The following is a 57424-nucleotide window of genomic DNA, read 5'->3' on the forward strand; positions in this document are numbered from 1 at the left end:
CAGGTGACAGGCCGTCTCGCGGAAGGCCTCGACCTCGCGGATGGCGGCGTAGCCGATGAGCGAGTCGAAGAGAGCCGCCAGTTCCGTCTCCGCGCGCTCCAGATCGCCGGTCCTGACCAGGTCATCCATGACGGCGGCGGTGCGCTGCGTCACCACATCCCGGGGCCGACCCTGCGCCACCGCGGGTGAAGTGAGGCCCCCCGCGACGGCCAGAATCATCGCGGTGACCGTCGAACGATGAATGAGTCCCGTCACGAGAAGACTCCCTGAAAACCGGCCCCCGGACCTCCGCACGCCTGTTCATGCCCGGGCATCGGGCCACCCGCAGCCAGCGTACTCACTCGCCGTGATCTTCGGAAGGCGCTTGCGGGTGCGAATCGTGGGCGTCGCGGTGGGGTTGATAGGGCATTGGCACGACGGTGGAAGCCCCCCACGATCGGTCGCCGGCGATGGGCCCCTGCAATGGGTCGTGGAAGAGCCAGTGCCCGCCGTTGGGCCACCCTCGCGGGCGGGCGGCGACGCCGTCGGGCGCCGATTCCGCCTCGCGCAGAAAGGCCCGCTCATCCAGCAGGATGCGCATCTCGCCCGCCGCCGTCCCGATCGTGAGGGCGATCAGCACGATGATCGTGAAGCGCTTCACCGTGGGCCACCCGACCCGGTAGGGAGGCGGCTCGGTCCAGGTGACGCCGCACTCCGGGCAGACGGCTGACGCCGCCCCGGTTCGGGAGTACCCGCAGCCGGGGCATCGGTTGGACCGCCAGCGACGGATCGGGCGCAGGTGCTTCTGCCAGATGTCCGGCAGATCCACGATCCAGTAGACCCAGATGAAGGGAATCATCATCACCGTGGTCACGACGATGCCCAGCAGGAGCACGCCGACATCGAATCCGAAGGTCCGCGCCAGGCACCGCGCGGTCGTGTATACGAAAAAGGCGTGAGCGCAGAGCGCCGCGGTGACAGCGATTCGCACCAGCACCGGGAGAGGAATGGGCACGGTCAATCGTAGGGACGGGCCGAATCGGGGATGCGGTGAACCGCGGCGATCACAGGGCGATCATGGCCCGCTACCGGGTGAAGCCGTATTCCCGCCACCGTTGTTCGACGCGCTGGCGAATGGCGGCGTCCATGTCGAGAATCGGGGGATAGTCGCGCGTCGGCTCGCCATTGGCCGCCTCCCCCCGCAACTTGGTCGTCGCGTCGAAACCGATGCGCCCGGTGGGGCGGCCTTCCTTCAGTTCCACGACGCGATCACGTCCCGGATCGGCGTTGGCGCAGAGCAGGAAGAACACCCGCTCCCAGTTGTCGAGATCGGTTCCCGCGTCCACGGCGACAACGAACGCCGCGCCGGGCGACGGAATGACGCGCCACGCCTGCTCGATCGCCCGCCGACCGTCACCCGGTCCGCGCTTGGGCGCGGCCAGGAAGACCAGCCGCCCCAAGCCGAAGTCGGGCGCGACCGCGGCGCGATCGGCGCCAAGATGTTGCGCGACTTCCTTCGCGCCGCCCGCGGGCCGGGAAGGCGGCTCAATTCCCATCCCCCCCACTTCCTCGCCGGTCATGCGGCGCGTGGCGTCAAAGCCGATCTTCGTGCCCGCACCCAAGCGCGGGGCGGCGTGGTCGAGAATGTCCAGCGGGCCGTTCACCATCTCCGCGTCGCGCGTGAAATGACAGTGCTCGAACATGGCCCGCAGCACCGCCTGCTCGTCGTGCACGTTCACGTCATCGTCCACCACCACGATCATCTTGGTCCACGCCATCTGGCCCGCGCCCCAGATGGCGTGCATCACCCGCCGCGCCTGCAGCGGGTACTGCTTGCGAATCTTCACGAAGGCGCCGTTGTGGAAGCAGCCGAACATCGGCAGGTGATAGTCCTCGATGTCGTGAATGAGCGTGCGCAGAAGCGGCAGGAAGATGCGCTCCGTGGCCTTGCCCATAGCGTAATCTTCCTGCGGCGGCAGCCCGACGATGGTGGCCGGGAAGATCGCCTCGCGCCGGTGCGTCACCGCGGTGACCTCGACGATCGGGTAGCGGTCGGGCAGGGAATAGAACCCCGTGTGGTCGCCGAACGGCCCTTCGAACGCCGCGCCGGGGCCGAGATCATCTGGTGATGTGGCGATTTGGTGACTTGGCGATCCGGATTCCCTCGATCCCTCGACGCCTTGATCCCTTGATGCCTTCCTCGGCGGAACCCACCCGATTCCGCCGCACTCGGTGCTCACCCAGCCCTCGATCACGATCTCACTGTTGGCGGGCACCCACAGAGGCACGGTCCTGGCCCGCACCAGCGGAATGCCGCGCCCGTTGAGGAAGCCCGCCATGAGCAGTTCGCTCAGCCCCGGCGGCAGCGGACTCGTGGCGGCGTAGGGCAGCACCGACTCGCCGCCGAAGCAGATGGCGATGGGCATGCGCTTCTCGCCCGCGCGCTTCCACGAGCGCCAGTGCGCCGCCCCGTCGTGGTGCATGTGCCAGTGCATCACGAGATGCGTGGCGTCGACCAGCTGCGCCCGGTACATGCCGATGTTGTGGCTGGCGGGCTTGGGGGCGTTGCGGTCATCGTGATGGATCGTGTGCATGCCCGCGAAGGTGATGTACCGCCCCTTGCCGGCGGCGGTGCGGGACTGCTCCGGCGTCATGTCGTAGCCCACCGCGACGGGATCGCCATCGAGCGGCCAGCACTTGATCAGCGGCAGCCGCGTCAGGTCCACCTCGCCCCGGCTGGAGAGTTTCACGACTTCCTGGCACACGCCCCGCCGCACGCGCCTGGGCGGGATGCGCAGCAGGGGCAGGAACTCCCGCGCCTTGGCGATCATGTCGCGCAGCCCCGAGGGCGGCTGCGGCCTGGTGAGCGAGGCGATTCGTCGGGCGATGGCCTCGAAGCCGCCCGATTGATCCACCCCCAGCGCCATCTCCATCCGCCGGTACGATCCGAACACGTTGATCGCCAGCGGGAAGTCGCAGTCCTCGACGTGCTCGAAGAGCAGGGCCTTGCCGCCAAACCCGGCGTGATCGGGGTCAAACGCGCGGGCCGATGCGCTCTCGCGGGCGCAGGGGGATTTGCTCACGCGGTCGGCGATCTCGGTGATCTCCAGCATGGGCGAAACCGGCACGCGGACGCGGTGCAGTTCACCCGCCCGGTCCAGTTCCTCGATGAAGTCGCGCAGCGTGGGCTTCATGCGGGGAGTGTAGAAGCTATCCCAAAACCCGGATTCACCGCAGAACCGCAAAACCGCAGAGATCGCATCGAGAACACACGCGGAATTGCAGCACCGCACCACCTGCTGCTGTACGGTTGTGCGGCAGAGTCCCTTTCGAGGTCTTGAGATAAGTTCCAGCGTCAGGGTGCTCATTGTCCGCGCCTGAAGCATTCATCCTTTCCATCCGTGGACTCCCAGCCGCCCCGCCCGAAACACAAACCCCCGTTTTCCGATACACTCGTCCGCACCGCAGGAGATTCCTCGTGGCGACGGACAGCGGGTCATTCGTCATCGACCTCCACCACGTGGAGAAGGTCTACCGGGGCAGGGTGCGCGCCCTGGCGGGCATCGAGATGCGCGTCCATCCCGGCGAGATCTTTGGGCTGCTGGGGCCGAACGGGGCCGGCAAATCCACGCTGGTCAAGATCATGATGACCGTCGTCCGCCCCACGCGGGCTGCGGGCACGCTGCTGGGCCGTCCCATCGGCCACAAGGGGACGCTGGCGAAGGTGGGTTATCTGCCCGAGCATCACCGCTTCCCCCGATACCTCACCGGGCGGCAGGTGCTGGATTTCTACGGCGCGCTGGCCAAGGTCGGCCGCGCCCAGCGTCGCAGCCGGGCCGATCACCTGCTCGAACTGGTGGGCATGAAGGACTGGCAGCACAAGAAGATCTCCGCCTATTCCAAGGGCATGATGCAGCGCGTGGGGCTGGCCCAGGCGCTCATCAACGACCCCAAGCTCGTCCTGCTGGATGAGCCCACGGATGGCGTCGATCCCGTGGGCCGCCGCGAAATCCGCGACCTGCTGGTCCGGCTGCGCGGCGAGGGCAAGACCATCTTCCTCAACAGCCACCTGCTCTCGGAACTGGAGATGGTCTGCGACCGCGTGGCCATCCTTGTGCAGGGCAAGGTGGTGCAGCAGGGCACGCTGGATGAGTTGACGCGCGACAGCCAGCGCTACGAGATCGTCATCCACGGCGAGGTGCCCGAGCGCCTGCGCGGCCACAAGCGGATCGATGTGCGCCCCGGCGACAACGGCCGCAGCACCCTCATCATCCACGGGGCCGACCCGGAGCCGGTGCAGCCGATCATCGACCAGCTGCGCATCGACGAGGTGACGATCGTTTCGATCCGTCCGGTGCGCGAGTCGCTGGAGGACCTGTTCATGCGGGCGGTGATCGACCCGGCGACGGGCAAGGCGCACAAACCGGGGGCGGCGGCCCCCACAAGCGCCCCCCCCACAAGCGCCCCGCCCACAAGCGCGCCTTCTGCGGGAGGCGCCGCATGATCCAGTTCACCGCCATGCTGGCCGACGCCTATCGAGAGCTCAACTCCAAGAAGCTCTTCTGGGTCACGCTCGTGCTGTCCGGGCTGTTCGTGGCCGTGTACGGGTCGATCGGCTTCGATCCGTCGGGGCTGTCGATGCTGTACGGCGCGTGGCATATCGAGAGCGAGTTCATCAACAGCGAGACGCGCTGGTCGCGCGCCCTGTACCTCGGCATCTTCTCCGACTTCGTGGTCAACCTGTGGCTGGCCTGGATCGCCATCATCCTGGCGCTGATCTCCACCACTACGATCTTCCCGGATTTCATGGCCGGCGGCGCCATCGACCTGATGCTGTCCAAGCCCATCGGGCGGCTTCGGCTCTTCGCGTTCAAGTACATCACCGGGCTGCTCTTCGTGCTGCTGCAGATGCTGGTGTTCTGCACCGGCGTCTTTCTGTGCGTGGGGGTGCGTCTGGGCGAGTGGAACTGGCTGATCTTCGCCGCCGTGCCCATGGTGACGCTGGTGTTCAGCTACCTGTTCGCGTTCAACACGCTGGTGGCGGTGGTCACGCGCTCCGCGCTGGCGGCCCTGCTGCTGACGCTGCTGTTCTGGTTCGGGCTGTGGACGATCCAGACCGCGGAGGGATCGCTCTTCCAGTTCCGCCTGCTGGCGCAGGTGGAGGCCGAGGAGGCGCAGCAGCGCGTGGACACCTGGAATCAGTCCCTTGCCGCGCTCGACGCCGCCAGCACTCCGGCGGATGACCCGCGCCGGGCCACGCTCACGGCGTCGCGCGACCAGGAACAGGCGGCCCTCGACGACGCCCGTCGCATCGAGTCGCGCCTGATCGCGTGGCATACGCCCATCCGCTGGGTGCTCAATACCCTGCCCAAGACGCAGGAAACCACCGGGCTGGTCTCGCGCTGGCTCAAGGATAAGGACGGCTACAGCATCCTCGCCATGCTGCGGGGCGACATGACGATGGGAACCGGCGATGCCGGACGCGGCAGCGGGAGCGGCTTTGGCAACCGTCGTCAGGAAGCGGAGGTCTCGCGCCGCATGGAGGCCGCGCTCGACGCCCGGTCGCCCTGGATGATCGTCGGTTCGTCCGTGGCGTTTGAAGTGGTGCTGCTGTTGCTGGCCGCGTGGGTCTTCTGCCGACGCGATTACTGAGACGATGCGGGCCGCGCCGGGCCGTGGAGGGGTTCTGCGGATATCGTCCATCGTGCGTGATCCTCATTCCGAGCAGCCCGTCAACACGGGCGACCCGGCATCCCGGCTGCATCACACCCCCGTCCTCATGGCGCAGGTTCTGCGCCTGCTTGACCCGCGGCCGGGCGACACGGTGGTGGACTGCACCGCCGGACGGGGCGGGCACGCGGCGGCCCTGGCGGCTCGCATCACGGGGGAGGCAGCTCACGCGGTGGGAACGACATCGAGCGCCGCGGCGCCACCCGCCGGGCGCCTCCTGTTGGTCGATCTTGACGCCGACAACCTCGCCTTCGCGGCTCAGCGCGTGCGCCGAGAGGTTCCTGACGTCACGGTCGAAACACTGCATGCCTCGTTCGCGGGAGCGCCTGAACACGTGAAGCGGCTCGGCTGGCGGGCGGACGTGGTGCTGGCGGATCTCGGCTTCGCCAGCACGCAGATGGACGACCCGGCGCGGGGGTTCAGCTTCCGCGCGGATGGGCCGTTGGACATGCGCTTCGACCGCACGCGCGGCATCTCTGCCGCGGAATGGCTGGCGCGGGCCGGCGAGGCGGAAATTGCCGACGTGATCTACCACCTCGGCGAAGACCCGTACGCCCGCCGAATCGCTCGAAAACTTGCACAGAGTCGGCTGCGGGAGTCGATTGACACTACCACGGCGCTGGCGCGGCTGGTGAGGGAGGCGTATGGCCCGAGGGCACGAACCTCGCGAGTCGATCCGGCGACGCGGACGTTCATGGCGCTGCGAATCCTGGTGAATGACGAACTCGCCTCGCTGCAGTCGCTGCTGCGCTCCATCGAGGAATCAGCCGCGGTCGGGGGCGACTCGTGGCTGGCGACCGGGGCTCGCGTCGGCGTGATCTCGTTTCATTCGCTGGAGGACCGGCTGGTCAAGCAGTCCTTCAGCGGGCTGGTGAAGCGGTCGCTGGCTGAAGCCGTCACGCGGAAGCCGGTGACCGCGGAGGAATCGGAGGTCCGTGCGAACCCTCGGGCGCGCTCGGCCAAGTTGAGAGTCATTCGCGTGACCCACGGACTGGCGTCGCGCTGACTGGCGGATAGGATGCGTCGATCCGAGTGGAGCCGGATCGCAGGTTCAGACAACGTCGCTCGTCACGGAGGTGGCCGGCGGCCGAACGCATGGATGCTGTTCGACATGACCCGAGAGAACAAACTCGCCCTCATCATCGGTTTCGGTCTGGTCCTGGTGGTCGGCATTCTGGTGTCGGACCACCTGTCGGCGGCCAATCGGCAGCAGAACGCCGCGCTGCAGGCGGAGGAGGCCTCGCTCACGCCCGGCCGGCTGGAGGACCACCGGCTGCTGACGCCCGACTACGCCCCGATCGAGCGGCCGGAGGCGGAGGGTCTTCGTCTGCGCCCGGGTCCGATGGCGGGGAACCAGAGTCACCTGGGCGGGAGTGACGCAAGCGCCTCCCGCGCCGCCGGTTCGAACCCGGGGCCGGGCACGATTCTCATGCCGGGACCGGATCAGCTCAATCGACAGTTGCCGCCCGCCGGCGGGTCCGGCGGCGCCACGCTGCCCCAGTCGTACAAGTGGCACACCATCAAGCCGAAGGAGACGCTGGCCGCCATCGCCCGGCGCGAATACGGCGATGAAAAGCTCTGGAAGCTGCTGGCCCAGTTCAACAAGGATCGCGTTCCCAATCCGGACGTCGTCCCGGCGGGCGTGACGATCCGGCTGCCTTCCAAGGAAGAACTGCTTGGCATCACCGGGACGTCGGTCAGCCCCGGTCAGCCGTCGGGAAGCGGCGCCGGGGCCGCCGGCGCCGGCAACACGCCGGGCGGGGCTCAGCCGGCGGGCGGACACCGCACCTACACCGTGCAGCCGGGTGAAACGCTTTCGCGGATCGCCAAGCGGCTGCTCGGCTCGGAGCATCGGTGGCGCGAGATCGTGGACCTGAACAAGGACGTGATCAAGAACCCCGACAACGTCACGGCGGGAACGGTCATCCGCGTGCCCAACACCTGACATGATCCGTCCACCCGGTCCGATGCCATGTTCGCCAAGATCCTCGTCATTCTCGTGGTGTTCGGCGTGCTGGGCTGCGCCCTGCTGGTGAATCGGCAGCAGCGCATTGAGACCGCTCATCGCATGTCCCTGACGCATAAGCGTCTCGCCGAACAGGAGCGCGGCGCCTGGCGCCTGCGGGCCGAAGTTGCGCGGCATTGCAGCCCCAGCCGGTTGCGTGAAGCCGCCAAGCGGAGCGGGCAGTCGTGGCTTCCCCTCATGCTGCACCCGCAGCGACCATCTGTGGTGCACCCGCCCGCGACAGTCGCGGCCGCACAGGCGTCGGATCAACGAGAAGCCGGCCCATGAACACGACTCAATCATCGCCCGGCGATCAGGCGGAACAGGGAACGCGCATCGTCCGCGTCGGCCTGGGGCTGGCCGTCCTGCTCATCGCGGTCTACGCGGGGCTGTTCATCCGCGTTGCGGTGCTGAAAATCCATCCCGACCCGCGACTGAACGGGGCGGCCGGTGCGCCATTCGCCACTCGCCCCGAACTGGCTCGTCGCGGCGATCTGGTCGATCGCGAAGGGCGCATCATCGCCACCAGCCGCATCGGCTACCGGCTCTTCGTGGACCCGAAGGAAGTGCAGGATCTGACGACCATCGCCGTCGATCTCGCCCACCTGATCGGGGGCGACCCCGCGGCGTACGACCGGACGATTCTGGATCGCGCCGACTCGCGCTACGTCGTCATCAGCCATCTGTTGAACGACGAACAGGTCGAGGTGGTGCGACAGGCGGGCCTGCGCGGCGTGGGGCTGGAGCCGCGACTGGTGCGGGAGTACTCCAACGAGGGCGTCGGCTCCCTGGTGGTCGGAATGGTCGGCTTCGAGCACACCGGGCTGGCGGGCATGGAGCACCGCTTCAACCGCCGCATGATCCCCGAGGACGGTCGGCTCACCTACCTCAAGGACGCCCGGGGGCAGCCACTCTGGATCGAGCCCGCCGGCATACGCCCGAGAAACGACGGCGAGTCCGTGCGTCTGAGCATCGACCTGACGATTCAGGACATCGCCGAACGTCGGCTGCGCCAGGCGGTGGAGCAGTACAACGCGGGCGGTGGGCGAATGGTGGTGCTCGATCCGGCGACAGGCGAGATTCTCGCCATGTGCGACATCCTGCGGAAACGTCCCGGTTGGAAGGAGGTCACGACCGACCCGGCCCGTGAGATTCACCCCTCGCTGGGACGCAATCGCTGCGCCACCGATCCCTACGAACCCGGTTCGACGTTCAAGCCGTTCATCTGGGCCGTGGCCACGGAGCACGGACGGGCGCGCCTGGATGAGGTGCTCCCTACGCCCTCCGGCGCGCCGTACGTCACCAGCCGGGGCCGGCGCATCCGCGACGCGCATTACTACGGCCCGTCCACGTGGGAGAAAGTGCTCGTCAAGTCGATGAACAGCGGCATGGCCATCGTTGGCGAGCGCATGACCGAGAAGGAGATGCAGGAAGCGGTCCGTTCGTTCGGATTCGGTCGCAAGACCGGGGCGGGGCTGCCGGGCGAATCGATCGGCATCGTCACCACGCCCAGGAACTGGGGGCATTACACCCAGACCTCGGTGGCGTACGGCCATGAAATCAGCGTCACCCCGCTGCAGATGGTGCAGGCCTTCGCGGCGTTCGCCTGCGACGGAATGATTCCCGAGCTGCGCCTCACCGCGGTCAACGATGACGAACTCCGCGCCCCGTTGCTGCGAGCCCCGATCAAGCCCGAGACCGCCCGCCTCACGCGCCGGATCATGGGCAAGGTGATGACCGACGGCACGGGGCGCGAGTCGCAGTCCACCAGGTACACGCTGTTCGGCAAGTCCGGCACCGCCCAGCTGCCCCGCAAGAAGGAGGACGGCGGCGGCTACTACGAGGACCGCTACGTCTCCAGCTTCATCGCCGGCGCGCCGCTGGAGCAGCCGCGTCTCGTCGTGCTGTGCGTGATCGACGACCCGGATCGTTCGCGCGGACACTACGGCGGCGTGGTGGCGGGACCGGCGGTGCGCGACGTGATGGACGAGGCCCTGGCGTACCTCGGCGTGCCGCCCGACAAGCCGCAGGATGGCCGTCCCGATCGACTCGCCGCACGCCCCTGATCTCCGCCCTTCCCGCCGCGTCAACCTGCGGCGGCGCGGAACTCGTCCAGCCCCAGCTGCTTCATCTTCTTATAGAGCGTCGTGCGGTTGATGCCCAGCACGTCGGCGGTGCGCTGTCGATTCCAGGCGTTGTGCTCCAGCGTCGCCAGGATGATTCGCCGCTCCGGCTCCCGGAGCGCTTCCTCCAGCGTCATGGGCTGGTATGGCTCGGTTGGGAACGTGAAGGAACGAGGCGCCTCACCCGTCACGTTGGGCGGCAGGTCGTCCAGTTGAACCCGCGCCGACCGTGAGAGCACCACGGCGCGCTCGATGATGTTCTGCAGTTCCCGCACGTTGCCGGGGAACGCGTAGCCACGCAGCGCGTTCATCGCCTCGTCGGTGAAGCCGACGACCTCGCGACCGGCATCCCGTGCGAACTGCTCCAGAAAGTGCGCGGCGAGCAGCGGAATGTCGCTGGCTCGACTTCGCAGCGGCGGCACCTCCACCATCACCACGTTGATGCGGTAGTACAGATCCTGCCGGAACTCCCCTCGCGCCACCAGCTCCTCCAGCGGCTGATTGCTGGCGAGGATCACCCGCACGTCCACCTCGACCGTCTCGGACGACCCGACCGGCTCGAACCGCTTCTCCTGCAGCACGCGCAGCAGTTTGAGCTGCATGGCGGGAGAGGCCGAGTTGATCTCATCCAGAAAGATCGTTCCGCCGTTGGCCGCCAGGAAGCGTCCCGGCTTGTCCGCGTGCGCCCCCGTGAACGACCCCTTCACGTGCCCGAAGAGTTCGCTCTCCAGCAGCGTTTCCGGGATTGACCCGCAGGCGATCTCCACGAACGGCCTGTCTCGGCGAGGCGAACGCTGATGAATCGCGCGGGCGATCATCGACTTGCCCGTGCCGGACTCGCCGCTCATCAGCACGGTGGTGCGCGTGGGCGCGACGGCCTCGACCAGGTCGAAGATGCGCCGCATGCGCGGATCCTGTCCGACGATGCCATCCAGCCCGTGTCGGGCATCCAGTTGCTTTCGGAGCCGGCTGTTCTCCGCCAGCAGGGCGTGCTGGCGCAGCGCCCGCTCGACCGCGATCAGGAACTCGGCATCGACCAGCGGCTTGAGCAGGTAGTCGCTGGCGCCCAGCCGGATGGCCTCGACCGCGGATTCGATCGTGCCGTAGCCGGTCGTGACCAGCGGAACGATCTCCGGCGCCTCCTCGCGCAGTCGGCGGATCAGCTCCATGCCGCTCATCCCCGGCAGGTTGAGGTCGATCACCGCGACGGCGAACGGCTCCACGGAATGCGGACTGGTCCGGGTGCGTCGGATGACATCGAGGGCGGTCTCCGCTGACGATGTCACGTCCGTCTGATAACCTGATTCTCGCAGGAAGCCCCCCAACGCATCGCCGACAAGCGTCTCCGCATCGACGATCAACACGCGAGCCGTGGGCTGGGTAGACGACGCCATGAAGCATCCCTGCCATCTCGTTGGGAATCGACCTCCATTCATCGACCCGTTCGAGCGGTCGGTTCACCCGGTGTCGCGTGGTGGCAACATCATTCTCGGTCATCGCGGCGGGGAGGACCGCTGTCGTTGAGACGCCTCCGCGTCAATGAAAAAGGGACGCCGAGGGGCGTCCCGGGGTGCTTCTCGCCAAGGAACGACAGGCGCGAATCAGGCGCGTCGACGCCGACGCGACACCACGCCAGCCACGCCCAGCAGGGCCAGGGCGCCAGGAGCGGGAATCTCGCCGTGCATGAAGTTGGCGCCGAAGAAACCGTTGGCCACGCCGGAAATCTGCGTCGGGAAGGTCAGAATGTTGCCCCCGACCCAGCGGTCGCCGGTGAAGGTGATCTCAGGAATGACGGTGAAACCGGTGGTGTTGAAGGTGTAGAAGTCGTTGCCACCCTGTCCGCCCGACACGCCGCCGATGACATAGGACTGGTTCGCGGCGAGCACCACCGCCGAACTCAGCTGAACGTAGCGGAAGTGCCCGGTGAGCGGGGCCGCCGTGCCCGCGGGCACCGTCAGCGAGGCCAGCAGGTTGCCGTTGATGTCCCACAGACCGACATCATGTGACTGCCCCAGGCCGTTGCCATCATGGTCGTAATACCCGAGGTGAGTCACGTTGATGGGAGCATTGTTCACCCGGAACGACCAGCCCAAGGTCCACGGCCCATTGTCACCGCTGAAGGAAGAGCCCGGCGCGGCAAACTCCACGCCCGGAACCTGCCCTTGGGCGCCAAACGCCACCGCCGCCACGGCCAAGGCGGCTCCTGCAAATCGTCTCATGTTTGATTCTCCTCTCACGTCTCCCAGGGCTTTGCAGCTCGAGGAACACCCCACAAGCCCGCCCTACACGCTTGTATTCTACTGGTGTTTTCGAATCACGCAAGAACAATTCTCCCCCGTGGTGAACCCGTTCATGGACGCACGATCCGAGGGACTCGCACCAGGAGGGGACAACCCGGACGCCCGGACCTGGCGGCAGTCGTAAATAGTCGACAGACATGGGTTTCCGTACTATTCCCGGAACTCGTCCCGGCGCGCCGCCTGCCCCGCGACCTCCTTGATGATGGTCATGCCGCTGAACCCCAGCACGGCGAAGGCGCCCAGCCACACCGCCTGCGTTCGCAGGTCCAGCATGAGCAGCCACGCGCTTCCATACAGCGCCTGCCACATGGCGCCGTACCGGCGCAGTTTCTCCGCCGCCACGGCTCCGCTGACGCCGATCGTCTTCCACCGGGCCACCGCGATGAATCCAACCACCGCCAGAGCCGGCCAGAGCACGTTGACCGCCGACGCCCGGTCGGGCCAGGCCCCTTCCCGCCAGAAGCCCAGTCCGATGATCGCCCCGCTCCACGTCATCCATGATCCGAGAATGACCGCGGCGGCATGGCGCGAGATGCGCGGCCTCTTCCCCTCCAGCAGATGCGACCCGTACGCGATCGCCATGGCGTGGGTCATCACCAGCCACGCGGGCCAGGTGAATCCCAGTTCCGCGTTGGGGATGAACATGTGAACCGCGTGGATGAGCCCGATGGAGATCATCCCCGCCGCGGGAATGAACTTGCCCGCCGCGTTGTAGAACAGGATTCCCATCGCCGTCAGCAGCGTCATCTGGAGCGACAGGAGCCCCATCGCCTGCGCCGCCAGGATGGCGATGAGCAGCGCGCCCACCGTCACCACGATGGCCTGCCCCGCCCGGATGCGACCCGCCGGGATCGGCCGCTCCGGGCTGAACGCGCTGTCGTGCCGCGCGTCCAGCACATCATTCAGCGACGCGCCGTACGCGAACAGACCCACCGCCACCACCGCGCCCAGCGCCAGCGCCGAGACGAGCGGCATCGACACCACGGGGATCGCATCCCCCTCCGACGCCAGGGCGCGGGAGAGCAGAATCACCAGCCACACGTCCGCCACCGCGCCAAACGCCATCGTCAGCCGCGTGAGCTGGATCGCCGTCAGAATGCGTCGAGTCAACGCGCGCACGCCGGATGGTACCCCGGCGGCGCACAGATCGAGCGAGATGCGGCCCTGGGCTGACGGCTCTTGCCCAACGGCTGTTGGCTCACGGCTGACCGCGCTCCCCCGCATGGAAACCCCCCACCGATCCATCTACACTCCCGACTTCCCTGAGAGCACGCCGTGTCGCACGCCCCAGTCGCCAACCAGGCCTCCGCCGCCGGCCTTCGGGTCGCGGTGATCGTCAGCCGTTATCACGCGGATGTGACGGAGTCCCTGCGCGCCGGGGCGCAGTCCGCCTTCGCGGCCGCGGGAGGCGACCCCGCCGATCTGCGATTCTTCCACGCGCCGGGCGCCTACGAACTGCCGGTCATCGCCGCCGCCGTGCTCGATGAAGGCGAGGTGGACGCCCTCGTCGCGCTCGGCTGCATCATCACCGGCGAGACCACCCACGATCAGTACATCGCCCACGCCGTCAGCGATGGCCTCATGCGGCTCTCGGTGTCCTACGGCACCCCCGTCGCCCTCGGCGTGCTCACCTGCCAGACCCTCGAGCAGGCCCGCCAGCGCGCCGGCGGCTCCCGCGGCAACAAGGGCGCCGAGGCCATGACCGCCGCCCTCGACGCCGCGTCCACCATCCACGCCATCCGCGAGGCGTCACTGGCCCGCGCCGCCCAGGGGGGCGCCTGACATGGGCCCCCAGCGACAGATCCGGCGCTGCGCCCTGCAGGCGCTCTACCAGTTCGACGCCGGCCGGGCCGACCAGCCCGACCTCGTGCTGGCGTCGCTCGGCGAATCGCAGGGCGACGCCGAAACCCACCAGGCCGGCCTCAACCTCGCCACCCTGGCGTGGGAGTTCCGCGCCGAGGCGGATGCCGCCGTCGCCGCCCTCTCCCCCGAATGGCCCACGTATCGCCAGCCGGTCATCGACCGCTGCATCCTGCGTCTGGCCTGGTACGAGATGACGCACGGCGGGGTGCCCCCCAAGGTCGCCATCAACGAGGCCGTGGAGCTCGCCAAGGAGTTCAGCACCGACAAGTCCCACCTCTTCATCAACGGCGTGCTCGACAAACTGCACCGCACCGAACGAACCGCGCCCAACGCCGTCACGGGCACGTGAGCACGCATGGGCCTGTTCCGCAAGACCATCGGAGCGATCAGGAAGGGGCTGGCCCGCACCCGCGAGGCCCTCGGCGGCGGCCTGCGCGGCCTGCTCTTCGGCAAGTCGCTCAGCGAAGGACTCATCGACGAGATCGAAACCCGCCTCATCACCGCCGATGTGGGCGTGAACGCCACGCGGCAGATCGTGGATGAACTGCGCCGCGAGTTCCGCTCCGGCACAGTCTCCCGCGGCGAGGACGCCATCGAGTTCCTCAAATCGAAGCTCAAAGCCCGCTGGGCCGGCACGCCGCGCGGCATCGCCGTGGCGTCCACGCCGCCCACCGTGGTCCTGGTCGCCGGCGTCAACGGCGCGGGCAAGACCACCAGCGTGGCCAAGATCGCCAAGTCGCTGCGGGACGAGGGACGGAGCGTGCTGCTGGCCGCCGCCGACACCTTCCGCGCCGGCGCGGTGGCGCAGCTGGAAATCTGGTCGCAGCGGCTGGGCGTTGACATCGTGAAGGGCGCCGCCGGGGCCGACCCCGCCGCCGTGGTCTACGACGCCATCGACGCCGCCCTGGCCCGCAAGGTGGACGTGCTGCTCATCGACACCGCCGGGCGTCTGCACACCGACATCAACCTCATGCGGCAGTTGGAGAAGGTCCGCAACGTGGTCGCCAGGAAAATTCCGGGCGCCCCCCACGAAGCGCTGCTGGTGATCGACGCCACCGCCGGGCAGAACGGCATCGCGCAGGCCCGCCGCTTCAAGGAGCACATCCAGGTCACCGGCATCTTCCTCGCCAAACTGGACGGCACCGCCAAGGGCGGCATCGTGCTGGCCATCCAGGATGAACTGGGCGTGCCCGTCAAACTCGTCGGCGTGGGCGAAACGCCCGCCGACGTGGAGCCCTTCGACCCGGACGAGTTCATCGAGGCCATGTTCGCGGCGGGGTGAGAGCAACCGGCCCGAGACATCATCCCCCCGCGACCCGGAACAGGCCGCTCGGCCATGACCACCCGCCCCGTCTACGCGGCCTTCAGCAGCGGAATGCGCGAGCGCGGCATGGTCACGCCCGCGCCGGACGCGCAGGCACCCCACGCTCCACCCCGAACGTTGCGGTACACTCTGCGACCATGCCCCTGAGTTGGAGCGAAATCCGCCAGAACGCCATCGCCTTCTCGCGTGAGTGGGCCGGCGCAACCCGCGAGCGGGGCGACGCCCAGTCGTTCTGGAACGAGTTCTTCCGCTGCTTCGGCGTCAGCCGCCGCATGGTCGCCTCCTTCGAGGCCCCCGTCGCCACCATCCGGGGCACCTACGAGTTCATCGACCTGCTCTGGCCCGGAACCCTGATCGCCGAGCACACGCCGCACGAGTCCACCCTTCCTGCCGTGATTCTTCGCTTCGCGTTCAGCCGTACAATGGCGGCGCTGATGTTCCGTGAAGCGATCCTCGCCCAACTCGACCGCAGGAAGTGGACCCAGTACCGCCTTGTCCAGGAGAGCGGCGTGAGCAAAACCGCCGTGTATGACTTTCTCGCAGGAAAGCGCGACCTGTCAGGCGGCAACCTCGAACAACTCTGCAAGACGCTCAACCTTGCTCTCACGCCTCGCCGAAAACACACTTGACTAGTCCCGTATTCGGAACTATCCTCGGGCGATGCCCGGGCCAGCGACCAACAGAATGACCGCCCAGTTCACATTCGGCTTCCCCACTGTCGAGGTCGGCGCATCGCGTCTGATCCACGCGGATTGCTTCGAATGGCTGCGGCGGGTTCCGAAAGATTCGATTCATGCGATTGTCACCGATCCGCCCTACGGCGTGAAGGAGTATGACAGCGATCAGTTGGAGAAACGCGCCAACGGAAAAGGCGGGATCTGGCGAATCCCGCCTTCCTTTGATGGCAGCAACCGCCAGCCCCTTCCACGTTTCACGGCGCTCGATCCCGCGGAGCGAGCACGCCTGCGCGCGTTCTTCGTCGAATGGGCCGCATTGGCGGCCACCGCGCTGCGGCCAGGCGGGCACGTGTTCATCGCGACCAACGCCTTTGTCTCACAACTCGTGTTCGGGGCTCTCGTCGAGAGCGGGTTGGAGTTCCGAGGTGAAATCATCCGACTGGTGCGCACGCTGCGCGGCGGCGACCGCCCCAAGAACGCGGAAACCGAGTTCAGCGGCGTGTGTTCGATGGCCAAGGGGTGCTACGAACCATGGGGCATCCTCCGCAAGCCGCTGCGCCCCGGAATGCGCGTGAGCGATTGCCTGCGAGAGTTTCAGACCGGCGGCCTGCGCCGATACCTCAACGACAAGCCATTCGAGGACGTGATCCTGAGTGAGCGCACCCCTCGATTGGAGCGCGACATCGCGGATCACCCCAGTCTCAAGCCCCAGTCGCTCATGCGGCGATTGGTGTATGCCGCGCTTCCGCTGGGCCAAGGCGTGGTGGTCGATCCATTCATGGGCGGGGGCTCGACAATCGCCGCCGCCAATGCTGTTGGCGTCAGCGCGGTCGGCATCGAACGGGATCAAGCGTTCTTCGAGTTGGCACGACACGCGGTCCCGCGTCTGGCGCGGCTGCACGTCCCCACGTCAGATCGGCTCGTCGGCGCCCATTCGGAGGAACTGCTCTTTCAATCCGCGCCCGCTGCAGCGTCGATCGCGCGATAAATCCAGTTCGCCTCCATCTTGGCGAAACCCGATGGCTTCACGCTCGCCGTGATGGTGCGTCGGCTTGTTTCGGACCGGCCCGAGAACTGCCAGTCGCTCGCGCTCAACCTGGCTCCGACCACCTTGAGAAACCGAAACGGCCTGGGAGCGATGCCGCGATGAGCATCGGTGATCCGGTTGGCGTCGAACACAAACACCATCAGCCAGACATCCTCGGCATTGTGCCCCTGCCAACCCCTGATGTAGCGCGATCCCTTGATCTCGATCCCCTCCGGCGCATGAAGTTGGGCGTCGCCGGAGTACTTGCCCGCCGGGAGCAGGTCGGGATGTCCGTTGTGGTAGCGGTTCTTCACCAGCATCGGGCAGTGCCTGGGGATCGTGGTGGTCATGAACTCGCCGACGATGCTGCTGAAATTCGCTGGCATCAGGAACGATTCGAGGCGTGGAAGGCCCTTGGTGTTCAACTGCCTGTTGATGAACTCAAGAAAGTCGAGAAAGTCGTTCATCGCGGCGCACACGTGCGCCACGGTGCAGCCGCAGGGGATGACCGCTCTGGGGTTGAACTGGCCAATCTTCAACCGCGCAAGGCGACACGCAGCGAGTTCGGGATCGGCCTTGGCCATCGGCGGACGGTAGGGCCAGAGCCGGGCTCCTTCAAGCCGGTGTCGCGTCGCGAGCAGATGTGGTCCCTCTCCCGACGCTTCGAGTACCTCTTCGAGCAATACGAGCGGCTGACCGCGCCCCTGACGGCCCAGCCGCGAACCCGGCGCACCCGGCGTCCCGCCGGTGGTTGAACCCGCGCAGCCAGCCAGCCCCCGCCCGCCCCCGCACAACCCGCACCATCCGGCGGCGGCGCAGTCCGTGCGCCCGAACAACCCGCACAATCCCCACGGGCCGCGCATCCGCCCACCGCTGATCTTGCAAAGTCCCGCTCTCCCATTGCAAAGTCCCGCGTTCCCTTTGCAAAGTCCCGCTCTCCCATTGCAAAGTCCCCGCGCGCCACGACAAAGTCCCCGCGCGCCACGTTCAAGTCCCTCCTTCCCTTTGCAAAGTCCCGCTCTCCCTCGTTCAAGGGAACGGTTCCCCCGTTCAAGGGAACGGCTCCCTCGTTCAAGGGAACGGCTCCCTTTGCAAAGTCCTTCCTTCCCCCGTTCAAGGGAAGCGTTCCCTTGTTCAAGGCGCGTTCCCTTTACAAGGCGCGCGGGGACTTTGCAAGATGGCGGCCCCCCCCACGCCACGGCGCGGCCCCCCCACGGCGCAGCGCGGCCCCCCCACCTGGCGGCGCGGGCCGACCGCTCCCTCACGGTCGCGGCTCGCTCACGGATGGTCGCGGCTCGCTCAGGGAGCGCCCCCTCTCACGCCACGGCGCGGGCCGACCGCTCCCTCACGGTCGCGGCTCGCTCACGGATGGTCGCGGCTCGCTCACGGATGGTCGCGGCTCGCTCACGGATGGTCGCGGCTCGCTCACGGATGGTCGCGGCTCGCTCAGGGAGCGCCCCCTCCACGCCACGGCGCGGGCCCCCCACCTGGCGGCGCGGGCCGACCGCTCCCTCACGGTCGCGGCTCGCTCACGGATGGTCGCGGCTCGCTCACGGATGGTCGCGGCTCGCTCACGGGTGGTCGCGGCTCGCTCAGGGAGCGCCCCCTCTCACGCCACGGCGCGTCCGGAAACCGGGGGGAGTCCACGGATGAACACCGATGAACGGAGATTCAGAGCATGATCTCTGAGTTCTGACCATCCGTGCTCATCCGTGTTCATCGGTGGATCGAGTGCCTGTTCTCCGGCGCTCCGGTTCTGCGGCTCGCCTTCCGTCGGCGGCTCCGCCCGCCCGTCTTCCTTGTGGCTGGTCGCGCCGGTCGGTATCATGGGCCCCGTGGATGGAACCCAGGTCATGTCGCGTTGGTGGGCCGCCGGTCTGCTGGTGATGGTGGCGGCGTGGTGCGGCGCCCTGTCGGTCCGCGTGGGGGGGCAGGAGACGATCCGCATCACGGGCGACCGGCTCAGCGGCGTGGTGCTGCCGGTGGAGCCGCTGGCGGGCGACATGCGTTTCGCCGCCTTCAGCGCCCAGGCGTGGGAGGTGGATGACACCAAGCGGCTGCACTTGGCGGGCGATGTGCGGGTGACGATCGCCGGGCACCAGTTCGAGGCGGGCGAGGCGGTGGTCTGGCTCAACCGCATGGACAGCGCGGGGGGGCTGATCAACCAGGTGGCGATCTACTTCGACCGCGTGGTGGACCCCGGCAAGCGGGCGGGGCTGGGCGTGACGGGCGACCGGCTGCTGGTGACCGGCTCGGCCCGTGGGGCGGTGACGCTGCAGGCGGCCTCGATGCGCGAGCGGCGCAGCGCGGCGCCGATCGTGCGGGCGGGCGAGGCGCGGCTGGCGGATCACATCCGGCGCCTGGTGTCCACGACGCCCGCGCTGGCGCAGCGCCCGCAGACGGAAGCCCCGGCGCGGGCGACCATGCCGCCGCTCGTGCCCGGCGGCGTGCCGCCGGAGACGCTGCCGGACCTGCGGGATGAGATCGAGCTGCCGGTGGACCCGCAGTTGCCGCTGTTCGATCCGTCCGGGCGCATCAGCGTGTCGGCGGGGCAGGTGGAGGTTGAGTCGGGCGAGGTGGAAAACGTGATTCTCGCCACGGGCCTGGTGATGGTGGAATACTCGGATGACAAGGATGATGCCGAGTATTCGCGGCTGACGCTGTCGGCGGAGCGGGCGGTGATCTTCACGAAGCCCGGTCCGCTGCGCGACCTGCCCAACCTGGCGGCGGAGGCGGACTTCGTGCGCGGCATCTACCTGGAGGGCAACGTGGTCGCCACCGACGGCAACTACACGGTGCGCGGCGACCAGATCTACTACGATGTGGCCGGTCAGCGGGCCATCGTGATGGATGGCGTGGTGAAGATGTACTCCGCCAACCTGCGGACGACCATCTACGCGCGGGCGCGGGAGATGCACCAGTTGTCGCGCGACCAGTGGCGGGCGAAGAAGACGGTCGTCTCCACCAGCGAGTTCTTCACGCCGCACCTGGCGCTGGGGTCGGGGGACGCGGTGGTGACGCGCCGCCGCTCGCAGGATGCGGACACGGGCGAGCCGCTCACCGAGACGCACGTGGACAGCCGCGGCAACACCATGCGGATCGGCGGCGTGCCGATCCTGTGGTGGCCCCGGCTGAGCGGCACCCTGCGCGATGTGCCGCTGCGCTCGGCCAGCATCGGCACGAGCAACAACAACGGCGTGGAGATCAAGACCGCGTGGGGGCTGTACTCGCTGCTGGGGCGCGAGCCGGTCGAGGGCACGGACATCGAACTGGAGCTGGACGCCTTCACCAAGCGCGGCGTGGGCGCGGGCGTGAAGTTCGAGTACGACTTCACCGACACGGCGGGGGTGATCGACCTCTACGGCATGATTGATGACGGCATCGACAAGACCTCCGCGGGGCGGGAGGTCGATCAGGATTCCAGCCCGCGGGGCGTGGCGCTGTGGGAGCACCAGATGCGCCTGAGCACCACCCTGGTGATGCAGGCGCAGGCGTCGTTCATCTCGGATGAGACGTTCATCACCACCTTCCGCGAGGACGACTTCCACGAGCGGCGCGAGTACGAGACGAGTTTCTACCTTCGCAACCTCGATGACCACACCGCCTGGACGGTGCTGGCCAAGTACGACCTGGATGACTTCATCTCCAACTCGTGGCTGCTGGCCAGCCGGGCCGCGCAGGTGGAGAAACTGCCCGAACTGACGTACCGGCGGTACGGGGACTCGATCTTCGGCGAGCGGTTCACGTATTCCAGCGAGTACCGCTACTCGCGCGTGGGCTTTTCCTTCGAGCGCAACACGCCCGAGGAGCTGGGCGTGCGCTCCAGCGCCTTCGGCATTCCCTTCCGCTTCGCGGGGACGACCTCGCCGTCCGACCTGTTCGAGGCGGCGGGGTACCCCACGCGATTCCTGCACCGCTTCGACACCCGGCACGAGCTGTCCATGCCCGGCAAGGTGGGCATCTTCGACGTGACGCCCTTCGTGGCGGGCCGCTTCACCATGTACGATGACGAGTTCGAGAACTTCTCGGAGGACTCGGACTCGATGCGGTTCTTCGGCGCGGCGGGACTGCGCATCTCCACGCTGTTCCAGCGGATTGACAACTCGGTCGAGAGCCGGCTGTTCGACCTGCACCGGCTGCGGCACCTGGTGGAGCCGAGCATCCTGCTCTGGTACGGCTACTCGAGCGTGCGGCAGACCGATCTGCCGGTGTTCGATGAGGCGGTGGAGTCGCTGGCCAACGCCACGGCGGTGCGCTTCGGGCTGCTGAACACGTGGCAGACGCAGCGCGGCGGGCCGGGCAACTGGCGCTCGGTGGACGTGCTGACCTTCGACGTGGCCCTGGTGCTGGCCTCCAACGACGCCGACCGGGAGCATCCGGTTCCGCAGTTCTTCGAGTATCGACCTGAATACTCCAACATGGTCGATCACTGGTCGGCCACGCTGGCGTGGCAGGTGAGCGACACGCTGTCGATCGTGTCCGAGGGCGTCTACGACATCGACGAGGGGCGCTTCGCCCGCGGCGCGGTGGGCATGGAGCTGCGGCACTCGCCGGTGTTCACGACGTTCGTGGAGTTCAGGTATCTCGACGCGGACGACCTGCGGCTGCTGGGCGTGGGGTGGACGTACCAGATCACGCCCAAGTACACGGTGGCGTTCTCTCCGCAGTGGGACTTCAACCGCGACGAGTTCAGGGCGCTGCGGCTGGCGCTGATCCGGCGCTTCCCCGACTTCGACCTGAATCTCTCCGTGCGCCACGACCAGATCGTGGATGAGACGAAGTTCTCCGCCACGGTGCAGTGGACGCGCTTCTGAGGACCGCCGCTCGACGATGCGCTGAGCGGCGCGGCAGAGGCCCGGCGGCGGGCGCTCCGCCGTCAGTACGCCTTCGCCCACACCACCCGCTGCGGGCTGGGTTGGCCGGTGAACGGGCACGTGCCGGGCCCGTCGGGGCTTTCGAGCGGGATGCAGCGGAGGGTGACGCCCAGGTCATCCTTGATCTGCTTCTCCACCGCCGGGTCGTTGCAGAAGTGCGTGAGCGCGAAGCCGCCGCCGGCGGCGTCGGACTTGAAGAAGTCGCGGAAGTCGGCCTGGCCGTCGATGATGCGGGTGTTGGCCTCGCGGAAGGCGCGGGCCCTGGCGAGCAGGCCGGCCTGGATGTCATCCAGCATCGCCTTGACGCCTTCGACGAACTGGGCCCGCGGGATGGACTGCTTCTCCTTCGGCCCGCGGTCGCGGCGTCCGACGAAGACCGAATCGCTCGCCATGTCGCGCGGGCCGACTTCCACGCGCAGGGGCACGCCCTTCTTGATCCAGGACCAGACCTTGTCGCCGCCGCGCCCGTCGCGCCAGTCGATCTCCACCTGCACCGCGCGGTCGTGGTAGAGCGTGGTCTTCAGGTCATCCGCGATCTTCTGGCAGTAGTTGCGCAGGGCTTCCTCGTTCTCCGCCTTGTGCATGATGGGGATGATGACGACGTGGGTGGGCGCCAGCCGCGGCGGCAGCACCAGGCCGTCATCATCCGAGTGGGTCATCAGCAGGCCGCCGATCAGGCGCGTGGAGACGCCCCAGGATGTGGTCCAGGCGTGGACCTGCTGGCCCGATTGGTCGAGGAACCTGATGTCCGACGACCTGGCGAAGTTCTGCCCGAGGAAGTGGGATGTGCCCGCCTGAAGGGCCTTGCGGTCCTGCATGAGGGCCTCGATGCAGTAGGTGTCCACCGCGCCGGGGAAGCGCTCGCCCTCGCTCTTGCGGCCCTTGATGACGGGCATGGCCATCCAGTTCTCCGCGAAGTCGGCGTAGACGTTGAGCATGCGGACGGTTTCTTCGACCGCTTCCTCGCGGGTGGCGTGAGCGGTGTGTCCCTCCTGCCACAGGAACTCCGCGGTGCGCAGAAACAGCCGCGTGCGCATCTCCCAGCGCACCACGTTGCACCACTGGTTGATGAGCAGGGGCAGGTCGCGGTAGCTCTGCACCCACTTGGCGAACATCTCGCCGATGATCGTTTCGCTGGTGGGGCGGACGACGAGCGGCTCTTCCAGCGCGGCGGCGGGATCGGGCATCAGCCCGCCGGTCCTGGGGTCGTGAATCAGCCGGTGGTGCGTGACCACCGCGCACTCCTTGGCGAAGCCCTCGACGTGCTCGGCCTCCTTGGCCAGGTACGAGAGCGGGATGAACAGCGGAAAGTAGGCGTTGCGGTGGCCGGTGGACTTGAACATGCCATCCAGCACGCGCTGCATGTTCTCCCACAGCGCGTACCCCCACGGCTTGATGACCATGCATCCACGCACCGGCGAGTTCTCCGCCAGGTCCGCGGCCCGGATGACCTGCTGGTACCACTCCGGGTAGTCCTCGGCGCGGGTGGGGGAGATGGCGGATTGGGGCTTGGATGAATGCTGGTGGGACATGGGCGACACAGGGGGATGCACTGCCGTGTGACCGGCCTACTGATGGATGCGGCGGGCGGGTCCAACCATAGGCGGGCATCGCGGAGCACGCGGTCAGGGTCCAGCGCGGGTCAACGAACACGGTTGGAAAGGACGCGACTCGCCGGAGTCGATCGTCCGTGCGTTGACATCGGCAGTTTCAATCGCTGGTTCATGCGCGTTCACCGAGGCCTCCGTGGTGAACACCCCGGAAATGCCGAAGGCCCCCTGCTCGGGGGCCTTCGTGCTTTCGGTCGAGGTTCGGGTCACCGAACCTTCGCTCGGGCGGGCCGGTCGCCCGGCCCTGTCGGCGAGGGTTGGCGACCCTCACCTCGAACCGTACGAGCAGGCGGAACGCAGCCGAGGCCGCGCGCCCGCCGCTCTCGCCGGTGCGAAACGCTGCGCCGCGTCGCACTCGGCTGTTTGGAACGGGAAAGTCGTTCGACCACCTCCCATTCCAACCCCCTTGCGGGGGTTCGCCGTCGGTCCTGTCGCAGTGCCGCGTCGCCCGGCGAACCGGGCGGCAATGGCCTCCGACGGCGTTCGCGCTGCGCCGTCGCCTGAACCGGCGCTTCGAGCGTCGCGCCGCGCGAGCGGGCGATGCTTCCAGCGACGGTTCGCGGCGTGTGACGGCCGCGCTTCGGATCGGGTTGCCCCGACCCGCCGGACTTGCGTCCGACGATCCGCCATCGAGCCGGAGGAGCGGCCTACCTCAGGGGTCGGCCTCATCGTCACGCGCTCGACGATCGAACTGCATGACACACTACCGTGATTCGATCGTGCGCCAAGCGCTTTTCACGATTGTGGATGGTTGGTGACATTCTTGTCGGATGGTCGGACTGCAGGCGGGACGCCTGCGCCGCTGATTCCATCCGCAGGCGGAACGCCTGCACCACGTTCACCCTCATCCTGCTTCGCGAATCCACCCGCCGCAGAGGACGACGTCGCCGTCGTAGCACACCACGGCCTGACCGGGCGCGACGGCCTCCTGCGGCTGATCGAAGCGGACTTCGATCAGGTCGACGTGGTGGGGATCACGCCTGCCATCCTCCAACCCGGTGGCACGGGCGTCTCGCCCGTGAACGACCGGCGCCGCGCGCATCCAGGCCGGCACGGGCTTCGCGTTGTAGCGGATCTTGGCGGTGCATCGGATCCAGCCGTCGGCGTCGGGCAGTACCGCTCCCTGGCGGTCGCGGCTCACTTCGACGCCTCGATCCCTCGATGCCTCCCTCTCCACCAGCCAGTTCACTTCACCGGCGATGCATGATGTTGCGCGGAGTTCATCCTTCGAACCGACCACGATGGTGTTGCTCGCCGCATCCTTGCGGATGACGTAGAGCGGGTGGCCCACGGACACGCCCAGCCCCTTGCGCTGGCCGATGGTGAAGTGCTGATGCCCCGGATGCTCGCCGAGCGTGTTGCCGTGCGTATCCACCACGGGGCCGGCGGCGACCGCCTGCGGCGCGCGGCGGGCGACCAGCCCGGCGTAGTCGTTGTCGGGGACGAAGCAGATCTCCTGCGAGTCGGGCTTGTCGAAGACGGGCAGTCCCCACTCCTTCGCCAGCGCCCGCACGTGCGACTTGTGCATCTCGCCGATGGGCAGCAGCATCTCGGCCAGACGATGGCGCGGCGCGCCGAAGAGGACGTAACTCTGATCCTTCGAGTGGTCGAGCCCGCGGAGCAGGCGAAAGGCGCCCCCACCCCCGGCCCCTCTCCCGCCCCCGGACAAGGGAGAGGGGACGATGCGCGCATAGTGGCCGCTGGCCACGTAGTCGGCGTCGATCTGCCGCGCGTACTCGTGCAGTTTGCCGAACTTCAGCCAGTCGTTGCAGCGCACGCAGGGGTTGGGGGTGCGCCCGGCGTTGTACTCGCCCACGAAGTAATCAATGATGCGGCCGAACTCCTTCTTGAAGTTGACCACGTAGAACGGAATGCCCAGGTGCGCCGCGACCAGACGGGCGTCCGCCGCGTCGTTGATGGAGCAGCAGCCCTGGTGGCCGATGCGGATGGTGCGCGGCTTCCGGGTGGCGCGACGCTCCGCGTCGCGCGTGTCAGCGCACCCGCTGCCATCCTGGCGCCGATCAACCCCCTCACCATGCGAACCGCGACCGTGAGGGAGCGACCCCGCCCCGGCGAGCGAACAACCGCTCCCTGACGGTCGCGGCTCACTCTGCTCGAGCGGCTCACTCTGCTCGATCAGTTCATCCAGCGTCTCGCCCGGCGAGCCCAGCCGCATGAACACCCCCACCACATCGTACCCCTGGCGCAGCAGCAGCGCCGCGGCGACGGACGAATCCACGCCGCCGGACATCGCCACCAGCACCTTGGGCTTGCGCTGAATCACTCGGAATCGTAGGCGAATGCGCCGTTGCAACGCCCCCGGATTCCGTGCTATGCTTGATGCAATCATGCTCCCGACCGCGCTCGATCACGAGCTGACGCGAACGCCGTTTGTACCGGTTCGACTGTACCTTTCGGACGGGCGCTCGTACCTCATCACCAACCCTGATTTGTGCTGGATCGAGCGCGGGGCGGTGTACGTCGCACGAACCGATCGTCCCAATAGCCGGATCATGGATGATGTGGACCTGATCTCGCTGAGGCACATCGTGCGAGTCGAGAAAGTCGACGCCGGAGGCGGCAATGGTTCGCCGAAAACGGGTCCGGATGATGGCGACTAAAAGTACTGGATGAAACTGGCGGACTGTATCCCCCCGTCATCGCCGCGCGTCGTTCGGTGCGCGATTCCAGCCGCATTCTGGGCAGCCGCCCCCTGGCGGAAGGCCGCGCAGGGAGTAATCGCATCGTGGACAACAGCGATCGAGTGGCTTGTCCGGGCGGAGAAACAAATGCACACCAAGGAAGCCCATGACGCAGCAGTAGACGACGAGGATCACGATAGGGTTTGAGAGCGCCTCGAACTCCGTTGCCGCGAACATCAGCACCAGCGTGGTCAGTGCGGAGGTGAAGATCGTTCCCGTGATAGGCCGGAACATGAATACGCCTGAAAGTGCTGCCGCGACTGGCAGGCCGACACCACAGCCGACCAGGAAGCCGACATCCTGAAGATGCGACGGTGCAATGAACACGCCAATGAGCAGCGCCTGACCCATGAAGATCGCAAACAGCATCGCGTACCGTTCGGCCAGCTGTCGGGGTTGCCGGGTCACCTCAGACACGGTGAATCCTTGTTCCCAAACCAGACCTGCGACTGGCTCAACTCACCATCGCACCTCCACCACCACGTCGAGTCGCCCCGCTTCATCCATCGTCGCGCGAGCCAGGCCGCTCGCGTCCGCGGGCTCGACGCTTCCGCGGACAACCTCCACCACGCGCTGACCCGCGCCGACATTGAGATGGACCACCCCGCCCGGTGGGCCGGTGACCACGAAATGGCGGCGCAGGCCGGGGGCGCCACCGCGCTGCGGGGTTGGGCGTTCCTCGACGCGGTACAGCGCATCACCCGATCCCAGTTCCCAGAGCAGGATCGGATGCCGCCGTGCATCGAGCCGGTAACCGGCGAAGCGAGCGCCGCTCGGGCGTGTCAGCCAGTCCCGCGGGACCGGATCACCCACGACAAGGACCGGCCCTGTCGGCGCGTTCCAGCCGGGCGGCGGATCGGACGCTGCCTGTCCCGCGCGAGCCGCCCAGCGTCCCGCCGCGTCGATGAACTCGCCTTCCCACACGTACATCAGCCGTGCCCGGTCGGGGTCGAAAGCCAAGTGAACATTCTCGGGGAACCCAAGCAGCACGACGCGGGCCCCCATGCTCCCCGCCACACCCCCCGCACCCGCGCCGCCGCCCGGCAACAGCATCCGCACCACCACCGGCTCATCCGTCGCCGACATCTGAAATGCACTCGCGGGCGGCAGACCATCCGGCAGCGTGAGCGCCGCCCCCTGGGACAGGTACGCCCAGATGGCCTCGATCTGCCTGACCGGGTCGCCTTCATAGAAGCCGATCGCCGCCGACTGCCCGCCCACGAAGAAACTCGGCATGCGCGTGTCGGGGCGCACCGCGCGCGGATCGAGCAGCCAGGTGACGAAGTGCTCATACCGCAGACGATGCGTCATGCGGGCCAGGTCCGGCCCCGGCGTGCCCGTCGATGGCCGCCCCGCGATCGAATGGCACGAGATGCAGTTCAGCCCCCCCACACCCACCAGTTGCCGCCCGGTGGCGATCTGCTCTTCGCTGGGCATGGGTGGCGCGACGCTCCGCATCGCATCCACGCCCGACGCCGTACGGAACAACTCCGGCAGTCGCGCCACCCGATCCGCGTCGTAGCGCGGCATGCGCGTGTGCAGCCACGGCCGCGCCCGCTGGTGCTCCAGCAGCACCTCGCGCAACCACGATTCCGTCAGCCGCGCCCCCACGTGGGACAGGTCCGGCGGCAAACGTCCCTCCAAACCCAGGTCACCCGGCGCTGACGTCGTGAAGTACCGCGCGATGGCCGGCTCCGGCCCGCCCGCATCGTGAAACTCGTGGCACGCCAGGCAGTTGAGCGAACGGAGTGTTGCGACGAGATCATCTCCCGGCGCGGAAGTCGCCTCACCGTCCGCCAACGCACCACTGCCGGCCGCGTCGGCAACCACCTCCAGAAACGCGCGAATCGCACGCCGATCCCGCCACGACAGGTCGTAACGAACGCCCGCATGATCGCCCGACTCCGCCAGACAGCCGCCATCCGGCGCAGCCGCGACCTGCTCCATCGAGGGCGCGACGAGCGTCGATCGCACCACCGCGGCGGCGGAGTGATCGCCCGCCGATGCGCCGCCCGCCCGCGCCTCGACGACGTGGCACGCCGCGCAGCCCATCGAGGCGAAGGCGTCCCGGCCGCGGGCGACTCGCTGCGGATCGACGGGCGTTTCCGCGGGAACTGCACTGCCCAGCCGGGCGATGAGATAGCGCCCGATGGTGTCCGCCTCCGCGTGGGTGAGCATCAGGTCGGGCATGCGTCCTGATGGATGACGTGCCGACGGCTCGCGCAGAAACTGCCGCAACTCCGATATCGTCCACTTGCTTCCCACGTCGCCCAGCGCCACGTACTCCCCTTCCGTCGGCACCACCACCAGCCCGCCGCCCGGCGACTCGTTCAGCGGGCCATGACACGCCACGCAGCCCACGCGGTGGTAGGCGACAAGCCCGGCCTGAACCGTCGCCGCATCCGTTGATGCTTCCACGCGGTTCGATTCACGCGCCGCGCCCGGCTCAGCGTTCGCCAGCGACCGCACGAAGTGGATCACATCCTCGATCTCGTTCTCCGTCGCGCGCCGCATCACGGACGGCATCGCGCTGCCCGGCCTGGTCGCGGCGGGATCGGCGATCCACCGCCGCAGCCAGCCGGCGGGGTACGGCCTTCGCCCTTCGCCCGCCAGCAGCGGCGCGGCCGGCGGCGCCAGCAAGGCCCGCCATCGCGCACTCTCCGCAACGTCGCACGCGGCGCACGACAGGTCACGCACCAGCGACAACCCTTCCGACACGTGATCCACCCGCAGCCAGCCCACCGAGTCGATCGGCAGCGGTTGGGCCGCCAGCGCGCCGTCCGGCTTCCACAATGCCCGGAACGCCGCCGGCGGCTGGTCGTACTCGATCGTGAACGTCCACCGACGGTTCCCGGCCCCCAGCGTCTGCGGCTTCGACCACACCTCGACCGGCTCCTCCCCCGCCTGCCCGTGCGCCACCGTGACGCCGCCGTTCTCGATCGACACGCGCGCGTGACGCACCGCCGCCCCCACCGCGGCCCGCGTGATGTGCCGCGGCTCCAGCGTCACTTCGATCTGCACAATCGTCCGCCCCGGCGGGATGCGCCAATCCAGCGACTCGCCCTCGCCCAGTCCGAACGCCGCCGCCGGCAGAATGCGCGTCACGGTGCGGCCGCCCCCGGTCATCGTCGCCGCGGCCCCCGGTTCGTGCGCCGCACTGGCGGGCGCGCCGCCTGTCGTCATCGCGTTCGAGGATGGATTCGGCCGTCCTTCCTCGCGTGGTCGCCGGGGCGTCACGATGACCAGCGTCACCACCGCCGCCGCGAGCAGCACGCCCGCCGCCACGATCCACTTCCGTCCCTGCGACTGACGACCTGGCTGCGGCACGCGCGACTCCGGCTCGGCACGGTTCGACTTCACGCCGACTCTAGGGCGGACTCACCCACCAGGCCCGATCCATCGGTCCAGCAGCCCCATCCTCGTCACGATGATCCACCCCGCGCCGAGCGCCGCCAGCAGCACCGCCCACGGCAGCACCCGCCGAACCCCCCGCCACAGCCGCCGCCGCGCGGCGTAGGCCCGGTAGAACGCGGGCACGCGCAGATTCATCGAGTACGCCAGCAGGGCTTCCCCCGCCTGGCGCACGCCGTCCTTCAGCGCCTCGTTCATCACGCCGTCGGCCCCCGTCAGGTGAACCTGCACCGCCCGCACCGAGCAGTCCATGGCCTTGGCGATCTCACGCGGCTGCATCCGGTACACGTGGCTGAAGATCCACGCCTCGCGCTGCTGCGCGTTGAGCGAGGCCAGCGCGCCGACCACCCGCTCGCCCGCCGCTCCCCCGCCGCCCGCGGGCGCGGGAAGGGTCGCCGGGCGGATCTCCCGCGAGCGCAGCACCGCCAGCCGGTCCAGGTGGGCCGTGTCCAGCCGACGCAGGTCCGGCTGCACGCCCACCACCTGCTCGATCACCCGCACCGCCGCCCGCGGGTCGCCGGTCAGCAGCACCGCCAGCCGGTACACGCGACGCTCGCACGAATCGCGGTCAGTCATGCCGGGCTTCCCGTGGATTGGCTCACGCGCCGATCAAGCCATCGAAGAACGCTGTCCGATAGGATAGCGGCTGGAACCGGCGCCAAGGCGTCCACGTCCGCACACCACCCGCTCGTCTCCCCGCTCCCGCCTTCCGGAATCCGTCATGCTCCGATCGCGCCGCCTCGCCCTGCTCGCCTCCCTGCTGATGCTCGCCCTGGTCCTGCCCGCGTGGGCGGACCTGCAGGACGAGGTCGCCCGCGCCATCAACCAGTCCGGGCTTCGCGGCGCCACCATCGCCATCTCCATCCGCGACCCCGACACCGATCGCACGCTGGTCCGCGTCAACGACCGCCAGCCCATGATCCCCGCCAGCAACATGAAACTGCTCACCACCGGCGCCGCCCTGCACGTGCTGGGGCCGGACTTCGCCTTCGAAACCCGCATCGTGCTCCAGGGCGATCGCCTCATCGTCATCGGCGACGGCGACCCCGGACTCGGCGACCCCGAGCTCCTGCCCATGGTCGCCGCCGGCGACAAGCAGGGCGTCACCATCGAGGAGTTCCTCCAGCTCCTCGTCGCACCCATCGCCGAGCGCATCACCGGACCCATCAGCGAGTTGATCGTCGATGACCGCGTCTTCGACCGCGCCTTCTTCCACCCCGGCTGGCCCAGGGACCAGCTCCAGTTCCGCTACTGCGCCCAGGTGGCGGGGCTGAACTTCCACCTCAACATCCTCCACTTCTTCCCCGTGCCGCAGCGCGACCAGAAGCCCGACGTCTCCCGCTTCGAGCCGCACGCACCCTGGCTCGACCTCACCAGCAACCGCGCCACCTCCAACCCCGACCCCAAGATCGGCAACACCTTCGGCGTCGCACGACCCATCGACGCCAACCGCTTCACCTTCCTTGGCAATGTCAAGGAGCCGGCCCGCGAGCCCGTCCGCGTCACCCTGCACGACGCCCCGGACTTCTTCGCACGGCTGCTGGCCGACCGCCTGAACAAACGCGGCGTCCGCGTCGCCGCCGCCCGCGCCGCCAGCGACGCCGACGCCTTCGACCCCGACCGCCAGACCATCGTCGCACCCCTCGTCCGCACACCCATCGGCACCGCCATCACCCGCTGCAACCGCGAAAGCTACAACCTCTACGCCGAGTGCCTGCTCAAGCGGGCGGGTCACGCCGTCACCAACGGCAATCAACCCGGCTCGTGGGCCAACGGCGCCGCCGCCGTCCGCCTGGCCGCCCAGCAGCGACTGACCGACCCCACCCTCCTTGATGACCTCATCGTCTCCGACGGCTCCGGCCTCAGCCGCGACAACCGCGTCTCCGCCGCCCTGCTCACCGCCTGGCTCGGCTCCTTCCACCGCGACCCCCAGCGCGGCGGCCCGTTCATCGACTCGCTCGCCGTCGGCGGCGTCAGCGGCACGCTCGAAAACCGCTTCAAGGACGCCCAGTTCAGCGGATTCACCATCCACGCCAAGAGCGGATTCATCAACGAGGTCAGCTGCCTCTCCGGCTACGTCACCGCCGCCGACGGACGCCGCCTCTGCTTCAGCGTCCTCGTCAACGACATCCGCGCCGGCGGCGTCGCCGCCGCCCGCACCCTCCAGGAAGCCGTGGTCGCCGCCATCGCCCGCGAACTCGCCGCCGCCGCCAAGGTCGAGATCGGCGGCTAACCCCCCACACCCTCACGCCCCCCCACCCCACCCCCCACACACCTCACGCCGCCACACTCACGCCGCCATCGTCCACACCCGCCCGCACCCATCCTCCACGAACGACGGCGGCTCGAACGGCGCCACCGGCACGTACTTCATCACGCCTCCGATGATGATGCACACGTGCTTCGACCCGCCATGCAGAAACGCCCGCTGCTGCTCGCGCAGCGACGGCTTCGCCATCCGCCTCCGCGACTCGCGCACACCGTCCCGTGTGCCACGGCTCTGTGAGCCGTGCGATCCCGAACCAGTCGCGCCGCCATCCGCGCACGCACCCTTGCACACCCCGTCCCCCGCCCGCGCCTCGCCCGGCAGCACCACCTGCCGATACCCCTGCCCCGGCGCCACCGGCGTCACCTCGCGCCGCGCGCGCATCAGCCCGCCGCTCGTCGCCCGCGGAAACCGCAGCGGCTCCCGCGCGCCCAGCGGCGTGCGCCCCACCCAGAAGATGTGCACTCTCCCCCGGCGGCGCGACCCCTTCCTGGCCGCGATCGGCTCGAACCCGCACGCGCTCCAGAACTCGTTGGCCTCGATGTCCTGCGCGCACCACAGACCGATCAAACGCACCGGGTGGGGGGGCCGCACCGAGTGGGGGGGCGGGTCCAGGTGATCCACGAAGTGCTGCACCAGCGCGGTGCCCAGCAGCCGCCGTCGCGCATCGTAACTCACCGCCGCCTGGTAGATGATGCCGAATGATGGATCGCGCTGATACCCGCCCTGTCCCAGCAGGTACGCCGCCGGCTCATCGTTCTCCAGCGCGATCGACACCTGCCCCCGCGCGATCTTGCCCTCGATCGCCTGCCGCGGCAGAAACCCCACCTGCGCGCGGAAGGTCTTCTGCAGCGAATCCACGAACGCAAAGTCCGTCGGCGTCGCCAGCCGGATCGTCACGTGACGATGCACCGCCTCGCCCGCCGCCGCCAGTTGTTGAGACGTTGTAATCATGGGGGAAAGGTTCAACACGGAGGGCCACGGAGAGCCACGGAGAGGGAAGGAAACAAGAACTCAGCGATCAGTCATCAGCCATCAGCCGTCGCCAACCCCGACACCCCCTCTCCACTTGGGAGAGGGCTGGGGTGAGGGTCCGGATTCGGTTGACAACGGTGTCCCCTCCATCCGTGTCAATCCGTGTTCATCCCTGGTTCCTGATTCTGTCCTTCCGGCCTCCGTGTCCTCCGCGCCCTCCGTGTTGAACCACCTTCTTACATCACCGGGAAGTCCGTGAACGCCGCGCTGGCCACGCCCGAGCCGACCGCCGTCACATCAAAGGGCGGCGGGTTGTAACTCACCAGCGTGAACGCGCCGAAGCCCGCCAGCGTGATCCGCACCACGCCCGCATCCGGCGGCCCCAGCGCCTCCGCGCTGCTCGCCGCCGTGGGGAACGTCGCCGGCCCCGTCTTCGCCGACCAGTTGCCCGCATCCAGCGGACCGGGAACCACCGGCGCATTGAACGTGACATCAATGGTGGTCGGCGAGGCCTGCAACGCCGTCACGGGAAACAAGAACTCAGGGAAAGACCGGAATGGCATACACACCGGCGGGGACAAAGCCCCCCGCCACGGTGCGAATGCCAGGATCGCCCTCCGCCACGAGCAGGTTCGTCCCCTGCACCACGGCGTCAAAGGTCAGTTCGATCTCGGTGGCGCTGAGCTCCACCGCGCTCTCCACCGCCGCGTCGCCGCCCGCCCCCGCCTTGAACAGCGGCAGCTTGTTCTTCTGCACGCGCGTGGCGAAGGTGAGGCGGATCGTGTCCGCCGCGGTGGATTCGATGTCAGTGATGACCGCCGGGGCGGCCGTGCGAGGCAGGGACGGATCGTACGCATTGCGATTCCGCGCCCGCGTGTTCTTGACAGTGCGAAGTGCCATTGGTTGATATTCCTTGAGAAGTGGTGAGTGTTGAGAGAAGAACAGGAGAGCAGGAGGCAGGAGAACAGGAGGAGAGAAGCCATCAGCCATCAGCCATCAGCCGTCAGCAAGAAACCTCTGACTTCTGACCTCTGCCTTCTGACCTGTCCATTCTCCGTGTCCTCTGCGCCTCTGTGGTGAATGCCTCTGTGGTGAAAGCCCCTCTTACGCCGCCTTCTTCAGTTGCAGCGGCTGACCCGGCTCCAGCCCGCCATCGGGAATCGCCAGTTGCTCCACCGCGCCGCCGAAGGCGATGGTCATGGCCGTCGGAAGACCCCACGGACCGAACAGTCCGGTCCGCGTGACCCACCGCCCGAAGTACGTGGCCGTCTTGCCCACATCCGCCGGTGCGCTCGTCGCCAGCACCGGCTGCTTGGTGAACAGACCCACCAGGTCCGACCCCGTCGGGTCCGGGTTCACGCTCACCGCGATGTGCCGGTTGATCTGAATCTGAATCGCCCCCGCGGGCTTGCGGCGGCTGGCGGGCGTGTTCTCATCCGCATACCGAATCACGTGCTCGCCTGAAAACGCCCCCTGAATCGTCAGCAGCGGCGAACTGACCGGCGTGGGAATCGGCGTGCGCGTCGAGTCGTTGATGTGAATGCCCAGGGCCGACTTGTCCTGGTTGGTCACGCCGGCGTTGGACTTGATGATCATCGCATACACCCGGCACGTGCCCACGGCCGACGCCTTGATGGCGTCCTTCTGCTGCACCAGCGCGGGCGTGCGCGTCTCGGCCGACTGCACCGGCACGTACGCGCCCTCGTACGCCGTGTTCTGATTGCTGATGACATCCGCGTCCGCGCTGGTCAGGCCGTAGCGGCCCGGGTCGGCCGCGATCAGCGTGGTGAAGTTGTTGAGCCAGTCGCGGAAGCCGCCATCGGTGCGGGGAATGTACCCCTCGGTCTGTTGATACGCCTTGTTCACGATCATGTCTCCTGACACGTCGTCATCGCCCCGCCTCGGCGGCGGGTTATTCATGGATGACGATCCGTTGTCCCCCGCGTACCCCGCCCCCGGACAGTCCGGCAGCGACCCGCGAAGTTACTCTGCCGATCGGCCCATGACCGGATGGTCTTCAGCATTTCATCACAAAACAATTCTATTTTGTCAACCGGCTCAGCAGCACGCCGATGGAAGCACCATGCACCGCGCCGCACCACCAACCCGCGATCAGCCGCGTGCGCGATCCCCGATCACACCCGACCGGCGGTCCGCCGCCCCGCGGCGGCGACGGACCGGCGACCCCGCCCGGCCCCTCGCCGCCGCGGCAAACCGCGTTTTCGCCCGCGCCAACGCATTGTGCCTGATGTTTTGGGTTGAAGGATGCCGCGTGCTTCCGACACGATGGACCATCCATCTGATCTGTTCCGCCCGCCATCGGAGCCGCCGCCAACCGCATCGGATCAGATGCCGATCGGAACAGACCCGACGCCGCCGGGAACAGACCGGATGGCGCGGGGAGCCGACCACGTCCGCGTGAAACAAGGTCTGTTGGAAGAGGAAGATTGCGGGAAGGGCGCAGGAAACGGACTGATGGCGCGACTCGTTTGGGCCGGTGAGCAGGCGCCCCAGTGGTGTGGGACTCGGGCTGCGGCTGCGTCGTCGTCGGGTGTGCGGCGCCGGCCACGAGCAAACGATCGGTTCAGTGTCGTACGGGTTCAGCGCGACATTCACGCCGGCGTTCGGCGCACCCGGTCTATCGGTTCCCCTTGGCCTGGTTATGCGTCTTGCAGAGCATTTCGCAGTTCTCGGCAGAGCTGTCGCCGCCCTTGCTCCACGCGGCGACGTGGTCGGCGTCCATCTCGTCCAGCTTGTAGATGCGGGCCTTGTTGGCGTTATCACCCACCGCGCACAGCGGGCAGTTGGATTGATTCTTCCCCCGCGCCGCCTGCGTCTGCTTGGTGTACGCGACTTTCTTGGTCCGCTCGTCGAACACGCGGACGGCCAGCAGCTTCTTCTCCTTCTCCCTGCCAAGCACGTACTCGAAGATGCCTTTGCGGTTGGTCACGTACTCGTCCGCCATCAGCTTCTCCACGGCTGCCTTCACCTCGGCCGGGTTGTAGCTCTGGTCGTGATAGGTTTCGTAAAGCCGGCCCCATTCCAGCCCTTTCATCTCCGGGTAGACGTCCTCAAACACCGTCGAAACCCAATCGATCACCGCGTTAAAGTAGTTCTTCAGCTCGTTGATGTTTGTCTTGTACCGATGAGCGCTCATGTACGCGCCGACATCGCCCTTGCTGACCCAGTCCAGCGCCGTCGCAAGAAAATCCTGCCGGTTGGCGCTGCCCCGGATGTACGCGCTCCACTTCTGGATGTTCGCGTTCTGGCTGTTGCTGAACTCTTCCTTGGCCTTGGTGACGAACGGGCCGGAGTAGATCGCGTTCAATAGCTCCTGCTCATTCAGCGGCACGCCGGCGATGTTGATCGTCTCGAACCACTGCTTGATCTCCGTCTCCGTCCCCTCGCACTCGTAAATCAAGAGCGGCGATTCGTTGATCTTCTTCTGCTGGTCCTTCGGCAGGCTGCTGAACATCTTCGGGTTGCCGTTCTCGATGATCGCGAACTTGTCGGTGACGAACCGCCCGATGCTGGTGATGCGCTGCTGCCCGTCGAGCACTTCGAACTTCCCCCCGCTTCCGGGGTCCGCCGCCACCTTGTTGAAGTAGATCAGCCCGAGCGGATACCCCTTGAGCAGCGACTGAACGACCGCCTGCTCGCGCTTCCCGCCGCCCTCGGCGTAGATGTAGTTCCGCTGATACTCCGGCTGAATCGTGAGCTTCCCGCCCAGCCCGAACAGGCCCTTGCCCTCAAGCTGGTTGTAAACAAACCCGTCGCAGATGTCGGCGACGGTGAGGTCGGTGCGGAGCGTGGTTTTCATCTACTTCTTCCCCTTCTTCGCGGGCTTGCGGTGGCGGATGAGGAGACGCGCGTAGGTTGATACAAGCTCATTTTCGACTCGGATTGCCCCGCGCCGGTTCAAGTCGCCAAACTTCGGCGAGTCTTCCTGCGAATACTCCTTAGTCTTCAGACCTGAATTGTTGTCGCGGTCCGTGATCCCAAGAATCTCGAACTGTTCCGGGTTGTACCGGTCGAGGAAACTTATCGGGACACCCATAGCGCCTGCATGGTCGCTGGGTATCGCGTCGGTATATGGCACCTCGATCGCGTCGTAGTTGTCGTAACGGTCGTAACGCTTCTTGCCCTTGATTTCCTTGTGCTTGCTGAACTTGAGATTGTCCGCCGTGCTCATGCACTGCAACTCTTCGTGGCGTCGCCCGTGGTCGAGGTTCGTGAACCAGCCTACGTTTCGGAACTTCACGAGTCCGGTACTCTTGTCATAGACACCGTCTGCGAAGTCGCGCGCAGCGCCCGCAGGAATGCTAAAATACGCATTCCCGTTGGCGAATCCCGCGCCGACCCACATCTTGTTCCCTTTGATGAGCGGGAAAATCTCCTTGTAGGTGACCGCGTTCTTGCTCCCGATGATCAGAAACTTCTTCCCATGCTCCACGAGCTGCGCGACGTACTCCCGGAACAGCGAGAACGGCGGGTTGGTGACGACGATGTCGGCTTGTTTGAGGAACTCGACGCACTCGGGGCTGCGGAAGTCGCCGCCGGGGTATTGGTCGTTGCCCTTGAGGGCGATGCGGTTGGCCTGGTTCTTCCTGAGGAAGAGTTTGACATCTTCGATGTCGGCCGCGCCGTCGTTGTTCTCGTCCTTGACGTGGTCGACGATGACGGCGATGGCCTTGGGCTTCTTGCGATGGCCGTTGCCCGCGTTGTATTCGTCGAAGAGCGTCATCTGCCCCCCCGTCCCGGCGATGGGCGAGCCGTCGTAGCTGGTGCAGATGAGCCGCTTGAGGCCGAGCTTGTTGAAGTTGGCGGCGAAGTACTTGAAGAAGTTGCTCTCGAAGGGGTCGTCGCAGTTGCAGTAAACGATCTTGTTGCGGAAGGTGTCGGGGTCGTATTCGAGGTAGGCCTCGACTTCCTTCTGGATGTCGATGTACTGCGTGTAGAACTCGTCCTGCTTGGCGGCCTTGGCGGCGCTGAGGGAGCGGTTGAGGGGCTTGCTTCCGCCGTCCTTGCGACGGAGTGTCGTTCGAGCGGGCTTGTCGGGTTCAATCCGGCGTTTCCGTGCCATGATCGCAGCATACCGGGTTGTGTTTGTTCGGGCAAGGGTCGGGTACTGGCGAGTTGATCGCGGGTGGTCCGCTGCTTGCCCGTTCGTTCATCGCCCGTGCTTCGCAACCTTGAACCCCAGCCGCATCTTGACGGCTGGTTCGATGCGTGGATCGGCGGCGATGGTGTTGATGAGTTGGCGCAGGGCCTGCATGGCGGCCTTGCGGGCGGCGTTCTTGGCGGCGATGGCGGGCGTGGTGCGGGTGGCGGCGCTTCGGGCACGGTGCAGGGCGGCTTCGTAGGTTTCAAGGCGATGCAGCAGGTCGGCGGCCCGGTCGGGCGCGATGTGGTACATGGCTGGCTCGCTCGCCAGTTCGCGGGCGAAGATGCCCAGCACGCCGTGAAACTTGAGTTCCGCGCGGGGGACGGGAAGCGACACCGGTGTCCGTGGTCGGCCAGCGGTGATGGCGTCGGCGTACGACGGCGTGGAAGGGATGAGGGGTGAGCCACCAGCCGCCGGGGAAGAACCCTCACCCCCGGAACAAATGCCCCCCGGCCCCTCTCCCAGGGGGAGGGGGAGAGGGTGTGGATTGGGCGTGGTGGCCGCGCTGCTCGTCGGCGCGGCGGCGCTGCGGCTGGCGTTTTGGTCGTCCGCCCGGTTCCCCATGATGCGGGCATGGTACCGGCGGCCGGTGCGCGGTGCAAGGAGGAGGGCGGGGGATGTGAAGTGTGAAGTGTGAAGTGATGAAGTGCGGGCCGTTGGCTGTTGGCTCTGCCCTCTGCCGCTCTGTCCTCCGCCGCTCTTCTCTCCGTGTTCCTCTGTGGCCCTCTGTGGTGAATGTCTTTCTGCTGGTGGCTGGTGGCTGATGGCTCTTGGCTGTTGGCTGTTGGCTTTCCCTCGCTTGCGGTATCATGCCGCGCGGCGGTCGCTGGCTGGGTCCGCCGCGAGGAGATGTCGGTCATGCCCCACCACGATTCCGACCACGACCACCACTTCGGCGCTGCGGCGGGCGGCGCTTCCCCCCCGCTTTCCCCCCCGCTCTCCCCCCCGCTCTCCCCCCCGCTCTCCCCCCCGCTTTCCCCTCCGCTTTCCGGCTCGCTGCGCGTGCGGCTGTCGATCATGATGTTTCTGCAGTACGCGATCTGGGGGGCGTGGCTGCCGCTGTTGTGGCCGTTTCTCCATGGGCACCGCGGGTTCAGCGCCAGTGAGATCGGCGACATGTTCGCGGTGGGGGCGGTGGGGGCGATCATCGCGCCGTTCGTGGCCGGTCAGATCGCGGATCGGTACTTCAGCACGGAGAAGTTTCTGGCGATCAGCCACCTCGTGGGGGGGGCGCTGATCTGGCAGCTCTCGTGGCTGGAGGGGTACTGGGCGTTCCTGGGCTTTTCGCTGGCGTATTCGCTGATCTACTCGCCCACGCTGCCGCTGACGAACTCGCTGGCGTTTCATCATCTGCCGGACCGCGACCGCGACTTCGGCACGGTGCGCGTGTGGGGGACGATCGGGTGGATCGTGGTGGGCATCGCCATCGGTCAGTGGCTGCTGCATCAGTACACGCCGTCGGGGGTGGATGAGGCGGCGGTGCAGGCGGCGCAGTGGCGCGGAATGGCGGATGCGTTCAAGCTCAGCGGGATGCTCGGGGTGCTGATGGGGCTGTTCTGCCTGACGCTGCCGCACACCCCCCCCACGCGGGGCAAGCAGAGCAACGCAACGTTCGAGGCCTTGGGCGAGGTGAGGCGGCAGCCGCTGCTGACGCTGTTCCTGCTGGCGGTGCCGATCTCGTGCATCCACCAGTTCTACTTCGTGCACACGGCGGGCTTTCTGGGTCAGTTCCAGACCAAGGCGGCCACGGCGATCAACAGCGTGTTCGGGGTGGGCGGCGGCGGGCTGATGACCGTGGGGCAGATGTCCGAGGTGCTGGTGCTGGCGGCGATTCCGCTGGTGGCCAAGTCGCTGTCGCGCAAGACGCTGCTGGGCATCGGCATCGCGGCGTATGCGCTGCGGATGGCGCTCTTCGCCTACGGGCCGGGTCTGGCGGGGGGCGACGCCGCGCTGGCGACGATGCTGGTGGTGCTGGGCGTGGCCATGCACGGGCTGTGCTTTGGGTGCTTCATCTTCGTGGCGTTCATGGTGGTGGATGAGCAGACGACGGCGGATGTGCGGGCCAGCGCGCAGTCGCTGTTCAACCTGGTCATCATCGGAATCGGCATCATCGTGGGCAGCAAGTTCGCGGGGTGGGTGGCGGAGTGGGCCACGGTGGGCGACAGGATGGACTTCACGCGGCTGTTCAGCGTGCCGATGTGGATCGCGCTGGGCTGCCTGGCGGTGCTGATCGCGGCGTACCCGGGCGGGCGTCGCTGACGCTGGCCGGGCCGGCGCGCGGTGTGTGTGGAAGGGCGCGTGGGGGGCGCGTGGGGGGCGCGTGGGGGGCGCGTGGGGGGGCGTGGGGGGCGCGTGGGGGGGGTCAGAAGGCGAACAGGGCGTCGAACACCTTGGCGATGAGGCCTTTTTCGGAAGCGCGGCGCAGCTCGCCGGTGTGAACCTTGTCGATGACCAGGTCGTGCAGCTGGTTGGACAGGATGGTGTTGGCGGCGGTGACATCCTGCGGCCGACAGATGCCGGTGACCTTGAGGACCAGGTTCTCCTGATCGTTGCGGATCGAGGTTCGGGCCTCGAGCACCAGGTGGCCGTTGGGGAGTATTTCGATGACTTCGGCGGTCAGCCGGGCGGTGAGGTCGTCGCGGCGCTCGTAGTCGCCCTTGCCTTCGAACTCCTTGTCGAAGGAGAGATCGACCTCGGGCACGTTGTCGCCGCTGCCCTGTCGCAGCTGGAGATTGAGCAGGTCCATGATGTCCAGGTGGGGCCACTTGGCGATCTTGCCCTTGAGGGCGTACTCCTTCTCGGTGTCGAGCTTGGCCCGGCTGCGGGCGTTGCTGGTCTCCTGCACGACGATCTGCACCAGGTCGTGCAGGGCGAACTCGCGCGGGCGGGGCGGGGGCACCACGAAGAGACTGCTGTCGCGCAGGGTGTGCGAATCCCTGGTGCGCGGGGCGCTCGCCCGCTCGCGCAAGGCGCGGGTGATGAGCGAGTTGCTGGGGGCGTCATCCTCGGTCTGCGCTGGGGCGGCGGGCGCGAGCGCGACGGCGACGGTCATCGACGCGGTCAACGCCAGGACCGCGCGGGCCCGGCGGACGCCGGTCCGCTGTGCGGCGCGCGGGCGGGTGCGGCGGCTGCGAAGAATCGGGTGCTGCATCGAATCGCTCCTCGTGTCGCTGGGCGGCGCCGGGCGGCGCTGGGCGGCGTGTTCGGTCAGCGTCCCACCACGGTCGGTGATCGCAGGTCGATCACGGCCTCGCCGGGGCCGGTGATGACGGCGGAGAAGGCGGTTCGCTCGCCGAACTTGCGCAGCTCGATGGCGTCGCCGACGCCGCCCTCGGCGCGGGCCTCGGCCTCGAGCGTGATGACGATGCCGCCGGAGAGGCAGCGAACGACGACGCGGTCGCCGCGGCGGATGACGCGCTGCTGCTCGAGGTCGCGCTCGAGCAGGGGCGAACCGGCCCGCATGGGGCGGGCGGCCTGGCGGCCCGCGATCGACTCCGGGGCCGCGATGGCGCGGGCTTCGCTGGGCTTGCGCCATTCATGCGCTGACGCGACCATCGAGGCGTCGATGGCGTCTCCCTTGCTCACGTCGCGCGACAGCACGGGAACGGGAAGCCGCAGCGACAGGTGCAGCGTGACGGGGAAGGACCGCTCCACCCGTCCGTCGCGCCACAGGCGCACGGCGAGTTCGACGCGGTCGGTATCCAGCGCGGAGAGCGGCGCGATCTCGATGAGCCGGTCGGCGGGCGATTGATCCAGCGATTCGGCGCCGGCGGCGCGCGGCTCGAAGGTCAGCCGGACGTCCGATGCGGGACGCCGCAGGTGCTGCACCAGGCGGCGGGCGACGGCGCCGCGGATGGTCGCCTCGTTGACCAGGGCGTCGGCGGTGAACTCGTTGGCCGTCGCCTCGGTCGCCTGGGCGGGGGCGACGCCGGTCACGCTGGCGGTTTCCATGGCCCTGGGTCCGGGGCCGTCGTGGGCGGGGCGCGGACGCACCAGCACATCCCCCCCGCTCAGGTGGACCGAACCCCAGTGAACCCTGGCGTCGGTGAGGGCGGCGCGGATGGCGTCGAGCGACAGGGTCTGCAGCGACGCGGGGTCGGGGTTCGTCCAGATCGTCAGGTCGCGCAGCGGCTCGACGATCGGGCCTTCCAGCGTCGCCACGTCGCCGAGCGTCAGATGGGCGCGGTCGTTGGGCATGCGCACGGAGCGCTTGAGGGTGACGGAGTCAGCCGCCGCGGGCGTGGCCGGAAGGGCGCCGGTCAGTGCGGCGAGGAGCACGAGGCGGGTGTTGATCCTGAGCATGGGACGGTCCTGGGGAGTGCGGCGTGCTGCGGGTTGCGGGTTGCGAAACAGAGAATCAGGATTCGCTTGACTGACCACTCACGGCTGATGGTCGATGGCTCCGGGCGTTCAGCGGCGGATGCCCGGCGCCTGACGCCGAGTGCCTATCGCCTTAGAACCTCCTGAGGTTCGCCACGTTCTGCAGCACTTCGTCCGCCGCCTTGATTGACTGGCTGTTCATTTCGAACGCTCGCTGCGTCTTGATGAGGGCCACGAGTTCGGAGACGGGATCCACGTTGGAACCTTCGAGGAAGCCCTGCACGAGCGTGCCGCGACCGTCGGTGGCGGGGTCGCCTTCGCTGGCCTCGCCCGAGGCGGCGGACGGCACGTAGAGGTTCTCGCCGATCTGGCGCAGACCGGCGGGGTTGATGAAGGTGGCGATCTGGATGCGGGCGAGCTCGGTGTCCTCGGTGGCGCCCGGCTCGCGCACGAACACGGTGCCGTTGCTGGTGATCGTGACTGCGCTGGGCGGCACGTTGGCGGGAATGGTGATGGGCGGCTCGAGTCGGCGCCCCTGGTCGTTGGCCAGCACGATCTCGCCATCGCGGTTGATCGTGAAGTTGCCCGCCCGCGTGTAGGCCACGCCGCCCAGGTCGGCTTCGACGGACACGACGAAGAAGCCATCGCCATCGATCAGCAGGTCGAGCGGGCGGCCCGTCTGCTGCGCCGGTCCCTGCTCGAAGTTCAGTTGCGTGCCGGAGACCTTCGTGCCCAGGCCGACGTACAGCCCCGTCGGGCGCTGGTCGGCGTTGGCGTTCTCGACGCCCGGCTGGGCCTTCTCCGCGTACAGGAGATCCTGGAAGTTGGCGCGGCTGGCCTTGAAGCCGTGCGTGTTCACGTTCGCCAGGTTGTTGGCGATGATGTCCAGTTCGGTGCTGAGCGCGCTCAGCCCGGTGGACGCGGAATGAAGGGCGATGATGGCCATGGGGAGTTCCGGGAGTGCGAAGTGCTGAGTGCTGAGTGCTGAGTGCCTGATGCTCAATGCCGAATGGCGAGTGCCTAATGCCCACCTCTTTACGCCACCCGCGCCACGCGGTTGATCACCTGGTCGTTGAGCGTGTCGTGGTACTGGATCATGCGGAAGTTGGCCTCGGCGGCGCGTCCGGCGTCGATGAGGGACTTCAGTTCCAGCACGGGGTCGACGGCGCTGGCTTCGATGGCGCCGACTTCCAGCCGCGCCTCCGCGGCGATTCGGACCGCGCCCGCGCCGCCCTCGTCGTGGAACAGGTTGTCGCCCTGCTTGCGAAGCTGATGCTGATCCGCGACTTCCGCCACGCCGATTCGCGCCACCGCCGCGCCGCCCTGGGAGATGACGCCGTCCGGCGCGATGCGCACGCCGGCGGCGGAGTCGAGCCGGATCGGGCGCTGGCGATCATCGAGGATGCGCATCCCGCTGGCCGCCTGCACCAGTTCGCCCTTTGAGTTGATGGCGAAGCGCCCATCGCGCGAGTAGCGAATCGCCTCGCCGCCCTTGGCCCCGGAGGACCGCACCATGAAGAATCCCGAGCCGGTCAGCGCGACATCCAGGGGATTGCCCGTCCGTTCGATCGCCCCCGGCTTGAATCGCGTGCCGGTGGGCTCGGCGAAGACGCCGCCGCCGCCCAGCCGCTCGAGAAGATGGGCCTCGGCGCCGGGAACCGGGGCTTCGATGCGGGCCGGCAGACGCTCGCGCAGAAAGACCTCGTCCGGCTTGAAGCCCGCGGTGCGCACGTTGGCCAGGTTGTTGGCGAGGACGTTCTGACGGTGCATGGCGCCAATCGCCCCGGCGGCGGAGAGGTACAGCCCGTAGTTCACGACGCGGCTCCTTCCAGCACGTGCGAGGGGGAAACATCCACGACCTCAACGGCCGCCCCGGCGCCGAGCACTGTTCTGGCCAGATGCACCGCCGCCGCCGCGTGGGCCAGCCGGATCGCCTCGCAAGCCAGGCGCTCCAGCCGCGCGGCGTTCAGTTCGCCCGCCATCACCTTGCCGGCGTGCTCTCCGATTCGGTGGGCGGTCATTGCATCCTGCGGCCATCGTTCACGCACGTGGACCTCCTTGTCCCTGGCGTTGACGCCCGGGACGATGCAAGCCGCGTGCCTTGCAAACCGGGAGGCCATGCTCGCGGGAATCCCCGCGGATGGCGCTCCGTGAACCGGTCCAGCGGCGCAACTCCCGCGTCCGACGCCGCGCAGAGCGCAAAAACGGCTTCGAGAACCTTTCATGGTCGCCAAGGCGCCACGAAATGTGCGGAAAAGGCGCAAAGCGGTCCGACAGGAAATGCGGTGAAGGAGCATGGGGCGCCGGGCGGTCGGCGGCGACAGGCAGGCGCTCAGTCCTCGATCACCGATTCGAAACAGGGAGCACCGAACTCCCGTCACGCAGTCCTCAGCACTCCCTTCGTGGGGCATGCATGGTCAGTCAGGCGATCAACCTCAACGCAGCCGATGCCTGTCCACACGTGGATCGCAATGACCATCGCTGCGGCCACCGCTTCCGCATCGGGCGGCTGGAGCAGGCGTTCGACGTGTGCTTCGGGGCGTATCACGGCTGCGCGATGTACCATCGCCTCAATCGCGAGATGACCGCCCGGTCCGTTCCCGTCATCACGGTCACCGCCGATGGACACCCCCTCGCCCTTCGACCGACCGGTACGTGACTTCCTGACGTTTCTGCGCGTCGAAGCCGGTCTGGCCCCGGCCACGCTGGAGGCCTACGGGCGCGATCTGGCGGACCTCTCCGAGGATCTGGCCTCGCACGGCGTTTCATCCATCCGGGATGTTCGTGACCGCGACCTCGCCGATCATCTGCGCCGTTTGCGCACCGAGAGGCACATGCAGGCGTCGTCCATCGCGCGGCACCTGGCCACGCTGCGGGTGTTCTTCCGCTTTCTCGCCGCCAACCGGGTGATTCCCGAAGATCCCACGGAACTGCTGGAAACGCCCACGCGCTGGCGGCGTCTGCCGGGCGTGATGAGCCCGCGTCAGATGCAGCAGTTGCTGGCTGCGCCCAGCCCCGAACACGGGGAGCTCTGGCTTCGTGACAAGGCGATGCTGGAACTGATGTACGCCGCGGGGCTTCGCGCCAGCGAGGTGGGCGCCATCCGGCTGGACGAGTATCACGAAACGCTGGGCGTGCTCACCGTGACGGGCAAGGGCTCGAAGCAGCGCATGGTGCCCATCGGCAAGCCCGCGCAGGAGTGGACACGGCGCTACGTGTCCGAGTCGCGCCCCCGGCTGGCGCGGTTCGCGGACGGCCGCGATCAGCGACGTCTGCTGCTCTCCGCCGGGGGACGACCCCTGGAGCGCGTGGCGGTGTGGCAGATTGTCCGCCGCAACGCCCTGCTGGCTGGTCTGCGCGACGTTCACCCGCACAAGCTGCGTCATTCCTTCGCCACGCACCTGCTGGTGGGCGGCGCCGACCTGCGCATCGTGCAGGAACTGCTGGGGCACGCCGACATCGCCACCACGCAGATCTACACCCACGTCGATCGCTCGCGGCTGCGCGACGTGATGAAAAAGGCCCATCCGCGGGCGTGATGGGCCTGAGGGTTGGCCGGTTCCATAGCGCGGCGGGCTCGCCTCGCCGGGTTCACATGGAGTGATCCGGATTGGTGCGGCCGCTCAGCCGGTCGATGCGCCCGATGAGGTCGCGGGCGGCGATGGTGCCCCGCATTTCGCGCACGTCGGCGTCGCCGACCGGTCCATGCACGATCTGGTTGATGATCGGCACCGCGGCCTGCACGAAGGTTCGATCGCGCGGCTCCAGCCGCTCGAGCACCCCGTCGAGCTTCTCCAGCACACGGTCGTACTCGGCGATCTGGCGCACCGTTTCGATGTCAATCATGGACCGCTCATCGGCGTTGACCACGCGCTCCAGCAGCTGCGCCACCTGGTAAAGCGTTTCGCCGTCAGCACGGGTCAGCCGGGGCGCGCCGGCCGCCGCCGGACGATCCACCACGCGATCCACGGACACCGGGAACATGCCCCAGCGGTCCTTGACCAGCAGGTTCTCTCCGTCCGACTCGAGGGGCGATGCGGCGTGCGACATGCTCACCATGTGAGCGCCGCCGGAGCCGTCGCCCGACGTGACCGTCGTCACCGGCGGGCGGTAGCCGTCGTAGATGCCCGAGAAGGCCTCGGCGCCCAGGCGATAGTGAGGTCGGGTGGAGGCGTTCGAGGGCGTGAGCGTCTTGGTGGCGCCCTGATGGGCCGACGCGTCCGCGGGTGAGTTGGACGCGGTCATTGACCCGCCGCCCGACGCCGGCCCCTGCACGGGACGCTGGCCAGCCACGTAGAGCACCACCGCGAAGGCGAGCGACGCCGCCGCCGCCAGCCACCCGGACACCGCGAACCAGCGGGCCTTGAACGAGACCGAAGGCGTCATGAATGACTGAACCCGCGTCGTCTCGGCGAAGACGGCGTCGGCGAAACCGACGGGCAGGGGCTGCTCCGCCTCCAGTGAGAGGGCGTCCCCAAGCAGACCATCCAGTTTTTCGGCGCGGTCGAGCATGGCGGCGCACGCCGAGCAGGTGGCGATATGACGCTCGGCCAGGTGCCGGGTGCGTGCATCCACCACGTCGTCGATCAATCCGGACAACAGCGCCGCCACGTCGCCGCAATCCACCATCACGCCGCCGGTGGCGGGTTCGCTGGAAGTCGTCGGCTCGCGATCAATGTCGTCGTTGAAGGAATCGTGACGCATGGCTGACCTCACGCATGCTTGAACTTGTACACCACGCCGCCGCGCTGCTGCCGGGCTTCCTGCTCGAGGGCATCCATTTCCTCGCGCAGCGCGGCACGGGCGCGGTTCAACCGACTCATCACCGTCCCGACCGGCACCCCCAGATGCTCGGCGATCTCCTCGTAGCCCATGTTCTCGAAGGCCCGCAGGATCAAAATCGCCCTCTTGGATTCATCCAGTCGATCCATCGCCTGGCGGATGCGAGCCACCGAGTCGGCATCATCCACCTGCTCGTACTCGCGGTGCTGGACGAGCAGGGCTGGATCGCTGGAAAACTCCGGCATGGCGCCGGGGCGCCGGCCGCGCTTGAGGTGGTTGATCGAAAGATTCGTCACCACGCGACGAAGCCAGGAGCTGAAGGCCACCTCGCCCGCCTCGGGCGGCTGGCGCCAGAGCTTGACGAAGGCCTCCTGAACGATCTCCTCGGCCTTGTGACGGTCGCGGCAGATGCCGGTGCTCAGCGCGATGAGCCGCGGACCCAGACGGGTCATCCACTCGCTCAACTTGGCTTCGCTGATGGCGTGTGCCACGGCAGCCGCTCCACGTCTCCCCGGTGGGGCGGCCGACTGACCGCCGCTTTGAAAGACCCGTCATCCATCCGGGTATTCCGTGCGATTCGAGGAATCGTCGCCGCCGGAAAGGTCCGAGAATCTTACTCGCCAGGACGCCCGTAGCCCCGCGCTCCCGGGGCCTGAGGTCGGAACTTCTCATCCAGCAAGGGGTTGAGGTCCGTCACCTCATCCGAACCAACACGTCCCGGCAGCTCCAGACGACGCTGGCCCTCACCCCCCCACCAGAGATTCGACTCGAGCACGAAGGAACCGGCATCCACACCCGGACCGATGTTCCACGGCTGGCGGATCGTCTCCTGGTTCCAGACCACGAGATTGGACGTCAGCACTCCCCGCTGGCACGGGCCGAACCGGGAGTCATCCGTCTCCTGCAGGATCCGGAAGGCCCACATCCGGGGGTTGACCACCGTACAGGCATGCACCGTCACGCCGCGCGCCCCCACGAAGGCCACCGCGCAATCGCCTCCCACGAAAAGGCATCGTTCGATGGTGATCCGCTCCGCTTCGAAGCGTGATCCGGGCGCGGCGTCGACGGGCACGGGGGGACGGAAGAACCGCAAACCCGTCGATCCGCCCGCGTTGATCGCGCGCTTGCCGGCATCGCGGAAGATGCATTCGAGAATCGTGATGTCCGTCGATCCGCCCTTGGCCTGCACACCGTTGTCCTGGCTGAAGTCGAGCAGCCCCCTGAACTCGCAGCGCTCAATGGTCACGTCCTTGCAGCCCACGAGATCCACGGCCGACCCGCCCCACCCCTCAACGATGCATTCGATCAGGTACACGCCGGAGAGGCCGGAAATCTTGATGCCGTCGTGGTTGCCCACCGGACCCGTGCGCAGCACGCTCACGCGCTCCAGCCGCACATTGGCGGGCCATGGCTGGGCATCGGGGGTCTTGTCGGGGTCGATCCCACCGTCATCCATGTTGATGCCGTTGCCGCTGGCGCCGACCACCTGGATGTCGCGGATGATGACGTGACGCGGCCGGACGAGGTGAAGCCCCTGCTCGCGCGCCCCGATCAGGACCGGATGATCCCGACTGAGGGGTCGGATGATGATCGGCTTGTCCGACGCGCCGTGCAGATCCTCGAAGTACGCCGCGATGTGCCGCCCCGGCATGAGCACGATTTCATCGCCCGGCTTGAGGCGCGGCGCCAGTCGAGACCAGTCGTCGCCCGGTGAGACCAGGTGCTGCGTCGCCCACGCCGAGAGCGTGAGACAACCCGTCCCGACAACCGTCAACGCTTGCCGAAGAATCGACATCATGCCATCATCCCCCGCGTACTGGATGGCGGAGTGACCTGAAGCACACTGCATGGTTCATCGAACCGCGCCTCGGCGTCCTTCAAAAACGCTGGGAAAAGCAGGGTTGTGCCGGATGAAAAGGTCGTCCGGCCGCTCCGCACCACCCGATCACCTCGCCCGGACACCACCACGCCGCGCCCGCGCGTGACGATCCAGATCACCGGAACGCCATTGGTCACGATGGGCAGGGTCGCTTCCCCGGTGGCGTCCAACCGTTCAATGCTGAAGAACGTCGTCACGCACAGGGGCGTGGTGCGGAACCCCCGCACCTCGTACGGTTCGAGGAATCGCGATGAAGGCGACGATGGCGCGGGGAAGGTCATGCATGCCAGCGCCTGCTCGACGTGCAGCGCCCGTTCCGTCCGGCCCCAGTCGAAGACGCGAAAGGTCGTATCGCTGGGCGTCTGCACTTCCGCCACCAGCACACCTGCTCCGAGTGCATGACATGTGCCGCTGGGCAGGTAATGGCATTCGCCCGCCGCCGCGGGCACGGCGATCAGGTCGGCCACCACCTCACCCGTGCGAATGTGACGCTCAAACTGCTCCCGCGTCACACCGGGCCGAACACCCTTGTAGATCACCGCGCCCGGCTCGGCCTCCAGCACCACCCACGCTTCGGACTTCAGATGCGCCTCCGGATGCGACGCGGCATAGGCCTCATCCGGATGCACCTGCACCGACAGGTTCTCCCGTGCATCCAGGAACTTGATCAGCAGCGGGAATCCGCCCTCCGGCGAGAGCGACGCCCGACCCATGATCGCCTCCCGGTCATCGGCGATGACCTGATGCAGCGTCCGCCCCGCCCACGGGCCATCGGCAATCACGCTTCGCCCGTCGGGAATCGACTCGGGCAGGTCGGCCACCTCCCACGATTCGCCGATCAGTTCGCCCGCGGGCAACAGTTTGCCGTACCGCTCCAGCCGACGACCGCCCCACACCTTGGGTTTGAGGAGGGGGCGAAAGGTCAGCGGCGTGTCGGGCCTGATCGTCATGGGTCATCCGTGACTGGCGACGCGGGATCGCTCTCCCTCGGGCAGACATCATGGGGCCGCCACCGGCTCACCGCATTGCACCGAGAAAAGTTGCGCTGGATTCCGGTGGGCTGATGCGGTTCCGGCATCCAAGAATAGGGGCATCGAGGGGGATGCGTCGGACGAAAGGTACGTCATGATCAACACTCTCTCCCGCCTGATGATCGGTTCGGTGCTCATCGCGTTGAGTTTCAGTGCCGCCGCGCAGGTGGTGGTCAACATGCCGCCGCCTCCGGCTCGGTCTGCATCCGGCGAGGCGCGCGACGCGACGACCGCCTCATCGACCGCCACGGAAACGGGCCTGCTGGCGCTGAGCCGCTACGTGGGCGCGCAGGTCAGCCCCACCATCACCACGGCTCCCGCGTCCGGTCCGTTGGCGTACGCCTACGGCCTGAGCACCCGGTATCGCTCGATTGGTTGGGATGGCTGGCATGGGTGGTACGGCGGCCCCGGGTGCTGGGGCTGGCCGATCATCGTGCATCCGAAACACCCGATCGTGCCGGGACACGGGCACTGTCCGCCGGACTTCTTCTCCGGCAGTTTCAAGTACAGCGGGTCGAAGTGGAACATCCGCCTGCGGTTCTGAACCAACGGCATGCCGCTACGCCACCGCGCCGCGGCCCTGCTGATCGTTCACTACCATGCCCGTGATGGTGGCCTCGAAGGCGATCTGATCGTCCACGATGCCCTGCACGCGGCTGACGAACCGCCGCGGCTGGAATTTCTCTTCCTTCGCCAGCAGCAGAAGCCGGTCGCCCGGCACCACCTGCGCCCTGAACGACGTGTCATCCACGCGCGTGAAAGCCAGAAAGCGGGATTCTCTGGTTCGATACCGGTACAGCACGCTCGCCAACTGTGCGGCGGCCTCGATCATCAGCACGCCGGGCAGCAATGGACGACCCGGAATGTGCCCCGGCACCCAGAACTCATCCGGCCGCACGTTCTTGACGCCGAGAATCCGCGTGTAGTCGGGGGAATGCCAGATCACGTGATCCAGATGGCGCATGTGCCCGCACTGCGGATTGAGACGCCCGATTTCCTCCGGCGTGACGGCGACCTGGTTCAGGTCGATTCCGGACATGTCAAACAGGGGCTGAGCCGGCAAGCGGTGAATCTCCTTGGAATGACACGCTGCGTCAGTCGTGAATGCAGGCCAGGGGTGAACCTGACCAATGTCGCCTGACCGCGACTGCCGCTCGGTCGGAACGGCCTGCGCCCCCCTTGCGTGGGATGGAGGATGCCTGGAGGCGCTTCGCTCGACCGCCGGAGCCGGATCAGCCGCCCGTCGCGCCGCCGGCCTCGCGAGTTTCGAGGATCTTGATGCGAACCTCCTGCGCGGCGTTTTTGATCTCCTGCATCTGCTTGCGGACGCGCGTCCCGGCGGCCTTGTTGCCGCCCTGGGCCTTCTGCACGTCCTCTGCCGCTTCCTGCACGAGCTTCACCAGTCGGTCGTACGCTTCCATGATCGATTCTCCTGGCCGGCTGGCCTGCACGTCGATGGCCGGGCCATCCGCCCTGCCTGAACCCCACCGGTGCAGATGGTAGGCATGAGGCGCCCCACGCGCCAAGGTCCGGGAATGTCGATGATTCCATGTTCTCGCCCTGATGCGAGGCGCCATGGTGTGTCAAGAAAGCGACCCGCCGAGGGGCGGGTCGCGTGGGTGCTTCACAGGTCAGCACGCTGCTCACGTTCAAGCGCGGCGGCGACGACGAGCCGTGACGCCCGCCAGACCGAGCAGCGCCAGAGCACCGGGCGCGGGGATCTCGGTGTCGATGAAGAGCTGCCACTGCGCGGCTCCGGAGAAGCCGAAGCTGTAGTGGTTGGCCTGCTGGCCGTCATAGACCAGCGCCCCGCCGAGGGCCACCTGCCCGCCGAACTTGCTGGTCAGGTAGGCCAGACCGGCGGCGTTGAGGTTGATGTTCACCGTGGTGCCGTTGGTTCCGGCGCCGATGTTGATGCTGGCGATCATCGACCCGTTCGCCAGATCGGCGAAGGTGTTGAGCGTGTTGCCGGTGGCGTTGACCAGGTCGGAGATGCTGCCCTCGTAGGTCCACATGTTGTAGACGGCATTGGGGCCGGAGAACCCGCCACTCGGCTGGAAGATCGACACGGTGGCGGCCACCGCCTGCCCGGAGAAGCTCGACAGGTCGAAGACACCGAAGTTGTGGTAGATGTCCGCGCCAAGCTTGCCCGTGATGTAGTTGGTGTTGGTGGTGCTGTGGACTCCGAGACTGTTGTACCAGCCCTGGTCGATCCACGGCGCCAAGCCGCCGCCCGCGGATGCCGCGCCCGCCACCAGCGCTGCGGCCGCCCCGCTCAGAACAGTCAGTTTCTTCATGACTCGCCACTCCTCTAGAACGAGCGCCGCCAGGACACACGCCCAATCGACGTTCGCGGTGATGAACGAACACCTCCGACAACCCGTGCGACACCGCACAGCCCCGAAACTGAACCGTCCACCGGAAGAACCAAGATTGTGTCAGAGAACCCCCTCTGACCAGCGGCAAACGTGGCCGCACCACCCCCAGACCGCTTCATCATGCCACTGGGCGGCACACTGTCAAGAGCCCTGATTCGTTTTTGAAGGCGATTTCACGCGACCAAGGCGCTCCCCACATCCCATGATGACCAGAAGCACCGCAACACCACCCATACCGCATGTGAAAATGGATAAAACGACGCGTCCGGTCAAGGGCGTTACCTCTTCAGGGAGGGAGCGACCCGACGGATGCATCAAGAAGGCAGCATCACCGCGCAGCCGACCTCAGCGGCTGGCGGTGCGGCTGCGGCGCGTGACAGATGAACCGTCACACCATCATCGGCTTGTAGATCGAGATGTGCGCGCCTTGCGGGTCGCGGATGCACGCCATGCGGCCCACGGAGGGAACGTCCATGGGCGGGTACACGAGCGAGCCGCCGAGCTCGACGGCCCTGGTCGCCACCGCATCGACGTCATCCACCATCACGTACAGCTGCCAGTGAGGCGGCACGCCTTCCATGCCCGGCTGGAAGGCCATCATCCCGCCGTGCTGCTCGTTGGAGCCCTGTTGAATCAGGTGATAGGTGAACCCCGGCATCTCCTTGGCATGGTAACCCCATCCGAAGAGTGCGCCGTAGAACGCCTGCGCGCCGGCGACGTCGGTGGTCATCAGTTCATGCCACACCCAGTCGCCCGCCACGGGCATGGGCGGCGGGGCTGGCGCAGCCGCGGCGGCGCGCGGGGCCTTCCTGGCGGCCTTCTTCTTCGCAGGGGCCTTCTTGGCCGGCTTTTTCATTGACTTCTTCACCGGCTTCCCGGTCGCCTTCTTCGCGGCCTTCTTCTTCGACTTCTTCTTCGCCATGTGCGTTCCTTTCGTGGATTGTCCCCGTTCCCCGGCGCATCGACTCCGCCCCTCCACACCGATGCGGATGATACCGTGCGGCGCGAAAGTCAACAGCGCTTTCGAGGATCGGAACCAATCGAGAGCGAATAGGATGCAAGGCGCAAGGGCCGCCTCCTCACCGTTGTCTTGATGGGTTCCACCATGCCGACACACGTCTCCGCCGACGCGCCCGCTCAAGCACCGCCGCGAGGCACGTCACGCACACCCCCGCGCGCCCCGCGCGGCTCGATCAAGACCTGCAAGACCTGGCAGGCCGAGGCCGCCATGCGGATGCTGATGAACAACCTTGACCCCGAGGTCGCCGAGCGCTGGCAGGATCTGGTCGTCTACGGCGGACGCGGTCAGGCCGCCCGCGACTGGGCGTGCTACGACGCCATCATCAAGTGCCTCAAGGAGTTGGAGTCGGATGAGACCTTGCTCGTCCAGTCCGGCAAGCCGGTCGGCGTCGTTCGCACCACCACCGACTCGCCCCGCGTCATCATCGCCAACTCCAACCTCGTCCCCCACTGGGCCACGCAGGAGGTCTTCGATGATCTCGCCGCCAAGGGGCTGACCATGTTCGGCCAGATGACCGCCGGGTCGTGGATCTACATCGGCACGCAGGGCATTCTTCAGGGGACGTATGAAACCTTCGCCGAGTGCGCCCGGCAACACTTCGCCGGACCAGGACATCCCGCGGGCGGCACGCTCAAGCACACTCTCACCGTCACCGCGGGGTGCGGCGGCATGGGCGGAGCCCAACCGCTGGCCGTCACGATGAACGGGGGCGTCTGCCTGATCGCCGAGATGTGCCGCGAACGACTGGAGAAACGCGTCCACGACCGCTACCTCGATGAGATCAACGCCGACCCCACGCCCGATGCCGCCATCGACCGCGCCATGCACGCCAGGCAGCAGGGCGAAGCCGTCTCCATCGGCTGGCTCGGCAACGCCGTGGACCTGCTCAAGCGGCTCATCGACCGCGCCATCACGCCCGATGTGCTCACCGACCAGACTTCCGCCCACGATCCACTCAACGGCTACTACCCGGAAGGTCTCTCGCGCCACAAGGCCGACGCCCTGCGCGTCGCCGACCCGAAGGAATACACGCGACGAGCCATCGACACCATGACGCGCCACGTCGAACTCATGGTGAAGCTCCAGCAGCGCGGGGCGGCCACCTTCGACTACGGCAACAACATCCGCCAGCGCGCCGTCGAGAACGGGCTGCCGCGCGAACAGGCCTTCGCCTTCCCCGGCTTCGTGCCTGCGTACATCCGCCCGCAGTTCTGCCTCGGCCGCGGCCCCTTCCGCTGGGTGGCGCTGTCGGGCGACCCCGAGGACATCCGCGTGACTGATGAGGCGGTGCTGGATCTGTTTCCGGTGGAGGGGGGTTTCACCACGGAGGACACGTCGCACTACCGCCACGGCCTGCACCGTTGGATTCGCGCCGTACAGAAGCGCTTCGGCGCGGGCAAGCAGGGGCTTCCCGCCCGCATCTGCTGGCTCGGTCTGGGCGAGCGGCATCTGGCGGGGCTGAAGTTCAACCAACTCGTGCGCGAAGGCAAGGTGAAAGCGCCCATCGTCATCGGACGCGATCACCTCGATTGCGGCTCGGTCGCCAGCCCAAACCGCGAAACAGAAGCGATGCTCGACGGTTCCGACGCCATCAGCGACTGGGCGCTGCTCAATTTCGCCGTCAACGCCGTGAGCGGCGCTTCGTGGGTTTCCTTCCACCACGGCGGCGGCGTGGGCATCGGCTACTCGCAGCACGCCGGGCAGGTCATCGTCTGCGACGGCACGCCCGAAGCCGATGAACGCATCCGCCGCGTGCTGACCAACGACCCGATGATGGGCATTTTCCGACACGCCGATGCGGGGTACGAGCTGGCGATGCAGTGCGCGACGGAGCAAGGCGTGAAGGTGCCGATGCCGCCGCGTCGCTGATGCGGTCTTTCCGTTCGCTCTTCGGCATCTGGACGCCCTCGCCGCCGCGGCCAATAATGCATCTCTGGACGCGGCCGTGTGCCAGAGTGGACAAATGGAGCGGATTGCAAATCCGTTGGCGCAAGCCTTCGTGGGTTCGAATCCCACCGCGGCCTGTCTCGGGCGGCATGGTTGTTTCAGCCATGCCGTTCTTTTGCGCAAGCCAGGCGCGCTGGATGGACGAAACGTGGCGGTCCGGCGGAACTTCGGAAGGTGCGACGATCTGGGCGGGCATGGGCCTTTCAGCCGATGTTCATGCAACCACGCCGCCCGACCGACGTAGGACGGATGGAAGGAGCGGTCAGGGGTTGCCGGTTGTGGGCCGTTGAACCTTGGTTGCCGACGGATGGCCGACGAGGGAAACGGACCATCGATCGGTTCGTCGGCTCCCGGCTGGCGGCATGATCCCGCATGGCTCGGTCATGATTGACTTGACACCCCATCTCAAGGGACGGCTCGGGGCATCGCTTCTGAGCTGCGTCATGGTCGCGACCGGCCTCGTCACCTGGTCGTCGAACGGAACGCCCGCAGGCCGCGCTTCCGCACCCCTTCACACACCCCCCTCCACCACAACGTCACCGCCCCCAGCGCGGAATCAGGACGATGGGCGCACGTTCCTCACCGTGGGCGACCTGGCGCCTTCACTGTCGATCGAACACTGGGTCAAGGGCGATGAAATCACGTCGTTTGGCGCCGGGCGTCTGCACGTCGTGGTCTTCTGGGCCACATGGTGCCAGTACAGCCAGGCGGCGATCTCGGTGCTGTCCGACGTGCAGGCGGCCTATGCGAACGATGGCCTGACGGTCGTGGCGGTGAGCGATGAGCGACTGCAGAAGGTGGTGGAGTTCCTCTCGCGGGGCGATTGGTTCACGAAGGCCGGCTTCACCATCGGCACCGATCCCGATCTCTCCACCCAGCGGGCCTTCATGGACGCGACCGGTCTGGGGGACATTCCCGCGGCGTTTCTGATCGGGCGGGATGGCGTCATCGAGTGGATCGGACACCCCTTCTACCTGAAGGTGGTCCTTCCCAAGGTGCTGGACGGCTCGTGGGATCGCGCCGTCGCCCGCGCCAAGTTTGAGGAGCGCATGGCCATCCCGCGGGCGCGCTACCCGTGGCAGCAGAAGATGAAGGAGCCCTTCGCCAAGCGCGACTGGGAGACGCTGCTGAAACTCTTTGACGAAGCCATCGCTGCCGACCCCAGGCCCAGCGACCTGAAGATGCAGAAATTTCTGCTGCTGATCGGGGAGATGGGGCGACCGAAACAGGGATACGAGTACGGACGCGAACTGATCCGAGACTTCTGGAACGATGCGCGGCTGCTGAACAACCTGGCATGGTTCGTGGTGGATGGAGAGGGCGTGACGGAGCGCGATCACACCTTTGCCCGCAAGGCGGCGGAGCGGGCGGCGGAGCTCGTGGAGCACAATGATCCCGCCGTGCTCGACACCCTGGCGCGGGTGTGCTTCGAGCAGGGCGATCTGGCGCTGGCGGTCAAGTGGTCGCGCCGGGCGGTGGAGCACTCCAAGCCCAACGACCCGTTCGCCGAGGGCATCCGGGCCGCACGGGATCGCTACGAGGCCGCCGCACGCGAGAAGGGCATTCGACCGCCCAAGGAGTCTCCCGCTCCCTGAGGCCTTGCTGGTAACCGTTGGCTCCCCCGGCGGCGAGTCGTCGATGTTGGGGTACGTGCCGCATTCACGAATCCGGCGGAATACTCGCCCCCGTGCGTCCATATCTGTCGCCATGACTGCAAGGTGTCAGCCCGATCACGACATTCCTTCTGATGTTCCTCCGCACAAGCTCTCCGTGCTGAAGATCTTGTCGCCACGGCCTTTGCGATTCGGCGGCTGACGTAGTCCCTGGAAGGACGCATGCACGCCGTCACGCAGGGGCTACGTCCGAAGCAACCGGCCAGCCGCTTGCCGCGAATGGAAGATCGCCCAATCCGTCGATTCACACGCCGCTTGACAAGTCCATCCTGCCATTTCCGAACAAGACGGCATGTGCCTGTACGAGCGAATGAAACCGTCGGTCGCCGGGTGAGTAGAACTCCCGTGAATTCCACGCGGCGG

Annotated in this window: 52 protein-coding genes and 1 tRNA gene (1 of these 53 only partly in view); 21 read left to right on the top strand and 32 right to left on the bottom strand. The window is 67.4% G+C overall.

From position 1 onward, the window contains the following. From HRU76_00275 to HRU76_00285, 3 genes are all read right to left on the bottom strand, one after another. Positions 1-255: the 5' end (the start) of a hypothetical protein gene (locus HRU76_00275; GenBank protein ID QOJ16126.1), read on the bottom strand. The gene continues 1578 nt to the left of window position 1, outside the view; only the first 255 of its 1833 coding nucleotides appear in the window; the start codon lies at positions 253-255; the stop codon falls past the left edge of the window. Between the two features lie 82 nt (positions 256-337). Further along, positions 338-994, bottom strand: coding sequence for a DUF3149 domain-containing protein (locus HRU76_00280; protein ID QOJ16127.1), 657 nt, complete (start codon positions 992-994; stop codon positions 338-340). Positions 995-1064: 70 nt separating this feature from the next. Continuing rightward, positions 1065-3173, bottom strand: coding sequence for a UbiD family decarboxylase (locus HRU76_00285; protein ID QOJ16128.1), 2109 nt, complete (start codon positions 3171-3173; stop codon positions 1065-1067). Positions 3174-3457: 284 nt separating this feature from the next. Here HRU76_00285 and HRU76_00290 point away from each other — a divergent pair, with 284 nt between their 5' ends. Genes HRU76_00290 through HRU76_00315 form a run of 6 tightly spaced genes read left to right on the top strand, consistent with a single transcriptional unit; the run spans position 3458 to position 9780 of the window. After that, positions 3458-4483: an ABC transporter ATP-binding protein gene (locus tag HRU76_00290; GenBank protein ID QOJ16129.1), complete on the top strand. Its 1026-nt coding sequence runs from the start codon at positions 3458-3460 to the stop codon at positions 4481-4483. Further along, positions 4480-5631, top strand: coding sequence for an ABC transporter permease (locus HRU76_00295; protein QOJ16130.1), 1152 nt, complete (start codon positions 4480-4482; stop codon positions 5629-5631). Before HRU76_00290 ends, HRU76_00295 begins: the two co-directional genes overlap by 4 nt. A gap of 4 nt (positions 5632-5635) precedes the next feature. Continuing rightward, complete coding sequence (gene rsmH, locus HRU76_00300; protein QOJ16131.1) at positions 5636-6715, top strand: 16S rRNA (cytosine(1402)-N(4))-methyltransferase RsmH; 1080 nt, start codon at positions 5636-5638, stop codon at positions 6713-6715. Positions 6716-6727: 12 nt separating this feature from the next. Beyond that, complete coding sequence (locus HRU76_00305; protein ID QOJ16132.1) at positions 6728-7654, top strand: LysM peptidoglycan-binding domain-containing protein; 927 nt, start codon at positions 6728-6730, stop codon at positions 7652-7654. Positions 7655-7681: 27 nt separating this feature from the next. Then, positions 7682-8002: a hypothetical protein gene (locus tag HRU76_00310; protein QOJ16133.1), complete on the top strand. Its 321-nt coding sequence runs from the start codon at positions 7682-7684 to the stop codon at positions 8000-8002. After that, entirely contained in the window at positions 7999-9780 is a 1782-nt protein-coding gene (locus HRU76_00315) for a penicillin-binding protein 2 (GenBank protein QOJ16134.1), read from the top strand. Before HRU76_00310 ends, HRU76_00315 begins: the two co-directional genes overlap by 4 nt. Before the next feature lie 20 nt (positions 9781-9800). On the opposite strand, the gene HRU76_00320 is transcribed toward HRU76_00315, so the two are convergent. The 3 genes from HRU76_00320 to HRU76_00330 all read right to left on the bottom strand — a co-directional run bounded on the left by HRU76_00320 (position 9801) and on the right by HRU76_00330 (position 13256). Continuing rightward, positions 9801-11231, bottom strand: a complete 1431-nt coding sequence (locus HRU76_00320) for a sigma-54-dependent Fis family transcriptional regulator (protein ID QOJ16135.1) — start codon at positions 11229-11231, stop codon at positions 9801-9803. A gap of 207 nt (positions 11232-11438) precedes the next feature. Next, positions 11439-12056: a DUF4082 domain-containing protein gene (locus tag HRU76_00325; protein ID QOJ16136.1), complete on the bottom strand. Its 618-nt coding sequence runs from the start codon at positions 12054-12056 to the stop codon at positions 11439-11441. 231 nt (positions 12057-12287) lie between these two features. After that, positions 12288-13256: a hypothetical protein gene (locus HRU76_00330; protein QOJ16137.1), complete on the bottom strand. Its 969-nt coding sequence runs from the start codon at positions 13254-13256 to the stop codon at positions 12288-12290. A gap of 156 nt (positions 13257-13412) precedes the next feature. Here HRU76_00330 and HRU76_00335 point away from each other — a divergent pair, with 156 nt between their 5' ends. From HRU76_00335 to HRU76_00355, 5 genes are all read left to right on the top strand, one after another. Continuing rightward, positions 13413-13919, top strand: a complete 507-nt coding sequence (locus tag HRU76_00335) for a 6,7-dimethyl-8-ribityllumazine synthase (GenBank protein ID QOJ16138.1) — start codon at positions 13413-13415, stop codon at positions 13917-13919. A 1-nt stretch (position 13920) separates the two neighbouring features. Further along, complete coding sequence (nusB, locus tag HRU76_00340) at positions 13921-14349, top strand: transcription antitermination factor NusB (GenBank protein QOJ16139.1); 429 nt, start codon at positions 13921-13923, stop codon at positions 14347-14349. Positions 14350-14355: 6 nt separating this feature from the next. Beyond that, positions 14356-15282 carry a signal recognition particle-docking protein FtsY gene (gene ftsY, locus HRU76_00345; protein ID QOJ16140.1) on the top strand — a complete coding sequence of 309 codons (927 nt, stop codon included), beginning with the start codon at positions 14356-14358 and terminating at the stop codon, positions 15280-15282. 179 nt (positions 15283-15461) lie between these two features. Then, entirely contained in the window at positions 15462-15953 is a 492-nt protein-coding gene (locus HRU76_00350) for a helix-turn-helix transcriptional regulator (protein QOJ16141.1), read from the top strand. Positions 15954-16008: 55 nt separating this feature from the next. Beyond that, positions 16009-16989 carry a site-specific DNA-methyltransferase gene (locus tag HRU76_00355; GenBank protein QOJ16142.1) on the top strand — a complete coding sequence of 327 codons (981 nt, stop codon included), beginning with the start codon at positions 16009-16011 and terminating at the stop codon, positions 16987-16989. On the opposite strand, the gene HRU76_00360 is transcribed toward HRU76_00355, so the two are convergent. Then, positions 16953-17495, bottom strand: coding sequence for a hypothetical protein (locus HRU76_00360; protein QOJ19046.1), 543 nt, complete (start codon positions 17493-17495; stop codon positions 16953-16955). The two genes, HRU76_00355 and HRU76_00360, sit on opposite strands and share 37 nt — an antisense overlap. A 1386-nt stretch (positions 17496-18881) precedes the next feature. On the opposite strand from HRU76_00360, the gene lptD reads away from it, so the two are divergent. Then, the gene (gene lptD, locus HRU76_00365) at positions 18882-21842 is read left to right on the top strand and encodes an LPS assembly protein LptD (GenBank protein ID QOJ16143.1); all 2961 of its coding nucleotides are present in this window, start codon (positions 18882-18884) and stop codon (positions 21840-21842) included. Positions 21843-21904: 62 nt separating this feature from the next. Here the strand turns inward: lptD and HRU76_00370 are convergent, their stop codons facing one another. Next, entirely contained in the window at positions 21905-23434 is a 1530-nt protein-coding gene (locus HRU76_00370; GenBank protein QOJ16144.1) for a proline--tRNA ligase, read from the bottom strand. A gap of 922 nt (positions 23435-24356) precedes the next feature. Further along, complete coding sequence (gene mnmA / locus HRU76_00375; GenBank protein QOJ19047.1) at positions 24357-25763, bottom strand: tRNA 2-thiouridine(34) synthase MnmA; 1407 nt, start codon at positions 25761-25763, stop codon at positions 24357-24359. 97 nt (positions 25764-25860) lie between these two features. Between mnmA and HRU76_00380 the strand changes: the two genes are divergently transcribed. Then, positions 25861-26133, top strand: a complete 273-nt coding sequence (locus HRU76_00380) for a hypothetical protein (protein ID QOJ16145.1) — start codon at positions 25861-25863, stop codon at positions 26131-26133. A 36-nt stretch (positions 26134-26169) separates the two neighbouring features. Here HRU76_00380 and HRU76_00385 read toward each other — a convergent pair whose 3' ends face one another. From HRU76_00385 to HRU76_00395, 3 genes are read right to left on the bottom strand one after another with little or no spacing between them, the layout of a single operon-like run. Further along, a complete protein-coding gene (locus HRU76_00385) occupies positions 26170-26631 on the bottom strand; it encodes a hypothetical protein (GenBank protein ID QOJ16146.1) in 462 nt (153 codons plus the stop codon). A 42-nt stretch (positions 26632-26673) separates the two neighbouring features. Further along, on the bottom strand, positions 26674-29574 hold the full coding sequence (locus HRU76_00390; GenBank protein QOJ16147.1) for a c-type cytochrome: 2901 nt from the start codon (positions 29572-29574) through the stop codon (positions 26674-26676). Between the two features lie 18 nt (positions 29575-29592). Further along, a complete protein-coding gene (locus HRU76_00395) occupies positions 29593-30201 on the bottom strand; it encodes a hypothetical protein (protein ID QOJ16148.1) in 609 nt (202 codons plus the stop codon). 145 nt (positions 30202-30346) lie between these two features. On the opposite strand from HRU76_00395, the gene dacB reads away from it, so the two are divergent. Next, positions 30347-31858, top strand: coding sequence for a D-alanyl-D-alanine carboxypeptidase/D-alanyl-D-alanine-endopeptidase (dacB, locus tag HRU76_00400; GenBank protein QOJ16149.1), 1512 nt, complete (start codon positions 30347-30349; stop codon positions 31856-31858). A 57-nt stretch (positions 31859-31915) separates the two neighbouring features. Here dacB and HRU76_00405 read toward each other — a convergent pair whose 3' ends face one another. The 7 genes from HRU76_00405 to HRU76_00435 all read right to left on the bottom strand — a co-directional run bounded on the left by HRU76_00405 (position 31916) and on the right by HRU76_00435 (position 38366). Beyond that, positions 31916-32845: a hypothetical protein gene (locus HRU76_00405; protein ID QOJ16150.1), complete on the bottom strand. Its 930-nt coding sequence runs from the start codon at positions 32843-32845 to the stop codon at positions 31916-31918. Positions 32846-33102: 257 nt separating this feature from the next. Further along, positions 33103-33393 (bottom strand): hypothetical protein, encoded by a 291-nt coding sequence (locus HRU76_00410; GenBank protein ID QOJ16151.1) that lies wholly within the window; start codon positions 33391-33393, stop codon positions 33103-33105. Positions 33394-33406: 13 nt separating this feature from the next. Further along, positions 33407-33766 carry a hypothetical protein gene (locus tag HRU76_00415; protein ID QOJ16152.1) on the bottom strand — a complete coding sequence of 120 codons (360 nt, stop codon included), beginning with the start codon at positions 33764-33766 and terminating at the stop codon, positions 33407-33409. Positions 33767-33970: 204 nt separating this feature from the next. Beyond that, on the bottom strand, positions 33971-34786 hold the full coding sequence (locus tag HRU76_00420; GenBank protein ID QOJ16153.1) for a hypothetical protein: 816 nt from the start codon (positions 34784-34786) through the stop codon (positions 33971-33973). A gap of 718 nt (positions 34787-35504) precedes the next feature. After that, positions 35505-36686 carry a DUF262 domain-containing protein gene (locus HRU76_00425; protein QOJ16154.1) on the bottom strand — a complete coding sequence of 394 codons (1182 nt, stop codon included), beginning with the start codon at positions 36684-36686 and terminating at the stop codon, positions 35505-35507. Continuing rightward, a complete protein-coding gene (locus HRU76_00430; protein QOJ16155.1) occupies positions 36687-37949 on the bottom strand; it encodes a DNA methyltransferase in 1263 nt (420 codons plus the stop codon). A gap of 87 nt (positions 37950-38036) precedes the next feature. Further along, complete coding sequence (locus HRU76_00435) at positions 38037-38366, bottom strand: hypothetical protein (GenBank protein QOJ16156.1); 330 nt, start codon at positions 38364-38366, stop codon at positions 38037-38039. 522 nt (positions 38367-38888) lie between these two features. Between HRU76_00435 and HRU76_00440 the strand changes: the two genes are divergently transcribed. Then, positions 38889-40289 carry an MFS transporter gene (locus HRU76_00440; GenBank protein QOJ16157.1) on the top strand — a complete coding sequence of 467 codons (1401 nt, stop codon included), beginning with the start codon at positions 38889-38891 and terminating at the stop codon, positions 40287-40289. A 103-nt stretch (positions 40290-40392) separates the two neighbouring features. Here the strand turns inward: HRU76_00440 and HRU76_00445 are convergent, their stop codons facing one another. The 5 genes from HRU76_00445 to HRU76_00465 all read right to left on the bottom strand — a co-directional run bounded on the left by HRU76_00445 (position 40393) and on the right by HRU76_00465 (position 44398). Beyond that, positions 40393-41181, bottom strand: a complete 789-nt coding sequence (locus HRU76_00445) for a flagellar basal body L-ring protein FlgH (protein ID QOJ16158.1) — start codon at positions 41179-41181, stop codon at positions 40393-40395. 56 nt (positions 41182-41237) lie between these two features. Next, complete coding sequence (flgA, locus tag HRU76_00450; GenBank protein ID QOJ16159.1) at positions 41238-42332, bottom strand: flagellar basal body P-ring formation protein FlgA; 1095 nt, start codon at positions 42330-42332, stop codon at positions 41238-41240. 151 nt (positions 42333-42483) lie between these two features. Further along, positions 42484-43296: a flagellar basal-body rod protein FlgG gene (gene flgG / locus HRU76_00455; protein QOJ16160.1), complete on the bottom strand. Its 813-nt coding sequence runs from the start codon at positions 43294-43296 to the stop codon at positions 42484-42486. Between the two features lie 89 nt (positions 43297-43385). Then, positions 43386-44165, bottom strand: coding sequence for a flagellar hook-basal body protein (locus tag HRU76_00460; GenBank protein ID QOJ16161.1), 780 nt, complete (start codon positions 44163-44165; stop codon positions 43386-43388). Next, on the bottom strand, positions 44162-44398 hold the full coding sequence (locus HRU76_00465; protein ID QOJ16162.1) for a hypothetical protein: 237 nt from the start codon (positions 44396-44398) through the stop codon (positions 44162-44164). Before HRU76_00465 ends, HRU76_00460 begins: the two co-directional genes overlap by 4 nt. Before the next feature lie 365 nt (positions 44399-44763). On the opposite strand from HRU76_00465, the gene HRU76_00470 reads away from it, so the two are divergent. After that, positions 44764-45009 carry a hypothetical protein gene (locus tag HRU76_00470; GenBank protein QOJ16163.1) on the top strand — a complete coding sequence of 82 codons (246 nt, stop codon included), beginning with the start codon at positions 44764-44766 and terminating at the stop codon, positions 45007-45009. After that, positions 44972-45889, top strand: coding sequence for a tyrosine recombinase XerD (locus HRU76_00475; protein ID QOJ16164.1), 918 nt, complete (start codon positions 44972-44974; stop codon positions 45887-45889). The genes HRU76_00470 and HRU76_00475 overlap by 38 nt, the downstream gene beginning before the upstream one ends. Before the next feature lie 52 nt (positions 45890-45941). Here HRU76_00475 and HRU76_00480 read toward each other — a convergent pair whose 3' ends face one another. The 4 genes from HRU76_00480 to HRU76_00495 form a co-directional block, all read right to left on the bottom strand. Then, positions 45942-47054 (bottom strand): zf-HC2 domain-containing protein, encoded by a 1113-nt coding sequence (locus HRU76_00480; protein ID QOJ16165.1) that lies wholly within the window; start codon positions 47052-47054, stop codon positions 45942-45944. 8 nt (positions 47055-47062) lie between these two features. Next, the gene (locus HRU76_00485; protein QOJ16166.1) at positions 47063-47623 is read right to left on the bottom strand and encodes an RNA polymerase sigma factor; all 561 of its coding nucleotides are present in this window, start codon (positions 47621-47623) and stop codon (positions 47063-47065) included. A gap of 122 nt (positions 47624-47745) precedes the next feature. After that, positions 47746-48930, bottom strand: a complete 1185-nt coding sequence (locus HRU76_00490; GenBank protein ID QOJ16167.1) for a right-handed parallel beta-helix repeat-containing protein — start codon at positions 48928-48930, stop codon at positions 47746-47748. Further along, entirely contained in the window at positions 48927-49961 is a 1035-nt protein-coding gene (locus HRU76_00495) for a class I mannose-6-phosphate isomerase (GenBank protein QOJ16168.1), read from the bottom strand. Before HRU76_00495 ends, HRU76_00490 begins: the two co-directional genes overlap by 4 nt. A 175-nt stretch (positions 49962-50136) precedes the next feature. Here HRU76_00495 and HRU76_00500 point away from each other — a divergent pair, with 175 nt between their 5' ends. Then, on the top strand, positions 50137-50586 hold the full coding sequence (locus HRU76_00500) for a hypothetical protein (protein QOJ16169.1): 450 nt from the start codon (positions 50137-50139) through the stop codon (positions 50584-50586). Between the two features lie 15 nt (positions 50587-50601). On the opposite strand, the gene HRU76_00505 is transcribed toward HRU76_00500, so the two are convergent. The 4 genes from HRU76_00505 to HRU76_00520 all read right to left on the bottom strand — a co-directional run bounded on the left by HRU76_00505 (position 50602) and on the right by HRU76_00520 (position 53186). Beyond that, positions 50602-51105, bottom strand: coding sequence for a hypothetical protein (locus HRU76_00505; GenBank protein QOJ16170.1), 504 nt, complete (start codon positions 51103-51105; stop codon positions 50602-50604). 169 nt (positions 51106-51274) lie between these two features. Further along, positions 51275-51463, bottom strand: a complete 189-nt coding sequence (locus HRU76_00510; GenBank protein ID QOJ16171.1) for a histone H1 — start codon at positions 51461-51463, stop codon at positions 51275-51277. Between the two features lie 228 nt (positions 51464-51691). Continuing rightward, the gene (locus HRU76_00515; protein QOJ16172.1) at positions 51692-52339 is read right to left on the bottom strand and encodes a hypothetical protein; all 648 of its coding nucleotides are present in this window, start codon (positions 52337-52339) and stop codon (positions 51692-51694) included. Positions 52340-52808: 469 nt separating this feature from the next. Next, complete coding sequence (locus HRU76_00520; protein QOJ19048.1) at positions 52809-53186, bottom strand: VOC family protein; 378 nt, start codon at positions 53184-53186, stop codon at positions 52809-52811. A 339-nt stretch (positions 53187-53525) separates the two neighbouring features. Here HRU76_00520 and hutU point away from each other — a divergent pair, with 339 nt between their 5' ends. From hutU to HRU76_00535, 3 genes are all read left to right on the top strand, one after another. After that, the gene (gene hutU / locus HRU76_00525) at positions 53526-55310 is read left to right on the top strand and encodes a urocanate hydratase (GenBank protein ID QOJ16173.1); all 1785 of its coding nucleotides are present in this window, start codon (positions 53526-53528) and stop codon (positions 55308-55310) included. Between the two features lie 72 nt (positions 55311-55382). Continuing rightward, positions 55383-55465, top strand: a tRNA-Cys gene (locus tag HRU76_00530). Positions 55466-55831: 366 nt separating this feature from the next. Continuing rightward, entirely contained in the window at positions 55832-56983 is a 1152-nt protein-coding gene (locus tag HRU76_00535) for a redoxin domain-containing protein (GenBank protein ID QOJ16174.1), read from the top strand. The last annotated feature ends 441 nt before the right edge of the window (positions 56984-57424 follow it).

The organism is Phycisphaeraceae bacterium, assembly GCA_015709595.1.
Classification (GTDB): Bacteria; Planctomycetota; Phycisphaerae; order Phycisphaerales; family SM1A02; genus CAADGA01.

Bases quoted from the DNA above. Each gene is read 5' to 3' on its own strand.
- HRU76_00285 (QOJ16128.1), bottom strand. From the start codon at position 3,173: ATGAAGCCCACGCTGCGCGACTTCATCGAGGAACTGGACCGGGCGGGT.
- HRU76_00295 (QOJ16130.1), top strand. From the start codon at position 4,480: ATGATCCAGTTCACCGCCATGCTGGCCGACGCCTATCGAGAGCTCAAC.
- rsmH (QOJ16131.1), top strand. From the start codon at position 5,636: ATGCGGGCCGCGCCGGGCCGTGGAGGGGTTCTGCGGATATCGTCCATC.
- HRU76_00305 (QOJ16132.1), top strand. From the start codon at position 6,728: ATGCGTCGATCCGAGTGGAGCCGGATCGCAGGTTCAGACAACGTCGCT.
- HRU76_00310 (QOJ16133.1), top strand. From the start codon at position 7,682: ATGTTCGCCAAGATCCTCGTCATTCTCGTGGTGTTCGGCGTGCTGGGC.
- HRU76_00315 (QOJ16134.1), top strand. From the start codon at position 7,999: ATGAACACGACTCAATCATCGCCCGGCGATCAGGCGGAACAGGGAACG.
- HRU76_00320 (QOJ16135.1), bottom strand. From the start codon at position 11,231: ATGGCGTCGTCTACCCAGCCCACGGCTCGCGTGTTGATCGTCGATGCG.
- HRU76_00325 (QOJ16136.1), bottom strand. From the start codon at position 12,056: ATGAGACGATTTGCAGGAGCCGCCTTGGCCGTGGCGGCGGTGGCGTTT.
- nusB (QOJ16139.1), top strand. From the start codon at position 13,921: ATGGGCCCCCAGCGACAGATCCGGCGCTGCGCCCTGCAGGCGCTCTAC.
- ftsY (QOJ16140.1), top strand. From the start codon at position 14,356: ATGGGCCTGTTCCGCAAGACCATCGGAGCGATCAGGAAGGGGCTGGCC.
- HRU76_00350 (QOJ16141.1), top strand. From the start codon at position 15,462: ATGCCCCTGAGTTGGAGCGAAATCCGCCAGAACGCCATCGCCTTCTCG.
- HRU76_00355 (QOJ16142.1), top strand. From the start codon at position 16,009: ATGACCGCCCAGTTCACATTCGGCTTCCCCACTGTCGAGGTCGGCGCA.
- HRU76_00360 (QOJ19046.1), bottom strand. From the start codon at position 17,495: ATGAACGACTTTCTCGACTTTCTTGAGTTCATCAACAGGCAGTTGAAC.
- lptD (QOJ16143.1), top strand. From the start codon at position 18,882: ATGTCGCGTTGGTGGGCCGCCGGTCTGCTGGTGATGGTGGCGGCGTGG.
- HRU76_00370 (QOJ16144.1), bottom strand. From the start codon at position 23,434: ATGTCCCACCAGCATTCATCCAAGCCCCAATCCGCCATCTCCCCCACC.
- mnmA (QOJ19047.1), bottom strand. From the start codon at position 25,763: ATGTCCGGCGGCGTGGATTCGTCCGTCGCCGCGGCGCTGCTGCTGCGC.
- HRU76_00380 (QOJ16145.1), top strand. From the start codon at position 25,861: ATGCTCCCGACCGCGCTCGATCACGAGCTGACGCGAACGCCGTTTGTA.
- HRU76_00395 (QOJ16148.1), bottom strand. From the start codon at position 30,201: ATGACTGACCGCGATTCGTGCGAGCGTCGCGTGTACCGGCTGGCGGTG.
- dacB (QOJ16149.1), top strand. From the start codon at position 30,347: ATGCTCCGATCGCGCCGCCTCGCCCTGCTCGCCTCCCTGCTGATGCTC.
- HRU76_00405 (QOJ16150.1), bottom strand. From the start codon at position 32,845: ATGATTACAACGTCTCAACAACTGGCGGCGGCGGGCGAGGCGGTGCAT.
- HRU76_00415 (QOJ16152.1), bottom strand. From the start codon at position 33,766: ATGGCACTTCGCACTGTCAAGAACACGCGGGCGCGGAATCGCAATGCG.
- HRU76_00420 (QOJ16153.1), bottom strand. From the start codon at position 34,786: ATGAATAACCCGCCGCCGAGGCGGGGCGATGACGACGTGTCAGGAGAC.
- HRU76_00425 (QOJ16154.1), bottom strand. From the start codon at position 36,686: ATGAAAACCACGCTCCGCACCGACCTCACCGTCGCCGACATCTGCGAC.
- HRU76_00430 (QOJ16155.1), bottom strand. From the start codon at position 37,949: ATGGCACGGAAACGCCGGATTGAACCCGACAAGCCCGCTCGAACGACA.
- HRU76_00440 (QOJ16157.1), top strand. From the start codon at position 38,889: ATGCCCCACCACGATTCCGACCACGACCACCACTTCGGCGCTGCGGCG.
- HRU76_00445 (QOJ16158.1), bottom strand. From the start codon at position 41,181: ATGCAGCACCCGATTCTTCGCAGCCGCCGCACCCGCCCGCGCGCCGCA.
- flgA (QOJ16159.1), bottom strand. From the start codon at position 42,332: ATGCTCAGGATCAACACCCGCCTCGTGCTCCTCGCCGCACTGACCGGC.
- flgG (QOJ16160.1), bottom strand. From the start codon at position 43,296: ATGGCCATCATCGCCCTTCATTCCGCGTCCACCGGGCTGAGCGCGCTC.
- HRU76_00470 (QOJ16163.1), top strand. From the start codon at position 44,764: ATGGTCAGTCAGGCGATCAACCTCAACGCAGCCGATGCCTGTCCACAC.
- HRU76_00475 (QOJ16164.1), top strand. From the start codon at position 44,972: ATGGACACCCCCTCGCCCTTCGACCGACCGGTACGTGACTTCCTGACG.
- HRU76_00480 (QOJ16165.1), bottom strand. From the start codon at position 47,054: ATGCGTCACGATTCCTTCAACGACGACATTGATCGCGAGCCGACGACT.
- HRU76_00490 (QOJ16167.1), bottom strand. From the start codon at position 48,930: ATGATGTCGATTCTTCGGCAAGCGTTGACGGTTGTCGGGACGGGTTGT.
- HRU76_00495 (QOJ16168.1), bottom strand. From the start codon at position 49,961: ATGACGATCAGGCCCGACACGCCGCTGACCTTTCGCCCCCTCCTCAAA.
- HRU76_00500 (QOJ16169.1), top strand. From the start codon at position 50,137: ATGATCAACACTCTCTCCCGCCTGATGATCGGTTCGGTGCTCATCGCG.
- HRU76_00510 (QOJ16171.1), bottom strand. From the start codon at position 51,463: ATGGAAGCGTACGACCGACTGGTGAAGCTCGTGCAGGAAGCGGCAGAG.
- HRU76_00515 (QOJ16172.1), bottom strand. From the start codon at position 52,339: ATGAAGAAACTGACTGTTCTGAGCGGGGCGGCCGCAGCGCTGGTGGCG.
- HRU76_00520 (QOJ19048.1), bottom strand. From the start codon at position 53,186: ATGCCCGTGGCGGGCGACTGGGTGTGGCATGAACTGATGACCACCGAC.
- hutU (QOJ16173.1), top strand. From the start codon at position 53,526: ATGCCGACACACGTCTCCGCCGACGCGCCCGCTCAAGCACCGCCGCGA.
- HRU76_00535 (QOJ16174.1), top strand. From the start codon at position 55,832: ATGGTCGCGACCGGCCTCGTCACCTGGTCGTCGAACGGAACGCCCGCA.